At 62.4% G+C, this 55,877-nt stretch carries 55 protein-coding genes (2 of these 55 running past the window's edge); 23 read left to right on the top strand and 32 right to left on the bottom strand.

The window, feature by feature from the left end:
• Window positions 1-516, top strand: the 3' portion of a protein-coding gene (hisN, locus tag A4A58_RS00825) for a histidinol-phosphatase (protein ID WP_068728932.1). The gene continues 267 nt to the left of window position 1, outside the view; the window shows 516 of its 783 coding nt (coding positions 268-783); its start codon lies off the left edge, out of view; it ends in the stop codon at window positions 514-516.
• Window positions 517-526: 10 nt separating this feature from the next.
• On the opposite strand, the gene A4A58_RS00830 is transcribed toward hisN, so the two are convergent.
• Window positions 527-1,420, bottom strand: coding sequence for a LysR substrate-binding domain-containing protein (locus A4A58_RS00830; RefSeq protein WP_068728934.1), 894 nt, complete (start codon window positions 1,418-1,420; stop codon window positions 527-529).
• 93 nt (window positions 1,421-1,513) lie between these two features.
• Between A4A58_RS00830 and A4A58_RS00835 the strand changes: the two genes are divergently transcribed.
• A complete protein-coding gene (locus A4A58_RS00835; protein WP_068728936.1) occupies window positions 1,514-2,266 on the top strand; it encodes a sulfite exporter TauE/SafE family protein in 753 nt (250 codons plus the stop codon).
• On the opposite strand, the gene A4A58_RS00840 is transcribed toward A4A58_RS00835, so the two are convergent.
• Together A4A58_RS00840 and A4A58_RS00845 are read right to left on the bottom strand one after the other, a co-directional pair.
• Window positions 2,267-2,905 carry a LysE family translocator gene (locus A4A58_RS00840; protein WP_068728938.1) on the bottom strand — a complete coding sequence of 213 codons (639 nt, stop codon included), beginning with the start codon at window positions 2,903-2,905 and terminating at the stop codon, window positions 2,267-2,269.
• A 12-nt stretch (window positions 2,906-2,917) separates the two neighbouring features.
• Window positions 2,918-3,865 carry an alpha/beta fold hydrolase gene (locus A4A58_RS00845; protein WP_068728940.1) on the bottom strand — a complete coding sequence of 316 codons (948 nt, stop codon included), beginning with the start codon at window positions 3,863-3,865 and terminating at the stop codon, window positions 2,918-2,920.
• Window positions 3,866-4,064: 199 nt separating this feature from the next.
• Here A4A58_RS00845 and A4A58_RS00850 point away from each other — a divergent pair, with 199 nt between their 5' ends.
• Complete coding sequence (locus A4A58_RS00850; protein ID WP_068730352.1) at window positions 4,065-4,541, top strand: Hsp20 family protein; 477 nt, start codon at window positions 4,065-4,067, stop codon at window positions 4,539-4,541.
• 321 nt (window positions 4,542-4,862) lie between these two features.
• Here A4A58_RS00850 and A4A58_RS00855 read toward each other — a convergent pair whose 3' ends face one another.
• Entirely contained in the window at window positions 4,863-5,708 is an 846-nt protein-coding gene (locus tag A4A58_RS00855) for a hypothetical protein (RefSeq protein WP_192855874.1), read from the bottom strand.
• Window positions 5,709-6,263: 555 nt separating this feature from the next.
• Between A4A58_RS00855 and gltB the strand changes: the two genes are divergently transcribed.
• Both gltB and A4A58_RS00865 read left to right on the top strand, forming a co-directional pair.
• Window positions 6,264-11,021 carry a glutamate synthase large subunit gene (gltB, locus tag A4A58_RS00860; protein WP_068728944.1) on the top strand — a complete coding sequence of 1,586 codons (4,758 nt, stop codon included), beginning with the start codon at window positions 6,264-6,266 and terminating at the stop codon, window positions 11,019-11,021.
• Between the two features lie 130 nt (window positions 11,022-11,151).
• Entirely contained in the window at window positions 11,152-12,609 is a 1,458-nt protein-coding gene (locus A4A58_RS00865) for a glutamate synthase subunit beta (protein ID WP_068728946.1), read from the top strand.
• A gap of 156 nt (window positions 12,610-12,765) precedes the next feature.
• On the opposite strand, the gene A4A58_RS31780 is transcribed toward A4A58_RS00865, so the two are convergent.
• A complete protein-coding gene (locus tag A4A58_RS31780) occupies window positions 12,766-12,936 on the bottom strand; it encodes a DUF559 domain-containing protein (protein ID WP_433993600.1) in 171 nt (56 codons plus the stop codon).
• A gap of 39 nt (window positions 12,937-12,975) precedes the next feature.
• Here A4A58_RS31780 and A4A58_RS30135 point away from each other — a divergent pair, with 39 nt between their 5' ends.
• The 3 genes from A4A58_RS30135 (at window position 12,976) to A4A58_RS00875 (ending at window position 15,154) form a co-directional block, all read left to right on the top strand.
• Window positions 12,976-13,353 (top strand): hypothetical protein, encoded by a 378-nt coding sequence (locus A4A58_RS30135; protein ID WP_139069763.1) that lies wholly within the window; start codon window positions 12,976-12,978, stop codon window positions 13,351-13,353.
• A gap of 53 nt (window positions 13,354-13,406) precedes the next feature.
• A complete protein-coding gene (locus tag A4A58_RS00870) occupies window positions 13,407-14,186 on the top strand; it encodes a hypothetical protein (RefSeq protein ID WP_068728948.1) in 780 nt (259 codons plus the stop codon).
• Window positions 14,187-14,773: 587 nt separating this feature from the next.
• Window positions 14,774-15,154: a DUF930 domain-containing protein gene (locus tag A4A58_RS00875; RefSeq protein WP_068728950.1), complete on the top strand. Its 381-nt coding sequence runs from the start codon at window positions 14,774-14,776 to the stop codon at window positions 15,152-15,154.
• A 20-nt stretch (window positions 15,155-15,174) separates the two neighbouring features.
• Here the strand turns inward: A4A58_RS00875 and A4A58_RS00880 are convergent, their stop codons facing one another.
• A complete protein-coding gene (locus A4A58_RS00880; protein WP_068728953.1) occupies window positions 15,175-15,429 on the bottom strand; it encodes a PepSY domain-containing protein in 255 nt (84 codons plus the stop codon).
• Window positions 15,430-15,660: 231 nt separating this feature from the next.
• Between A4A58_RS00880 and A4A58_RS00885 the strand changes: the two genes are divergently transcribed.
• A complete protein-coding gene (locus A4A58_RS00885; RefSeq protein ID WP_068728955.1) occupies window positions 15,661-17,364 on the top strand; it encodes an SGNH/GDSL hydrolase family protein in 1,704 nt (567 codons plus the stop codon).
• A gap of 142 nt (window positions 17,365-17,506) precedes the next feature.
• On the opposite strand, the gene A4A58_RS00890 is transcribed toward A4A58_RS00885, so the two are convergent.
• Both A4A58_RS00890 and A4A58_RS00895 read right to left on the bottom strand, forming a co-directional pair.
• Window positions 17,507-17,869: a CsbD family protein gene (locus tag A4A58_RS00890; RefSeq protein WP_068730353.1), complete on the bottom strand. Its 363-nt coding sequence runs from the start codon at window positions 17,867-17,869 to the stop codon at window positions 17,507-17,509.
• Between the two features lie 82 nt (window positions 17,870-17,951).
• Window positions 17,952-18,686 (bottom strand): SDR family NAD(P)-dependent oxidoreductase, encoded by a 735-nt coding sequence (locus tag A4A58_RS00895; protein WP_068728958.1) that lies wholly within the window; start codon window positions 18,684-18,686, stop codon window positions 17,952-17,954.
• Between the two features lie 109 nt (window positions 18,687-18,795).
• Between A4A58_RS00895 and A4A58_RS00900 the strand changes: the two genes are divergently transcribed.
• Complete coding sequence (locus tag A4A58_RS00900; protein WP_068728960.1) at window positions 18,796-19,575, top strand: SDR family NAD(P)-dependent oxidoreductase; 780 nt, start codon at window positions 18,796-18,798, stop codon at window positions 19,573-19,575.
• Between the two features lie 117 nt (window positions 19,576-19,692).
• A complete protein-coding gene (locus tag A4A58_RS00905) occupies window positions 19,693-20,580 on the top strand; it encodes a TauD/TfdA dioxygenase family protein (RefSeq protein ID WP_068728962.1) in 888 nt (295 codons plus the stop codon).
• Between the two features lie 52 nt (window positions 20,581-20,632).
• Here the strand turns inward: A4A58_RS00905 and A4A58_RS00910 are convergent, their stop codons facing one another.
• Both A4A58_RS00910 and A4A58_RS00915 read right to left on the bottom strand, forming a co-directional pair.
• The gene (locus A4A58_RS00910; protein WP_068728965.1) at window positions 20,633-21,598 is read right to left on the bottom strand and encodes a Bug family tripartite tricarboxylate transporter substrate binding protein; all 966 of its coding nucleotides are present in this window, start codon (window positions 21,596-21,598) and stop codon (window positions 20,633-20,635) included.
• A 95-nt stretch (window positions 21,599-21,693) separates the two neighbouring features.
• A complete protein-coding gene (locus A4A58_RS00915) occupies window positions 21,694-23,091 on the bottom strand; it encodes a lytic murein transglycosylase (RefSeq protein WP_081421719.1) in 1,398 nt (465 codons plus the stop codon).
• 263 nt (window positions 23,092-23,354) lie between these two features.
• On the opposite strand from A4A58_RS00915, the gene A4A58_RS00920 reads away from it, so the two are divergent.
• A complete protein-coding gene (locus A4A58_RS00920) occupies window positions 23,355-24,239 on the top strand; it encodes a UTP--glucose-1-phosphate uridylyltransferase (protein ID WP_068728967.1) in 885 nt (294 codons plus the stop codon).
• A gap of 3 nt (window positions 24,240-24,242) precedes the next feature.
• Here A4A58_RS00920 and A4A58_RS00925 read toward each other — a convergent pair whose 3' ends face one another.
• On the bottom strand, window positions 24,243-25,736 hold the full coding sequence (locus A4A58_RS00925; protein ID WP_068728969.1) for a sensor domain-containing diguanylate cyclase: 1,494 nt from the start codon (window positions 25,734-25,736) through the stop codon (window positions 24,243-24,245).
• A 203-nt stretch (window positions 25,737-25,939) separates the two neighbouring features.
• Between A4A58_RS00925 and A4A58_RS00930 the strand changes: the two genes are divergently transcribed.
• Window positions 25,940-26,212 carry a hypothetical protein gene (locus tag A4A58_RS00930; protein ID WP_068730355.1) on the top strand — a complete coding sequence of 91 codons (273 nt, stop codon included), beginning with the start codon at window positions 25,940-25,942 and terminating at the stop codon, window positions 26,210-26,212.
• A 24-nt stretch (window positions 26,213-26,236) separates the two neighbouring features.
• Here the strand turns inward: A4A58_RS00930 and A4A58_RS00935 are convergent, their stop codons facing one another.
• A complete protein-coding gene (locus tag A4A58_RS00935) occupies window positions 26,237-27,919 on the bottom strand; it encodes an outer membrane beta-barrel protein (protein ID WP_068728971.1) in 1,683 nt (560 codons plus the stop codon).
• 265 nt (window positions 27,920-28,184) lie between these two features.
• Here A4A58_RS00935 and A4A58_RS00940 point away from each other — a divergent pair, with 265 nt between their 5' ends.
• Complete coding sequence (locus tag A4A58_RS00940; RefSeq protein WP_433993607.1) at window positions 28,185-29,162, top strand: KpsF/GutQ family sugar-phosphate isomerase; 978 nt, start codon at window positions 28,185-28,187, stop codon at window positions 29,160-29,162.
• A gap of 141 nt (window positions 29,163-29,303) precedes the next feature.
• On the opposite strand, the gene A4A58_RS00945 is transcribed toward A4A58_RS00940, so the two are convergent.
• The 6 genes from A4A58_RS00945 to A4A58_RS00970 form a co-directional block, all read right to left on the bottom strand.
• Window positions 29,304-29,747: an NfeD family protein gene (locus A4A58_RS00945; RefSeq protein WP_068728975.1), complete on the bottom strand. Its 444-nt coding sequence runs from the start codon at window positions 29,745-29,747 to the stop codon at window positions 29,304-29,306.
• Window positions 29,748-29,757: 10 nt separating this feature from the next.
• Complete coding sequence (locus A4A58_RS00950; RefSeq protein WP_068728977.1) at window positions 29,758-30,753, bottom strand: SPFH domain-containing protein; 996 nt, start codon at window positions 30,751-30,753, stop codon at window positions 29,758-29,760.
• Window positions 30,754-30,901: 148 nt separating this feature from the next.
• Complete coding sequence (hemH, locus tag A4A58_RS00955) at window positions 30,902-31,939, bottom strand: ferrochelatase (protein ID WP_068728978.1); 1,038 nt, start codon at window positions 31,937-31,939, stop codon at window positions 30,902-30,904.
• Between the two features lie 72 nt (window positions 31,940-32,011).
• Window positions 32,012-33,166 (bottom strand): nickel/cobalt transporter, encoded by a 1,155-nt coding sequence (locus A4A58_RS00960; RefSeq protein WP_068730356.1) that lies wholly within the window; start codon window positions 33,164-33,166, stop codon window positions 32,012-32,014.
• The gene (locus A4A58_RS00965) at window positions 33,166-33,813 is read right to left on the bottom strand and encodes a DUF1007 family protein (RefSeq protein WP_068728980.1); all 648 of its coding nucleotides are present in this window, start codon (window positions 33,811-33,813) and stop codon (window positions 33,166-33,168) included. The genes A4A58_RS00960 and A4A58_RS00965 overlap by 1 nt, the downstream gene beginning before the upstream one ends.
• Before the next feature lie 163 nt (window positions 33,814-33,976).
• Window positions 33,977-36,085 carry a M3 family metallopeptidase gene (locus A4A58_RS00970; protein WP_068728982.1) on the bottom strand — a complete coding sequence of 703 codons (2,109 nt, stop codon included), beginning with the start codon at window positions 36,083-36,085 and terminating at the stop codon, window positions 33,977-33,979.
• A gap of 131 nt (window positions 36,086-36,216) precedes the next feature.
• Between A4A58_RS00970 and A4A58_RS00975 the strand changes: the two genes are divergently transcribed.
• The 7 genes from A4A58_RS00975 (at window position 36,217) to A4A58_RS01005 (ending at window position 42,488) form a co-directional block, all read left to right on the top strand.
• The gene (locus A4A58_RS00975; RefSeq protein WP_068728984.1) at window positions 36,217-36,468 is read left to right on the top strand and encodes a hypothetical protein; all 252 of its coding nucleotides are present in this window, start codon (window positions 36,217-36,219) and stop codon (window positions 36,466-36,468) included.
• 877 nt (window positions 36,469-37,345) lie between these two features.
• Window positions 37,346-38,488, top strand: a complete 1,143-nt coding sequence (locus A4A58_RS00980; RefSeq protein WP_068728986.1) for a type III PLP-dependent enzyme — start codon at window positions 37,346-37,348, stop codon at window positions 38,486-38,488.
• Window positions 38,489-38,636: 148 nt separating this feature from the next.
• Window positions 38,637-39,236 (top strand): GNAT family N-acetyltransferase, encoded by a 600-nt coding sequence (locus tag A4A58_RS00985; RefSeq protein ID WP_068728989.1) that lies wholly within the window; start codon window positions 38,637-38,639, stop codon window positions 39,234-39,236.
• Window positions 39,237-39,289: 53 nt separating this feature from the next.
• A complete protein-coding gene (locus A4A58_RS00990) occupies window positions 39,290-39,676 on the top strand; it encodes a RidA family protein (RefSeq protein WP_068728991.1) in 387 nt (128 codons plus the stop codon).
• 272 nt (window positions 39,677-39,948) lie between these two features.
• Entirely contained in the window at window positions 39,949-40,353 is a 405-nt protein-coding gene (gene rnk / locus A4A58_RS00995; protein WP_068728992.1) for a nucleoside diphosphate kinase regulator, read from the top strand.
• A gap of 128 nt (window positions 40,354-40,481) precedes the next feature.
• Window positions 40,482-41,927: a homospermidine synthase gene (locus A4A58_RS01000; RefSeq protein ID WP_068728994.1), complete on the top strand. Its 1,446-nt coding sequence runs from the start codon at window positions 40,482-40,484 to the stop codon at window positions 41,925-41,927.
• A gap of 231 nt (window positions 41,928-42,158) precedes the next feature.
• Window positions 42,159-42,488, top strand: a complete 330-nt coding sequence (locus tag A4A58_RS01005) for a GIY-YIG nuclease family protein (RefSeq protein WP_068728996.1) — start codon at window positions 42,159-42,161, stop codon at window positions 42,486-42,488.
• 121 nt (window positions 42,489-42,609) lie between these two features.
• On the opposite strand, the gene A4A58_RS01010 is transcribed toward A4A58_RS01005, so the two are convergent.
• The 12 genes from A4A58_RS01010 to A4A58_RS01060 all read right to left on the bottom strand — a co-directional run bounded on the left by A4A58_RS01010 (window position 42,610) and on the right by A4A58_RS01060 (window position 52,322).
• Window positions 42,610-43,350: an acetoacetate decarboxylase gene (locus A4A58_RS01010; RefSeq protein WP_068728998.1), complete on the bottom strand. Its 741-nt coding sequence runs from the start codon at window positions 43,348-43,350 to the stop codon at window positions 42,610-42,612.
• 182 nt (window positions 43,351-43,532) lie between these two features.
• Entirely contained in the window at window positions 43,533-43,871 is a 339-nt protein-coding gene (locus tag A4A58_RS31340) for a hypothetical protein (protein ID WP_068729000.1), read from the bottom strand.
• A gap of 106 nt (window positions 43,872-43,977) precedes the next feature.
• Window positions 43,978-44,694, bottom strand: coding sequence for an MgtC/SapB family protein (locus A4A58_RS01020; RefSeq protein WP_068729002.1), 717 nt, complete (start codon window positions 44,692-44,694; stop codon window positions 43,978-43,980).
• Window positions 44,695-44,788: 94 nt separating this feature from the next.
• Complete coding sequence (locus tag A4A58_RS01025; protein WP_086936935.1) at window positions 44,789-45,811, bottom strand: WD40 repeat domain-containing protein; 1,023 nt, start codon at window positions 45,809-45,811, stop codon at window positions 44,789-44,791.
• Complete coding sequence (locus A4A58_RS01030; RefSeq protein ID WP_068729004.1) at window positions 45,811-46,854, bottom strand: CobW family GTP-binding protein; 1,044 nt, start codon at window positions 46,852-46,854, stop codon at window positions 45,811-45,813. Before A4A58_RS01030 ends, A4A58_RS01025 begins: the two co-directional genes overlap by 1 nt.
• Window positions 46,855-46,910: 56 nt before the next feature.
• Complete coding sequence (locus A4A58_RS01035; protein WP_068729005.1) at window positions 46,911-47,792, bottom strand: metal ABC transporter substrate-binding protein; 882 nt, start codon at window positions 47,790-47,792, stop codon at window positions 46,911-46,913.
• 11 nt (window positions 47,793-47,803) lie between these two features.
• Window positions 47,804-48,673 (bottom strand): metal ABC transporter permease, encoded by an 870-nt coding sequence (locus tag A4A58_RS01040; protein ID WP_068729007.1) that lies wholly within the window; start codon window positions 48,671-48,673, stop codon window positions 47,804-47,806.
• Window positions 48,674-48,678: 5 nt separating this feature from the next.
• The gene (locus tag A4A58_RS01045; protein ID WP_068729009.1) at window positions 48,679-49,437 is read right to left on the bottom strand and encodes a metal ABC transporter ATP-binding protein; all 759 of its coding nucleotides are present in this window, start codon (window positions 49,435-49,437) and stop codon (window positions 48,679-48,681) included.
• A complete protein-coding gene (locus A4A58_RS31345; protein ID WP_081421648.1) occupies window positions 49,434-49,646 on the bottom strand; it encodes a hypothetical protein in 213 nt (70 codons plus the stop codon). The genes A4A58_RS01045 and A4A58_RS31345 overlap by 4 nt, the downstream gene beginning before the upstream one ends.
• Before the next feature lie 89 nt (window positions 49,647-49,735).
• Window positions 49,736-50,110 carry a fluoride efflux transporter CrcB gene (crcB, locus tag A4A58_RS01050; RefSeq protein ID WP_068730358.1) on the bottom strand — a complete coding sequence of 125 codons (375 nt, stop codon included), beginning with the start codon at window positions 50,108-50,110 and terminating at the stop codon, window positions 49,736-49,738.
• A 268-nt stretch (window positions 50,111-50,378) separates the two neighbouring features.
• Entirely contained in the window at window positions 50,379-50,975 is a 597-nt protein-coding gene (locus tag A4A58_RS01055; RefSeq protein WP_068729011.1) for a superoxide dismutase, read from the bottom strand.
• A 105-nt stretch (window positions 50,976-51,080) separates the two neighbouring features.
• Window positions 51,081-52,322: an MFS transporter gene (locus A4A58_RS01060; protein ID WP_068729013.1), complete on the bottom strand. Its 1,242-nt coding sequence runs from the start codon at window positions 52,320-52,322 to the stop codon at window positions 51,081-51,083.
• 116 nt (window positions 52,323-52,438) lie between these two features.
• Between A4A58_RS01060 and A4A58_RS01065 the strand changes: the two genes are divergently transcribed.
• A complete protein-coding gene (locus A4A58_RS01065; protein WP_068729015.1) occupies window positions 52,439-52,963 on the top strand; it encodes a GNAT family N-acetyltransferase in 525 nt (174 codons plus the stop codon).
• 144 nt (window positions 52,964-53,107) lie between these two features.
• Window positions 53,108-53,551, top strand: a complete 444-nt coding sequence (locus tag A4A58_RS01070) for a DUF2147 domain-containing protein (protein WP_068729017.1) — start codon at window positions 53,108-53,110, stop codon at window positions 53,549-53,551.
• Between the two features lie 15 nt (window positions 53,552-53,566).
• Here the strand turns inward: A4A58_RS01070 and A4A58_RS01075 are convergent, their stop codons facing one another.
• Entirely contained in the window at window positions 53,567-54,718 is a 1,152-nt protein-coding gene (locus A4A58_RS01075; protein WP_068730359.1) for a DUF3095 domain-containing protein, read from the bottom strand.
• Between the two features lie 92 nt (window positions 54,719-54,810).
• On the bottom strand, window positions 54,811-55,877 hold the 3' portion of the coding sequence (gene glnT / locus A4A58_RS01080) for a type III glutamate--ammonia ligase (RefSeq protein ID WP_068729019.1). Its footprint extends 238 nt past the window's final position; the window shows 1,067 of its 1,305 coding nt (coding positions 239-1,305); its start codon lies off the right edge, out of view; its stop codon occupies window positions 54,811-54,813.

Here is a 55,877-nt window from a genome sequence, read left to right on the forward strand (position 1 = left end):
ACCAAATCCTTCATCTCCGGCTTCCCGATCTGGGGCACGCTGATCGCGCTGCTGCATCGGGGCACACCGGTCTATGGCATGATGCACCAGCCCTATATCGGCGAGCGCTTCAGCGGCGACAGCGGCTCGGCGCGCTACCAGGGCGCCAACAACACCACCCGCAAGCTTGCCGTGCGCCGTTGCGCATCGTTGAAAGATGCCACGCTGTTCACGACCAGCCCGCGGCTGATGAACGACGCCGATCGCGCAAAATTTCAGGACGTCGAAAAAGGTGTGCGGCTGACGCGCTACGGCGGCGATTGCTATTCCTATTGCATGCTCGCCGCTGGCCATCTCGATCTCGTCATCGAGACCGAGCTGAAGCCCTACGATATCGCAGCCCTGATCCCGATCATCACCGGCGCCGGCGGCGTGGTGACAACCTGGGAGGGCAAGCCCGCGCAGAACGGTGGCCGCATCGTCGCTGCCGGCGACCCGCGCGTGCATGAGGCCGCGCTGAAGATCCTCAACGCCTGATCGGGCACTGCTACGCCCGCGCAGCAGCCCGCAAATGCTCGATCATCTGCTGCGCGGGACGGGATAACGTCTTCAGGCTCCGAAAGCAGATCGCCAGTTTGCGGTTCGCCCAGGGATCGCGAATGCGGATCAACGCCAGCGCCGTCGACCGTGCGCAGCGCCGTGCCGCAACTTCCGGCACAATCGCAATGCCGACCCCCGCCGCCGCCATCTGGCACATCGCATCGAAATCCCGCATCTGCGCCCGGTAGCGCAGTCGCGCGCCCAGCTTCGCCGCATATTTGCCGATGTGGTTCTGCAGCGCGGTCGCATTGGTGAGGCCGATGAAGTCGCGGTCGATGATCTCATGGAAATCGATATGTCGCCGGCCGGCGAGATCGCTGCGCGGCGCCGTCACCAGCATCAGGCGGTCTTCGTTGAAGGTGAAGCGTTCGAGACTGTCCGGCAGCGTATGCTCCGCGGCGAAGCCGAAATCGGCGATGCCGGCGGCGATCGCCTGGGCGATATCGGCGCTTTCGCGCTCCTCGACCTCGAGGCTGACATTGGGGTGCTCGCGCAAGAAACTCGCCAGCGCCTTCGGCAGGTGTTCGGACAGGCCCACCGTATTGACCAGCATCGATACGCTGGCCTTCATGCCATTGGCATAGGACGCCATGTCACCGCGCATGGTCTCGACATTCTGCATGATGATGCGGGCATGGCCGAGCAGGCTCTCGCCGGCTGCCGTCAGCGTGACGCCGCGCCGGCCCCGTTTCAGCAATGGCACGCCGATCGTCGCCTCCAGCCCCTTGATCCTCGCACTAGCCGAAGCCAGCGCCAGATTGGCAGCGGCAGCACCCGCGGTGATGCTGCGTGCCTCGGCCACCGCGACGAATAGCCTGAGATCGACAAGGTCGGCATGCATGGCGTTCTCCGCACCAGCCTTCGTCCTGAACGAAGGCAATCTCCGTAACCTCCAGATTGTGCCGGCCGGGCCGATCGGTCAATGTGTCGCACCATGATCGATTCCATGCTCATTCTGATTGCTGCTGTTTTCGCGCTCGCCGGCTTCGTCAAAGGCGTCATCGGCCTCGGCCTGCCCACCGTCTCGATGGGCCTGCTCGCGGTGACCATGACTCCGGTGCAGGCGCTGACCATCGTCATCGTGCCCGCCATCGTCACCAATATCTGGCAGACCTTCGCCGGCCCCTATCTGCGCGACATCATTCGCCGGCTGTGGCCGCTGCTGATCGGCACTGCGGTGGCCATCTGGCTCTGCGGCAGCCTGATGACCGGGCCTTATGCAAAATACGGTTCGATCGTGCTCGGCGTCCTGCTGGTGATCTATGCCATCGTCACGCTGGTGAAATTCCAGTTCAAGACGGCACCGCAAAACGAGAAATGGGTTGGCGGCATTGCCGGCGTGCTGACCGGCGTGGTCGCCGCGGCCACCGGCGTGCAGGTCATTCCTTCTATGCCGTTCATGCAGTCGATTGGCATGGAGAAGAACGAACTGGTGCAGGCGCTCGGGCTCTATTTCACGGTCGCCACGATGGCCCAGGCGTTCAACCTTACCAGCGCTGGTCTGCTCACGGCCGCGACGGCGGTGCCCGGCATCGTGGCAATGATCACCGCCTTTGCCGGCATGTTCATCGGCCAGGCGGTGCGCGATCGCATGGAGCCCGAACAGTTCCGCCGCTGGTTCCTGATCGCGATGCTGTTGCTCGGAATCTATCTCGCCGTCACCGCCACCTTCGCGGTGCTGAAATAACTAACGCGTCTCCAGCATCGCCACGCGGATGCCGAGATAGATGAAGACGCCGCCGAGGGCGCGGTTGATCCACACCATTGCCTGACTGGATTGCCGGACGCGGCTGGCGGCTTTCGCAGCGACAATGGCCGTGCCGAGTCCCCAGATCGTGCCCGTGCTGATGAAGATCAGCCCAAGCACGATGAAGGCGAGCGCCTTGCTGGGCGCATCCACGTCGACGAATTGCGGCAGGAAGGCGAGAAAGAACAGCGCTACCTTCGGGTTCAGCGCGTTGGTGAAGGCGCCCTGCCAGAACACCTGCCGAAGCGACAGCGGCGGCTTTTCCGCGGCGTCGTTCGTTGCAACTGTCGATGCCCGCGCACGCAGCATCTGCACGCCGGTGTAAAGCAGATAGGCCGCACCGATCCATTTCACTGCGGTGAAAGCATAAGATGACGCCGCCAGCAGCGCCGACAATCCGACCGCCGCGGCGAAGACATGGACCAGACATCCTGCACTGATCCCCAGCGCTGCCGCGACGCCGCCGCGCCAGCCCATCTGCACGCTGCGCCCGACGATATAGGCCGTGTCCGGCCCCGGTGTGATGTTGAGGAGGATGCCGGAGAGGATGAAGAGCCAGAGGCCGTGAATACCGAGCATGAGTGGCTTTCGTTACTTGAACAGAGGCGTGCCCGGCACGAACGCATCGAACGCCGCCCAGAACTGCTGCCGGTAGCGATCCTGTTCCTGCAGGATCTCGTGACGCGAGCCGGCGATCACCAGATGCGAGCCGGCACGCAGGTGATAGGCGAATTCCTCGATGGCCGGCGTCGACACCACCTGGTCGTTGCTGGCCGCAAGCATCAGGATCGGCTGACGGATCTTCACGGGATAGCTGGCCTCGCGAAAGCCATGCATCCCACGGATCGCCGTATCGGCCCAGGCCACCGTCGGCGAGCCGATGCCGAGCGTCGCGTCCTCTTCGAGGATCGCCGCATTGCGCGCATAGCGCACAGGATCGCTGGTCAGCTTGTTATTGGGGAATGACGAAGTGCCGACCAGTTCGCCATTGCCGCCGGGAACATAGTTGCCGCCCTGCCCGGTCCAGCGCATGACGCGCAACAACAACCGCGCCGGCAGTGAGGTCGCGCGGCCCGGTAGATCGATCATCGGCACCGACAGCACCATGCGATCGAACCAGCGCTTGCCGGAATGCGCCACACGCAGCATCACCGCGCCGCCCATCGAATGCGCCAGCGCGAAATAGGGCGGCGGGCAATCCGGCATCACCACCTGCTGCACGAAAGTTTCGACGTCGATCTCGAAATCCGAGAAGCTGCGCACATAGCCCTTGCGGCCATCGCGCAACTGCCGCGACGAATGCCCCTGGCCGCGCCAGTCGATCATCGCCACCGCAAAGCCGCGGTCGCGCAGGTCGCGCACGGTCTCGAAATACTTCTCGATATATTCACCGCGCCCGCCGAACACGCAGACCGTGCCCTTGCGCCCGGTTGTCGGGGCCCAGCGCGCAAAGCGCAGTTCAGCACCGTCCGGCGTCTTGATGGTGCCGGATACGGCACCCTCGGGAACGGGGTTGGCGGGAATGGAGACGAGCGTCATGGCGGGGGACCGGTTAGGCGAAAAACGCGGGATTTCAAGGGCGGGAGACAGATCGGCGCGAATCTTTCGGCCCCCCTTGCGAGCCGCCAGACCCCTCCCATATCAGTTTCATGCAGGCCTCTCTAGGCTGCATGACACGAAAGCCCGGCCCTTATGGCGGGCGGGTTATTGCAACAGTCGCTCAATGGAGGACTATCGAATGCGTAGCTATGATCTCACCCCGTTTTATCGTTCCACCGTCGGTTTCGACCGCCTGTTCAATCTGCTCGATCAGAGCACAGGTGACGCAGCGCCGGGCTATCCGCCCTACAATATCGAGCGCACCGGCGAGAACGAATACCGTATCAGCGTTGCCGTTTCAGGCTTTGCGCAGAACGAGCTCTCCATCGTCGCGAAGGAAAACACGCTGACGATCAAGGGCGAGAAGGCTGCCAACGAGAATGGCAGCAAGGCCGAAGTGCTCTATCGCGGCATCGCCGCCCGTGCCTTCGAACGCGCCTTCCAGCTCGCCGATTTCGTGCAGGTGAAGAACGCCTCGCTCGAGAACGGCCTGCTTCATGTGGATCTCGTTCGTGAGATCCCGGAAGCCAAGAAACCGCGCAGCATTCCGATTTCCACCAGCGCCGTAAGCGCGCCGCAGGTGGTCGACGGCTCGGCCGAGAAAGTCGCCGCGTAACCGCGACTTTGTGAAGTAAAGTAAGTCTAGCTGTAAATGAAACGCTCCGGAGCAATCCGGGGCGTTTTGTTGTTTGACGATGGTTGCTTCCTTGTCCCTCCCCCGCTCTTGCGTGGGGTCTGGCGGGCGAATTCGCCCGCCATGGTGGCCGGCCGTCGGCCGGTCGGGTGGGGGTACCACAGGCTCCGAAGCATGCGGAGGCACCCCACCCCGGCCTCCACCCAGCGATGCTACGCATCGCCAGGTTCGGCCGACCCTCCCCACTGCACGCAGCTACGCTACGCTGCGCTTGGGGGAGGAAGCCATTGGCTTCATCGACGACTATTCCAGCCCCTGGGCCGGCGGCGGCGTTTCTGCAGCAGGCGGCGTCACGGGCTTTGCTTCTGTTGCCGGCGGAGCGACCGTTGGTGCGACAGCGTCCTTCTTCTCGGGCGCTGCCGGTGTTGCCGGAGCAGCCCCGGTCGTTTCCGGCGCCTTCGTCTCGGCCGGCTTCTGCTCAGTCACGGCCGATTGCTGCACGGGCGCAGCGGCGGGCGGCGTTTCAGGTGGCTTGACAGCGACGGCCCTGGTCTCGGCCGGAGCCACAGGCTTGGCAGGCGAAGCGACCGCGCGTGCCGGCGGCCGCTTCGGCAGCGGCACGCTCGTCGTGCGGCTGGCAACCTTCGGCGCGGGCGTTGCCGTCCCGGCCGTAAAGGGCGGGCGGCGATATTGCGGCAGGGTCGGCACTGCGCCTTGCGGGCCGTAGCGCGTGTCGATTTCCTCACCCATCCGATCGCCCATGCGATAGGCCGGAATGAAGCGCAGGATGCGTCCGCTCCGCGCATCGATCACCAACCGACCGTCCTCGCCGTCAAGGTCGATCGCCGCGACCGTGTAGATGAGGCCGTGCTGTTGCGGCATGCCGAGGGCCGAGAAGCCGGCCTCGCGCAGGATCGAATAGACCTCCCGCAGCGGCAGCACCGCCAGATCATAGCCGCGGCGCAAGACGCCATAGGGGCGCGGCTCCGCATATTCCACCGGCGGCATGGCCGCATAGGGACCGCCGACATCCGATACACGCGCCACAGCGGCAACGTCGCCGCGCATCGGCGGCAGCGCCTGTGCCTGTGCAGCGCCACTCGCCAGCAACAGCCCGGCCGAGGCCAGACATCCCATAACTACCTTCATTGCATGCTCCTTCGACGCCCCCGCGCCCGGAGTGTGTTCAGTTCCCTGAACCTCTCGCTCTCGTCCGTCCCGCTGCAGCAACCACCGCTGCCACAGGCGTTAACGGACAGCGCGCAACCTCACCGCTGAATCCGGCAGCCCTTGGGCCAGCCTTGGGCCGGAACGCGGCACCTCCGGGCTGAATGTGTCCGCGCCAGCTTGGACAATTTGGCATGCGTTGTTGCTATGCGACGACGGACTCAAGCGCGCTTGTGTGCTAGATAAAAATTTGGCAAAGTCCTGGTTAGGACAGCATCACTGTCGCAATTTTTGGTGGCAAATCCGGCACAGGGTTTGCAACATAAGCAGGCGTCGCGACTAAAAAACACGCCTGCTGAGACGAAATGCCTTTAAGGCGAGATATGGGGTGGCCGCCGGGGACGATGGGCACCACCAGTCTGAATTCTGAAAACGAGGCTCGCAAGACGCGCGAGCGGTAGCCCGAACGGGTTCCGCGAGCGTCAAAGGTGCGCCGACAAGGGTGGCAGAACCCCGACGGGGGCTGAGAGGACGAAGATGAGCGGATCAGAGCACGAGCGCCAATTGATCGAAACCGGCACGCATTCGGCGGCCCCGGCTATCAAATCGGCTCACGTGAAAGATACCGCCATCAAACCGGAACTCCATACCTACCGTCCGCCGGCGCTGGGCCTCTATGATCCGTCGCAGGAAAAGGACGCCTGCGGCGTCGGCTTCATAGCCAACATCAAGGGCCGCAAGTCGCATCAGATCGTGTCTGACGCGATCAGCATCCTCTGCAACCTCGAGCACCGCGGCGCCACCGGCGCAGATCCGCGCTTTGGCGACGGCGCCGGTATTTTGGTGCAGATCCCGCATAAGTTCTTCGTCCGCAAGACTGCGGAACTCGGTTTCAGCCTGCCGGAGCCTGGCCAATACGCCATCGGCGCGCTGTTCATGCCGCGCGATACCGCGTGGCGGAAAGTCATTCAGGGCATCATCGGCGACCAGATCAAGGCCGAAGGCCTGAAGCTGCTCGGCTGGCGCGACGTCCCGACCGACAACGCCTCGCTCGGCGAGAGCGTGAAGCCGACCGAGCCTGCCAACATGCAGGTCTTCATCGGCATCGGCAAAGCCAAGATCGCCGACGAGGACGAGTTCGAACGCCGTCTCTACATTCTCCGCAAGTCGATTTCGCAGGCGATCTATCAGCGCCGCGAGCGCGGCCTCGCCGGCTATTACCCCTGCTCGATGTCGTGCCGCACGATCATCTACAAGGGCATGTTCCTCGCCGACCAGCTCGGCAGCTATTATGCCGATCTGCACGAAGAGGATTTCGAAAGCGCGCTGGCGCTGGTGCATCAGCGCTTCTCGACCAACACCTTCCCAACCTGGTCGCTGGCGCATCCCTACCGCATGGTCGCGCATAACGGCGAAATCAACACGCTGCGCGGCAACGTCAACTGGATGGCGGCGCGTCAGGCGTCCATCGAGTCGGAACTGTATGGCAAGGACATCAGCCGTCTGTGGCCGATCTCCTATGAGGGCCAGTCGGACACCGCCTGCTTCGACAACGCGCTCGAATTCCTGGTGCAGGGTGGCTACTCGCTGCCCCACGCCGTGATGATGATGATTCCGGAAGCCTGGGCTGGCAATCCCTTGATGGATGAGCAGCGCCGCGCCTTCTACGAATATCACGCCGCGATGATGGAGCCGTGGGACGGTCCTGCTGCGCTGGCCTTCACCGACGGTCGCCAGATCGGCGCGACGCTCGACCGTAACGGTCTGCGCCCCGCACGCTATCTTGTCACCAAGGACGACCGCATCGTGATGGCGTCCGAAATGGGCGTGCTGGCGATTCCGGAAGAAGACATCATCACCAAGTGGCGTCTGCAGCCCGGCAAGATGCTGCTGGTGGACCTCGTCCAGGGCCGTCTGATCCCTGACGACGAGATCAAGGCGACGCTGGCCGCAAGCCATCCCTATAGCGAGTGGCTCGAACACACCCAGATCGTTCTGGAAGAACTCCCGGACGCGGCGGCCAAGGGCCAGCGCTCCAACCTACCGCTGCTCGATCGCCAACAGGCCTTTGGCTACACCCAGGAAGACGTCACCATCCTGCTGACGCCGATGGCGTCGCAGGGCGAGGAAGCGTCGGGCTCCATGGGCACCGACACGCCGATCTCGGCGCTGTCGAGCAAGCCGAAGCCGCTGTTCACCTATTTCAAGCAGAACTTCGCGCAGGTCACCAACCCGCCGATCGATCCGATCCGCGAAGAGCTCGTCATGAGCCTCGTCTCGATCATCGGACCGCGGCCGAACCTGTTCGACCTGCAGGGCGTCGCCACCACCAAGCGCCTCGAAGTCCGTCAGCCGATCCTGACCGACCAGGATCTCGAAAAGATCCGCTCGATCACCGACGTTGCCGAGTCGCACTTCGTCTCACGCACCCTCGACACCACTTTCCATGCCGGTTTCGGCGCGGCGGGCATGGAGCAGGTGCTCGACGAACTCTGCGCTCGCGCGGAAGCCGCGGTCCGCGAAGGCGTCAACATCATCATCCTGTCCGACCGCATGGCCGGCTCGGATCGCATTCCGATCCCGTCGCTGCTGGCCTGCGCCTCGGTACATCACCACCTGATCCGCACCGGCCTGCGCACCTCGGTGGGCCTGGTCGTCGAATCCGGCGAACCGCGCGAAGTGCATCACTTCGCCTGCCTCGCCGGCTATGGCGCCGAAGCGATCAACCCGTATCTGGCCTTCGAATCCATCATCGCGATGAAGGACCGGCTGCCGGTGCAGCTCGACGACTATGAAATCGTCAAGCGCTTCATCAAGTCGATCGGCAAGGGCCTGCTCAAGGTCATGTCGAAGATGGGCATCTCGACCTACCAGTCCTATTGCGGCGCGCAGATTTTCGACGCCGTCGGCCTGCGTCAGGAATTCGTCACCAAGTACTTCACGGGCACCCACACCAAGATCGAAGGCGTCGGCCTCGCCGAAATCGCCGAGGAGACCGTGCGTCGCCACAACGAGGCGTTCGGCGAGATCGAGATCTACAAGACCGCCCTCGATGTCGGCGGCGAATACGCCTATCGTAGCCGCGGCGAGGATCACGCCTGGAACGCGGAGTCGGTGTCGCTGCTGCAGCATGCCGTGCGCGGCAACTCGCAGGATCGCTACAAGGCCTTCGCCAAGATCCTCAACGAACAGTCCGAGCGTCTGCTGACGCTGCGCGGGCTGTTCAAGATCAAGACCGCCGAGGACGAGAAGCGCAAGCCGGTGCCGCTCGAGGAAGTCGAATCCGCCGCGGACATCGTCAAGCGCTTCGCCACCGGCGCCATGTCCTACGGCTCGATCTCGCGCGAGGCGCATACCACACTGGCCATCGCCATGAACCGGATCGGCGGCAAGTCGAACACCGGCGAAGGCGGCGAGGAGTCGGATCGCTACAAGCCGATGCCGAATGGCGACAGCATGCGTTCGGCGATCAAGCAGGTCGCGTCCGGCCGTTTCGGCGTCACCACGGAATATCTCGTCAATTCCGACATGATGCAGATCAAGATGGCGCAGGGCGCGAAGCCCGGCGAAGGCGGTCAGTTGCCCGGCCACAAGGTCGACGCGACGATTGCTGCCGTCCGCCACTCGACCCCGGGCGTCGGTCTCATTTCGCCGCCGCCGCATCACGACATCTATTCGATCGAAGACATCGCGCAGCTGATCTACGACCTCAAGAACGTCAATCCGACGGGCCAGGTCTCGGTCAAGCTGGTGTCGGAAATCGGCGTCGGCACGGTCGCCGCGGGCGTCGCCAAAGCGCGCGCGGACCATGTGACCATCGCCGGCTTCGAAGGCGGCACAGGCGCATCGCCGCTGACCTCGATCAAGCATGCAGGCAGCCCATGGGAAATCGGCCTCGCCGAAACTCATCAGACCCTCGTGCGTGAACGGCTGCGTAGCCGCATCATCGTCCAGGTCGACGGCGGCTTCCGCACCGGCCGTGACGTCGTTATCGGCGCACTTCTGGGTGCCGACGAATTCGGCTTCGCCACCGCGCCCTTGATCGCCGCCGGCTGCATCATGATGCGCAAGTGCCATCTCAACACCTGCCCGGTTGGCGTCGCCACCCAGGATCCGGTGCTGCGCAAGCGCTTCACCGGCCAGCCCGAGCACGTCATCAACTACTTCTTCTTCGTCGCCGAGGAAGTCCGCGAGATCATGGCCCAGCTCGGCTATCGCAACTTCGACGAGATGGTCGGTCAGGTGCAGATGCTCGACCAGTCGGCGCTCGTATCGCACTGGAAGGCCAAGGGTCTCGACTTCTCCAAGCTGTTCGTGCGCCAGCCCGAACTGCCCGGCCAGAAGATCTATCACACCGAGGATCAGGACCATCACCTGGAAGCCGTGCTCGATCGCGAGTTGATCAAGCAGGCGCAGCCCGCGCTCGACCGCGGCGCGCCGGTGAAGATCGACACCAAGATCAACAGCACCAACCGTTCGGCCGGCGCCATGCTGGCGGGCTCGGTGGCCAAGATCTACGGCCATGCCGGCCTGCCGGACGACACCATCAAGGTGTCACTGAAGGGCACCGCCGGTCAGGCCTTCGGCGCCTGGCTGTGCAAGGGCATCACCTTCGATCTCGAAGGCGAAGGCAACGACTATGTCGGCAAGGGCCTCTCGGGCGGCAAGATCATCGTGCGTCCGCCGGCGCATTCCAGCATCGTGCCGGAAGAGTCCATCATCGTCGGCAACACCGTGATGTATGGCGCCATTGAAGGTGAGTGCTACTTCCGCGGCGTCGCCGGCGAGCGTTTCGCCGTGCGTAACTCCGGTGCCGTGGCCGTCGTTGAAGGCGCCGGCGATCACTGCTGCGAATACATGACCGGCGGCATTGTCGTGGTGCTGGGCAAGACCGGCCGTAACTTCGCAGCCGGCATGTCCGGCGGCGTGGCTTACGTACTCGACGAAACCGGCGACTTCCCGAAGCTGTGCAACATGGCGATGGTCGAACTCGAACCGGTCCTCTCGGAAGAGATGATCGCCGAGAACACCTATCACCACTCTGGCGATCTCGAAGCCCATGGCAAGGTTGACGTGTTCGCCAACCTGCTCGACTCCGATATCGAGCGCCTGCATGTGCTGATCACGCGTCACGCGAAATATGCCGGTTCGGCCAAGGCTGCGATGATCCTCGCGGACTGGAAAACCTGGCTGCCGAAATTCCGCAAGGTGATGCCGGTCGAGTACCGCCGCGCGCTGCGCGAGTTGAAAGCGAAAAGCGCCGAGGCCGAACCGCAGATCGCGATCGGCGCCTAGGATACGGACTGAACCGCCGCCCTCATCAGGCGGCGGGACTGAGATCGAAACAAGCAAATCATCCTTCGAGGCGCGCCAATGCGTAACGCTCGGGATGACGGTGGGACAGACTGCAGAGGCGTCAGTTGTAATGGGCAAGATCACGGGTTTTCTGGAAATCGATCGTCACGACCGCAAGTACGCGCCGGTTACCGAGCGCCTGAAGGGCTATAACGAGTTCGTCATTCCGCTCAGCGAGAAAGACACCCGCGACCAGGCCGCGCGCTGCATGAATTGCGGCATTCCCTATTGCCACGGCACCGGCTCGGTTCAGCCCGGCACACCCGGCTGCCCGGTCAACAACCAGATCCCGGACTGGAACGACCTCGTCTATAGCGGCAACTGGGAAGAAGCCTCGCGCAACCTGCACTCGACCAACAACTTCCCGGAATTCACCGGCCGCATCTGTCCGGCACCGTGCGAAGCCTCGTGCACGTTGAACATCGATGACAACCCGGTCACCATCAAGACCATCGAATGCGCCATCGTCGACAAGGCATGGGACAATGGCTGGCTGAAGCCGCAGGTCTCCGCCGTGAAGACCGGCCGCAAGGTCGCCGTGATCGGTGCCGGTCCCGCCGGCATGGCCTGCGCACAGCAGCTCGCGCGCGCCGGCCACGACGTCCATGTCTATGAGAAGTTCGCCAAGGCCGGCGGCCTGATGCGTTACGGCATTCCCGACTTCAAGATGGAAAAGCACATCATCGACCGGCGTGTGGCCCAGATGGAAGGCGAAGGCGTCACCTTCCATTACGGCAAGGCTGTCGGCGGCACCTCGCCCGGCGCCATCGATCCCGCCGAGCTGCTCAAGGAATATGAAGCCATCGCGCTGACCGGCGGTGCCGAGCACGGCCGCGACCTGCCGATCCCGGGCCGCGAATTCGACGGCATCCATTTCGCCATGGACTTCCTGCCGCAGCAAAATCGCCGCGTCGGCAACGAGCCGCTCGGCGACATCAAGGAAATTCTCGCCGGAGGCAAGCATGTCGTCGTCATCGGCGGTGGCGACACCGGTTCCGACTGCATCGGCACCTCGCTGCGTCAGGGTGCATTGTCGGTGACCCAGCTCGAAATCATGCCGGCTCCGCCCGAGCAGGAGAACAAGGGCCTGACCTGGCCGAACTGGCCGCTGAAGATGCGGACCTCGTCGAGCCAGGCCGAAGGCGCCAAGCGCGAATTCGCCGTGCTGACCCAGAGCTTCGAAGGCGCCGACGGCAAGGTCACCAAGCTGAACTGCGTGCAGGTCGACGACAAGTTCAAGCCGATCCCCGGCTCGGAATTTGCGCTGCAGGCCGATCTCGTGCTGCTGGCGATGGGCTTCGTCCATCCCGTCCACGAAGGCATGCTGAAGACCCTCGGCGTCGATCTCGACCAGCGCGGCAATGTCCGCGCCGCGACGACCGACTTCTCCACCTCGCTGCCCAGAGTGTACTCCGCCGGCGACATGCGCCGCGGCCAGTCGCTGGTGGTCTGGGCAATCCGTGAGGGACGTCTCTGCGCCCGCGCCATCGATCAGGCGCTGATGGGAACGACGACGCTGCCGAGGTAAGGGCGCTCGCAACTCACATTGTGCCAACGCTCAAGAGCCTCGACACGAAAGTGTCGGGGCTCTTTCTTTTCCCTCCCCCGCCATTGCCGGCCGTCAGGCCGGTCGGGTGGGGGTGCCCAATGTGGTCACCACCGCTTCCATTAACCCCGGCAAATTCTAGTCGACCTCGAAATTCCAGAACCGCATTACGCGAAATCCCTCGCCGCGCAAGAACGCATCCCGCTCACGGTCGACGTCAACAACGAACACTCGCGAACCGAAGAGGATTACGCTCTGAATGGCATCGCGATCACATAGACACTTAAATGTTGCAATTGGAGCCGGCACACATCTAAATTGAAAAAGTGCTATAAGGGTTCGAAAGAGATGGCCGATATTAAATCAGGCGAGCCATTTGGACTCGATAGCGCGTTCATTGCCAGTATCGACTGGGATCTTGCGCTCAGTCGCGTCATCCATGACATGCGATCTGATTTCATTTTCGCCCCGCACCTACGACTCATTTGCGGCAGAGCAGGGCAGGAAGTGATCAAGCAGCTAAAAGCTGATCTAAAATCCGGTGCCTTTAGCCCCAGCGTCCCCGTTACAATCGAGGTGCCTAAATCGCAGGGAATGCGCGTCGTGGTGCCGTCAAGAAGAGGTGGACCTCCCTTTTCTCGCCCAGGAAGTATTTTACTTCCAAACGACCGCCTCTTCTATCAAGCACTGGGAGATCAGGCCGCTCCCATAATTGACGCAAATTGATACCTCATTTGCGAGTTTATGACCTAGCCCTGAACGAAGCCAAATCCGTAATAATGCCGAAAGCATCTCTATTAACGGAGGAGCCAGATCTAGAGGCCTTATTTGCGGATGCTGTCGAAGAGATATCAAATCAAGTTGAGGACAATGACTTCGATGCAGACTACGGATTTCAATCTGAGTGGGACGAGGATGATGACAATGAAGAAGAGAATGAGGATGAGGATGAGGATGAAGAACTGGAGTTAAAAGCAACTAAAGTCCTTTTCGATTCTCTCTCCGAGTACCCTGGCCAAGAAGAGAATATCGAGAGATTCTGCCTACCATTATTCTCCAAGGCAGCATCGGACTATGCGGTGTCGCACGTGCTAGACGCGTTCAAGAAGCGCCCTTCGATGTCACAAATTTATGCGTCATATCTCTCTAAATTCTTAGAGAAAGATGAGGTCACTGAATTGCTTTCGGAGCTCCTCGCCGATACTTCTCTCCGAGATTGGCAGAAGATGTGGATTATCGCAGCGTTGCTTCAAAAAAAGCCGCAGGATGACGGTCCCATAAAGATCGCGCTACGAATTCTCAAGGATGCGACGCGACATGATGCTCTGCGGGCTGTCGCTGCAATTTACGTCGGTAGATTTGGAGATCATGCCCGTCGAAAGAACCTTTTTTCCATCTACACCTCTGTCTCCAGCTACATTCAAACAGCCATATACTTTTCCTCCAGAGCCTGGCCATCGGTTGAACGAGGTAACGCGAAGGCGAGTTGGGGTGCACACGGCCCGCTCAACACATTGCTTACGAGTGCCATGACGTTCAAAAGGGCCACTCCAACTTGACAACCACGCTCAATTGAGACTATATTCCCCTCACCCTGTCCAACGAGGGGCGCTTCTCGAGGGCGTCTTTGGAGGTGGGACAGGGTGCGGCGCCCGCGGACGTGCCTCGCAAGCACGGACTCGGGAGGTCCTGGGTAGCCGTCCGGGCCCACTACGGGGCTCTGCCGCTTGCGGCTGGACGGGTGCGGGTGAAGGCTGGCGAAAGCCGGCCGGATGACGGGCACGATGCCCGTACCCAGTACCCGGAAGCACGGCCCCGGGAACAGAAAAGCCGCGATGGAGCGCCGAAAGGCGTGCGCGCACCGAAGGTCGCTGTCGCAGGCAGCCGACGGGACGCGCCACTGACTACAAAGTTGCGCCTTTCGGCGCTTCATCCCCCTCACATCAAAGGGACCACCGGAAGACCAACTTGCGCGGCGGCGCGGGACAGACGGCGCGTGCGCGCGTCGATCCCATTCATGACCGGGACTCGCACAGCGCGACCGGCCGCACGGCGCATCTCAAGGTGGGTAGCCAGCAACCTCCGGACACGCTAAGCGGATATCATCCCGCCGGTTCATCCTTCCAAACGTGTTGTCCCTTCCCGCATGAAATTCCTGCTTCTTCCGCTCGGCCTCGTGGCGCTCACCGCACAGGCCCATGCCAGCGATGCCCGCTTCATGGCGGCCCTCGGCAAGCTCGATCCCAAGACCCGGCTGGAGCAGGTCTGCGACTTCGAGGCGATGCGCCGGATCAGCAAGGGCGGCCCGCGTGTCGAGCGCGCGAAGTCCGACGCGCTGGTGCCGCCGCAGCATCTCGGCAATACGCTGATCGCCAAAGGCGGCGCCTATCGCGCGGGCGGCAAATGGATGCAGGTCGCCTTCACCTGCAAGGCGACGCCGGACCACAAGACGGTGCTGGATTTCACCTACAAGACGGGAACGGTCATTCCACCCGCGAAATGGCAGTCTTTGGGGCTCTGGAAATAAAATAGACGAGCCTGCCCGCGTCAATGCTTGGGTTCGTTCTTGGTGAGCGCGCCGCTATGCGGATCGACATGGACCTCGAAGATCCGGCCGTCCTTCACGACATCGGCTTCCCAATGACCGTCGTCGGCTTCGAGCTCCCTGACCTCGGTATAGCCCAAGCTGCGCAGCTTTTCTGTGACCTGCTGTGCGGTCATCCAGTCCTTGCCGGGGGTATCTGCGGAAGCCCATGAGGGCAGCGCGAAAACGAGCGCAACGAACAGCAGCAGCGACTTCATGGCAAACCTCCCTGATTTGTCACGACAACTCCGGGATTGCCACTTTGTTCGGCACAGGCCTTGGCGGTGGCCTCGCCGTTCACCCTGCCGCGAAAAGTTCCGGGATTTGCTTGACGTTAACGCCGGGCGGCGCTTGATGGCGGGATCGCGGCTGCCCGCTTGCGGCCCGAATCCGGTAGTATGTCGAGCGGGAACCCGGGTCTGCAGACCCTCCGATTGCGGTCGAGGCGCATGTCACAGAAGCCCAACTTGCCGAGATGGCGGATCGACCACTGGCGTGCCGAAAAGGGCGCGCTGATGGTGCTCGCCGTAGCGCTGGGCCTGCTGATCGGCATCGTGGCTCCCGCGTCGGCGCAATTTTTCGGTTTCGGCGGTCCGCAGCAACCTCCTCCGCGTCCGCAGCGCAATGTGCCGCAGGGCGGCGGTGGCGGCTTCGGCTGGTTCGGCGGCGGCAATGACAGTCCGTTTTTCGCGCCGTTCCAGCAGCAACAGGCGCCGAAGCGGGCCGCTCCGCGCGAGGACTATTCGCGCGCACCATCGCCGGAAAAACGCGATGCCCCGGCCGAGCGCAACGTGCTGGTGCTCGGCGACAGCATGGCCGACTGGCTCGCTTACGGCCTCGAGGACGCCTATGCCGAACAGCCCGACATGGGCGTGATCCGCAAGCACAAGACCGTCTCCGGCCTGCTGCGCTATCAGCCGAAGGGCGATCCCGCCGATTGGGCCGCGGCGGCCAAGGGCATTCTCGCCACCGAGAAGCCCGATGCCATTGTCGTCATGCTCGGCCTCAATGACCGTGTCGCGATCCGCGAGCCCGACAGGGCCGCCGTGAAGAAGGGCGCCAAGAAGGACGAGAAGAAGGACAGCGCCGCGGAAGTGAAGCCCGGCGACAAGCCGGCCGAGCCCGAGGCGGACGATGCGGATATTCCCGATCCCGGTTCGATCGCGACCGAGCGCGGCGCGCGCACCGGCGGCATGGTCGATTTCCGCGACGAGCGCTGGGGCGAGCTTTACTCGAAGAAGATCGAGGAGATGATCAATGTCGTGAAGGCGAAGGGCGTGCCCGTGCTGTGGGTCGGCTTGCCGGCGGTGCGCGGCACCAAGGCGACCGCCGACATGCTCTATCTCGACAATCTCTATCGCGAGGCCGCGACCAAGGCCGGCATCACCTATGTCGATATCTGGGACGGCTTCGTCGACGAGGCTGGCCGCTTCCTGCAGCAGGGCCCGGATTTCGAAGGCCAGATCCGCCGGCTGCGCTCGGCCGACGGCGTCTATTTCACCAAGGCCGGCGCCCGCAAGATGGCGCATTACGTTGAGCGCGAAATCACCCGCCTGCTCTCCGGCCGCTCCGCGCCGATCGCGCTGCCGAGCGAGCCTGCGACGCCGGACCTCAATGCCGTGCCCGGCGCGCCGGCGCCGCGTCCGCTGGCCGGGCCTATCGTTCCCCTCGTCGCCTCCTCCGTCGGCACCGATCAACTGCTCGGCGGCCCCGGCGTGAAGCCGGTGAGTGTCGATGCACTGGTCGCGCGTGTATTGGTCAAAGGCGAGCCACTCGCCGCGCCCGCCGGCCGCGCCGACGACTTCGCCTGGCCGCGCCGCGAGATCGGCCGCGAACAGGCCAAGGGCGATGTGCCTGTGGCCGCAGTCACCCCGACCACATCAGGGACGAGCGGCACGACTGCTGCGGCAACCGGACCGGATGGCGTTGTCCCCGTCACGGCGCCGCCAACCGCGCCGAAGAAAAAGCCGAAGCCCGTCGTCGCCACCGAAACGCCGTCATCCTTCGGTAGCTTCTTCGGGTTCGACGAGCCGCGCCGCGCGCCCGTCCAGCTAGTGCCGCAGCGCCCCCGGCCGGCCCAGGCACCTGGCCCGCGTCCGCCGGCCAATGTCGGCCCCGCCGCCTCCGCCCCCTCCGGTTTCTTCACGCGCTAACCGCGCGAAAAATTCAACCTCAAAAAATCCCTCAACCTTTTCGGGCTGAGGGATTTTTGCTTCTGGATACTTTCTTGGACGTTTTGTCGAACACGACTGCTGACGCTTCTGCGGCGTCCGTTGTGTCAGCCGCGATCTGCTATCAATAACCGAAACGGTTCGGACGACGGCGCGGCGGACGCGTCATCAGCATCGCCAGTGCAAAGCCGATACCGCCTGCGATGAGTAGCGAGCCCAGCGGATTGTCGCGGACCTTGGCGGTGATTGCCTGCGTGCCATCGCGATAGACATCGCTGTCAAGCGCATCCTTGGCATAGCTTGTGGCGGCATCGGATGCATCGCGCACGGCGTCCTTGGCCTGGCCGTACAGGTTCTGCACGGTGCCCGTCGCTTCGCGCGCGCGGCCCGAGGCTTCAGTCCGCTCGTCGCCCGTGGCTCGGCCGATCACACCTTCAACCTTGCCGGCCGCATCCTTGGCTGCGCCCGCAATACGGTCCTTGTCCATGTCCATTACTCCGTGAGGAAATTCTCGCCGGTGTAATGCCTGAAGCCAGTACTGGTTCCGCCGCGATGCAGGCGCCTCGAATTTAAAGGATCAAACCGCCATCGACGACGAGCGTATGACCGCAAACATAGGCTGACAGCGGCGACGCTAGGAACAATGCAGCGCCGGCCATATCGGCAGGCGTGCCGAGACGCTGCAGCGGGATCCTGGCAATCGCGCCTTCCAGCCGCTTCGGATCGGCTGTCGTGACCTTTGTCATCTTGGTGTCAACGAGCCCCGGCGCGATACCGTTGACGCGAATGCCGTCTTCCGACCACGCCTGCGCCAATGTGCGCGTGAGCCCAACTGCGCCGGTCTTCGACGCATTGTAGGAAGGATTGCCCTTGGTCGCATGATAGGCCGCGGTAGAACTGACAATGATCAATCGCCCGTTGCTTGCTTTGAGCTGCGCATGAAATTTCGTCGCGCAACCCATCAGGCTCATCAGGTTGACTTCCATCACCTTGCGGAAGCCATCCATCTCGAACTCGCCGCGACGATAGATCACGGCCCCCTGCGCGAGGATCAACACATCGACCCGATCGAGCTTCGGATCGAATGCTTCGATGGCCGCTGCACTGCTCACATCGAGCTGGCTGTAGCCGAGCCCGTCGAGATCGGAACCCTCATCGACCGTGTAGTCGCTGGCCTTCGCGCGCGTACCGCACACATGCACGCGTGCACCGCGCGCACGAAATGCCTGCGCCATACCATTGCCGATGCCGCTTGATCCTCCGACGATGAGCACCTGCTGGCCGCTGAAATCGAGTTCGTTCATCCCTGATCGTCCTTCTTGATTTTATCAGCGCATGTTTGACCGCGTCGTCGATCAGTGCAAGCCTTCGATCAAGCCTCATCATGAAGGCGTACAAATTCGGAGGATAGCCTTGTCGGATTTCAAACAGCTCAGCCGCTCGGTCCGCGGCCTCACCGTACTCGTCACCGGTGCCGCAAGCGGCATGGGCCGGGCGACTGCACGCGTATTCGCGGCGGAAGGCGCCAATGTTGCCGTCACCGATATTTCGGCAGACGGCATTGCCGCTGTCGTTGACGCGATCACGGAGAGCGGCGGAAGCGCTCGCGCATGGACGCTCGATGTCGCCGATCCCGATCGCATTCGTACGGTGGTCGGCGACGTCGCCGCGCATTTCGGCAGCCTCGACATCATCGTCAACAATGCGGGCATCTCGGTCAGCACAGCTATCGACCAGGACGGCTATGATGCCGCGTGGGATCGCGCCATCGCCGTGATGCTGACCTCACACCAGCGCATTATCCGCGCCGCGCTGCCTCACTTGCGCAAATCGCCATCGCCGCGGATCGTGAATATCGCTTCCACCGAAGCGCTCGGCGCGACCGCACTGCACAGCCCCTATTCCGCAGCGAAGGCCGGCGTTACCGGCCTCACGCGTTCGCTCGCGGTGGAACTCGGCCGCGACGGCATCACGGTGAACTGCATCTGTCCCGGGCCGATCACGACGGGGATCACCGAGCGTATCAGCGACGAACACAAAGTGATCTTCGCCAAACGCCGCACCGTGCTGCGCCGTTACGGCGATCCGGAAGAAGTCGCGCATATGACGCTAAGCCTGTGCCTGCCGGCCGCGTCCTATATCACAGGCGCGGTGATCCCGGTCGACGGCGGCCTCATGGCACGCAATGCGTAACTGCATTCGCGCCGATTGACATCACTCCGCACGGGCGTAGCATTTTTCTCAAGCGGCCCGACATGATCGGAAGCCGCAATCGAATGGGTCAACCATTCCACACGGAGGAAATTTGCAATGCCCGTGACGATCCGCAAACTGCATCCCTTGTTCGTCGGCGAAGTGACCGGCGTCGATCTGACCAAGCCGGTCAGCCCCGACGATGCCGTCGCCATCGAGCGCGGCATGGATGACTACGCCGTCCTGATATTCCCGAAGCAGGATATCACCGACGAACAACAACTCGCTTTCGCGCAGAATTTCGGCGAGCGAGAGAACCGAAAAGGCGGCTCCGTCACCAAGAAGGAAGACTACCGGCTGACATCGGGTCTCGCCGACGTATCCAATCTCGGCAAGGACGGCAAGCCGCTGCCGAAAGACAGCCGCGCTCATCTCTTCAATCTGGGCAACTGCCTGTGGCATTCGGACAGCTCTTTCCGGCCGATTCCGGCAAAATTCTCGTTGCTGTCGGCGCGCGTGGTCAATCCGAAGGGTGGCAATACCGAATTCGCCGACATGCGCGCGGCCTATGATGCGCTCGACAACGACACCAAGGTCGAGATCGAGGACATGATCTGCGAACACTCGCTGATGACCTCGCGCGGTGCGCTCGGCTTTCTCGACTACACCGACGAAGAGAAAGAGATGTTCAAGCCGGTGCTGCAGCGGCTGGTGCGCACGCATCCGGTGCATGGCCGCAAGTCGCTGTATCTGTCATCCCATGCCGGTGCGATCCAGGGCATGTCGGTGCCCGAAGCCCGCGTGCTGCTGCGCGATCTCAACGAGCACGCCACGCAGCCGCAATTCGTCTATGTCCACAAATGGACGCTGCATGACCTCGTGATGTGGGACAATCGCCAGACCATGCATCGCGTCCGCCGCTACGACCAGTCGCAGCCGCGCGACATGCGCCGCGCCACCGTCGCCGGCAATGCGCCGACCGTCGCGCAGCAAGCGGCGGAATAACCTGCCATTCAAAGACAGGCGCGCCGCACGATGCAGCGCGCCTGTGTGCATTCTAGATCCGCTCGATCTTTGCCTTCTCCAGCACCTCGCTCCAGCGCTTCACGTCGGAGGCGAGGAGATCTATGACCTCCTTCGGCTGTGAGGCCTTCGCCTGGCTGCCGAGCGACAGCAGGCGTTCCTTCACGCTCTCATCCTTGAGCAGCGTGACCGTCGCAGCGTTCAACTTTGCCACGACGTCATCGGGAACGCCGATCGGGCCAACGAGGCTGTACCAGCCCGGCGCGGCGTAGCCGGGAAAGCCCGCTTCGGCCACGGTGGGAATATCGGGGAAAGACGGGAAGCGTTCGGCCGTGGTCACGGCCAGCGCGCGGAACTTGCCGGCCTTGATCTGCTCGATCATCGAGATCGGCGGATCGACCATGAAGTCGATGCGCCCGGCGAGGACTTCGACCACGGCCTGCGCACCGCCGCGGAACGGAATGTGCTGAAACTTCACGCCGGCCAACTGCCCGATCTGCTCGACGATAAGATGCGGACCGGAGCCGACACCGGGCGTGCCGTAAGTGAGCGGCTTGTCCGGCTGCTTCTTTGCAGAAGCGATTAGCTCGGCGAGATTTTTGAACGGCGCGTCCGCATTGCACGAAAACATGTAGGGCGCTTCGGAGACCTGGCAGATGCCTTTCAGGTCATCGACCGGCTTGTAAGGCAGGCTCTTGTAGAAGGCCGACGACGCACCATAGGTCGCGGTGATCAGCGAGATCGTGTAGCCGTCAGGCGCCGAGCGGGCGAGCTGCGCCCCGGCGAGCGTCGTGCCGGCGCCGGGCTTGGTTTCGACCACCACCGTCTGGCCGAGGATTTTCGACAGACCTTCGGCCAGCACGCGCGAGGTCGCATCGGTCCCGCCGCCCGGCGCGAAACCATGCAGCAGCGTAATGGACCGCTCCGGCCACGCCGCTTTGGCCTGAAATGGAAGAAGGCTTGCCGACAATCCGGCCAGCAGCGCGCGCCTGTTCAACATCGATAGTCCCCAACGAATGTATCAAGGGGATCAGCCTAACACGCATGCTGCACTGCGGTATAATGTTATGCGCTATGGCCCTCTGCGCAGGGCGCTTATCTCACCCGGAGCCGGTCCAGCATCTCCGATGATGCAAACCCGTCGGCGGGCGCGCCGACGGAGGCCTGGAAATTGCGCAAGGCTTCGCGGGTCTGGCCGCCGAACTGGCCGTCCGGTGTGCCCTTGTAGAAGCCGCGTTGCGCCAGCAGCTGCTGTAGCTCGAGCCGCTCGGCGCGGGACAGCACGCGCTCCTGACGGGGCCATGGCTGCACGAAGGGTGGACCGCCGCGCAGGCGATCGGCAAAATGGCCGATAGCCATCGCATAGGCTTCAGCCGGGTTGTATTTCATGATGACGCGGAAATTCGTCATCATCAGGAAGCCCGGCCCCTGCGAACCTGCGGGAGCCAGCAGGTAGGCCTTCTCGGCCATCTTCGGGAACGGCTGGTTGTTGGCGCGTTTGAGGCCGAGCTGTTCCCACTGCGGCAGCGTCATCGCCCTGGCCTTGTCGGCTAGCATGTAGTTAAAGCCTTGTGGCACGACGACCTCGTAGCCCCAGGTCTGGCCGCTCTGCCAGCCATCCTTTTTCAGGTTGTTGGCGGTCGAGAAAATCAGATCGGTCGGATTGTCCACCACGTCGCGGCGACCGTCGCCGTCGCCGTCCACCGCGAAGCGCTTGAACGCGGTCGGCATAAACTGGGTCGGCCCGAATGCGCCGGCCCAGGAGCCGCGCATCTGTTCAGGCCTCAGGTCGCCGCGATGCAGGATTTCCAGAGCAACAAGAAACTCATCCTTGAAATAGGCCTGACGGCGGCCGACGCAGGCCAGCGTCGCCGTCGAGCGCAGCACACTGCGATCGCCGATCATCGTCGAGTAGTTCGACTCGATGCCCCAGATCGACGCGATAATGTAGCGATCGACACCGTAGGCCTTCTCGGCTGCGTCAAAGATCGTCTTGTACTGCGCCAGCACCTCACGACCCTTGGCCATGCGGTTGTCGTTCACCAGGATGTCGAGATAGTCCCAGATCGCCTTGGTGAATTCCGGCTGCGAATCCATCAGGTCCATGATTCGCAGATCCGGCGTCAGCCCGGCGGTGAAACGCTGGTAGCTGTCCTGCGAGATGCCGCGGCGTGCGGCATCAGGCCACAGTCCGGCAATGCAGTTGTCGAAATTACCAGCGGCCTCGCGGATCGCCTGTGCAGTCATCAGCGGATGGCCGGATGCGCCGTCCTCGCCGCTCCATGGCTGCACACCGGACGCACTGGGCACGGCTGCCTGCGGCGGCGGATCCTGCGTCTGGGACGATCCCGTGAAGATATTGTCGAACAGGCTGAAAGGGCCGCTCTTGCCTTGCGCCCACGCCGCATCGGGCCATCCGCCCGCGAGCAAAACCACGCCGAGCGCAGCGACACCGCATGTCAGGCTACGCACCATCTTCGTCGCAGATTTCATCATTATCCATCTCAAGAAGCCGGCCGGAATCCGGCCATGACTGTGCGATGACAGGAGGCCCGGTCGGGGTTTCCATCCACTTAACACTACCCAATTTCAGCCATCCCGGCGAATGCGGCAGCGTGCCCGGACAGGATAATTGCAGACACGTAGCCCTGCACCACACATCCGCCTTTGTTCCCGGTTGCAAACGGAACCAGCAGGCGCAATCTTCGTTGGCCTGCCTGCGTCGCTCCCCTCCAAGGTCATTGCAAAGTCCCCTGATGAAAATTCGCAAAGCCGTTTTTCCGGTCGCCGGCCTCGGCACCCGCGTCCTTCCCGCCACCAAGGCCATGCCGAAGGAAATGCTGACCATCGTCGATCGGCCGTTGATCCAATATGTGGTCGACGAAGCCCGCGAGGCTGGCATCGAACATTTCATCTTCGTTACCGGCCGCAACAAGGGCATCATCGAAGATCACTTTGACCGCATGTTCGAGCTCGACGAGACACTCAAGAGCCGCAACAAGTCTGCCGAGATCGAACAGCTGGCACTGTCCCAGCCTGCCGCCGGCGCTATGAGCTTCACGCGCCAGCAGGCCCCGCTCGGGCTTGGCCATGCTGTCTGGTGTGCCCGCGATATCGTCGGCAATGAGCCCTTCGCCGTGGTGCTGCCGGATGAGCTGGTGCTGAATTCCCCGGGCTGCCTGAAGCAGATGGTCGATATCGCGGGAGCGCTTGGCGAAAAATCCAACCTCGTTGCCGTCGAGGAAGTCCCGATGGACATGACGCATCAATACGGCATCTGCGGTGTCGGCGAGCGCCACCCAACCCACGAGGCCGCTTTCACCATCGACGGGATGGTCGAGAAACCCCCGAAGGGCACCGCGCCGTCCAACCTGTCGATTACCGGCCGCTACATCCTGCAGCCGGAGATCTTCAAGATTTTGGAGACCCAGGAGCGCGGCGCGGGTGGCGAAATTCAGCTCACCGATGCGATGATCGGCCTCGCCAAGAGCCAGTCGTTCTACGGCGTGGAATTCGAAGGCGAGCGGCACGATTGCGGTTCGAAGTCGGGCTTCCTGCGCGCCAATATCGCGTTCGGCCTGCAACGCCCTGATCTGCGCGAAGGTCTGCGCGCCGAAATGCTGCGTTACCTCGGAGAGTAAGCGCTAGGCTGCAATCGCCTGGTGCGCATCGCCTGCGATGACACACTGGTTGCGGCCTGCGGCCTTCGCCGCATAGAGCGCCTTGTCGGCAGCTTCGACCAGTCCCGTCCACTCCATCGTCACCAGCGGCTTCACGCTGGCGACGCCGATGCTGACCGTGAGCATCGCAGGATCGGCCGGCACCTGCTCGACGCGACGTCGAATGGTTTCGGCAACCTCATAGGCATCCTGCACGGTCGCACCGGGCAGCAGCACGGCGAACTCTTCCCCGCCATAGCGCGCGGCACAGTCGCCGGCCCGCTTCGCCGCTCCTGCGATACAATTCGCGATCGCGATCAGGGCAGTGTCTCCGGATTGATGACCGAAGCTGTCGTTAAAAACCTTGAAATGGTCGGCGTCGATCAACAGCAGTGCCATCGGCCGTGAATGCCTGATGGCGCGACGCCATTCCAGCTCCATCGCCGCATCGAATTTGCGGCGATTGCGCAGGCCAGTGAGACCATCCGTCGTGGCCAGTTCTTCGAGCTTGTGCTCTGCGTGTGCGCGGCGGCCTATTTCGCGCGCCAGGAACAGCGTCACTGCGGTGATGAAGATAATCAGCGCCAGCATGATGCCGCCGATCTTGATCGCCTGCTGATACCACAGACTGTAGATGCCGGCCCACGGTCGGCCGACGATCACGAGCAACGGCCGACCGCTGTCGCGCCACACATAGAGGCGCTCGATCTGGTCAACGACACCGACGCCCGAATACGACCCGTTGGACCGGCTCAGCGCCCGCATCACGCCGGGGGTCTTGCTCAGATCCCTGCCGACCACGTCGAGATCGAACGGCGTACGCATGATCACTACGCCGTCGCGGCGGATCACCGTGATGTTGTCGTCCTTGTTCAGCCGCAAGCGGCCGAACAGATCATGAAAATAGGCGAACCGGATCGCACCCGCGACGACGCCGGCAAAATTGCCATCGATGTCGGTGATGCGGCGGCTCAGCACGACAGAATACGCGCCCCGGTGCAGCATCGGTTTGCTGACATAGAGCCCGCGCTCGCCATCGAACTTGTGCACCTTGAAGAACTCTTCATCGGCACTGCTCTGCTTGGCGGGATCGAGCGATGCCGCATCGATGATAAGATCGCCATGCGCATCAAACACCTGAATGGATGCGAATTGGCGCGCTGATGCCGCGTTGTCGAACAGGATCAGCTGGCGCATTTCCTTGCTGAGCTTGTCGATCTCGGGCGTATTGATACCGGAAATGACGGCGCGCAACGACAGATCGTATTGTTCAACCGTTCTGCCGATATCAGAATCGATGGAGGTGGCAAGGTTCTCGGCAGTCTGCCGCGCCAGCGCTTCCTCGCCACGGCGCATGTCGAGCATCACAGAGCCGCAAACAGCCGAGAAGCCGAGGATCGTGACCAGCGACGACAGAATCAACAGCTTGGCCGATAACGGCCAGCGTCGAATTCCCGTGCTTGCATTCCCCGACTTCATAAATGTGCTCCGTACCCCACGGATCGCACGCGAATGCTTGCCGAGCGCTTAAGTACCGCCTTTGGGTTCCACACGGCGTTAACGAACGGTTGCGGAAAATGCTCGGATGACGCACTTCCGGTGTCGATTTACTGAAATCGCGCTGTAGCGCCTGATCGCGGGGGCGCGTATGACGTTTGCGAGATTATACCGAGGACAATTCCGTGCCTGACTACGACCTGCTCCGCGCCTACCTGGCCAGCCAGACCAAGGACGAATTCGTGCTGAGCATGGATGCGATCGAGGAGATCATCGACGACGCGCTGCCGCGCGCGTCGCACCGGGCCTCGTGGTGGGAGACCGAGCGCGCGCCCGATGAGCACATGCCGCAGCGTGAGGCCTGTATTGCAGCCGGCTTCATTGCCATCCGATTGCCCGATGGCTCCGGTGTAAAATTTCGCCGAAAGACAGCCAAGGTCATGCGGAAGTGGAATTGAGCCGAGCGACATAGCTTCCGGCTGCTATCGCTGCAATCTTACGCCCAGCATGACCACGGTCGAGGCCGTGCTCGCGCCAAGGATGTTTGAATCCAGGATATCGCGGCGTACCTGCGCCTTGAGCTGGATTTCACGGTTCAGCTTGTAAACGAGATCGCCCTGCAGCGAGTAGATCTTATCGAAGCGGAAGTTTTCCTGATAATCCTGCGTCACGTAAGTGAACTTGCCCACCGCAGTGAGCCAGCGCCGGAAGTCATGGCTAGCTTCCACCGTATAGGTGCGCGTCAGAATGCCGGGAACGCCAGGCACGGTGGTTTCGTCGATCGACGTGGTCGAGATGAACTTCGCCGTGGTGAGCGGCGAGACCGACCAGATCAGCGACGCTGACGTCAGCAGGCCCTTGAGAACCTCGAGCCGTGTATCCGTATAGCTGCGCGCTGCATATCCGATCGACGCCTCGCCCGTCAGCAGGCGCGTGAATTCGAAGGTGGTGCCGGCCTTGATATAGCCGCCGCTGGAATCCCTGAGATAGCCGAAGCGGTCCGCCGGCACGTCATGCACGCGTACATCGCCCTGGACTTCGGCGAACGGACGCAAGCCCGGAAGCACTTCGTAACTGGCGCGACCAATGCCGCCATACTGGTTGAAATTACGATCGATATTGGTGGTCTGGGTGCCGTCGGTCAGTTTCGAATCCTGATAGACGGTGCGGTCGACGAGGCCATCGACCTTGATCTGAAGGCGATTGAAATCCTTCTCGATCCCCAGCGAACCGCCGGTGGTGGTGAACAGCGGGAAATCCTTCAATCCGGCCTGAATGTTCGGGCTACCCGGATTATCCGCACCGACGCGCATGCGCGCCTCGCTGTTGACGCGCAGGTCGCGCGCGACATCGAGGCGGCCGGCGATCTTGCCGTTGAATTCGGCGCGATCGACATTCTCAGGTGCCGGTGAAATCTGGAATGGCGCCGCCGGAAACTCCTTCTCGTAGCCGGTGAAGGAACCGCGCAGATCAACGATGATCGAATGCCGCGTCCAGTCGGTCGCGGCCAGCAATTCCGGCGCGACCTTGTAGAACGACGATCCCTTCGGCTGCACGAAGCGCGCCGGGTTATTGTCGTAGCCGCCATAGATCTCCACGGCCGACTTCACGAGGAAGCTGCCGACGCGCACGCCGGTCGGCGCGTAAGGATCTGGATCCACCGGCAATCGCCGGCGCGGCGGCTGACCGACCACCGTGCCGGCAACCGATGGGGCGACGGGAGGCTTGGCAGCCTTGGCCGATGGCGGTGACGGCCGCGTTTCGGGCACCAGCGGCGGCGGCGGGCTGCCAGGCCCCACTGGCGGCTTCGGCTTCTTCGCGCCCGGATAATATTTGGTCTGCTTGCGCTTGCGGTTGAGCGCATCGAACCCGGTGCCGGCAGCGCCCGATGCAGCGGGCACCGGCGGCGTGATGATCGACTGCGGGATGCGATCCGGCGATAGCTGGCTGGTCTGCAGCGTTCCAGTTGGCTGGAACGGCGCATCCGTCGTCCGGCGCGTCGGCAGATTCTGCGGTGACACGAAACCGCCCGGGACCGGCGCCAGGAGGTCTGACGTCAATGCTTGCGAGAATGCCGGAGATGGCGTGAGGAGGCTCAGGCACAGACATGCTGAAACCGCACCGTTGAGCCAGGCGCGGTTGCGGCGGTCGCGTACTCGACCCATCCTCACGATCAGAAAAACTCCAACACTATCAAAATCTTAACAAGATCACCAAGAACGACGCCGGAGGCGCGCACGGGAATTCATGGTTAAGGGAGTTAAAACGCTTATGGTTAATGGCCCGTTGAGATCGCCATCGGCAGGGTTTCACGGGGACCACCGCGCCGTGCTAAGAGGAGAACGACACAGCCGGACAATTTACGGCCGCAGGATGCGATTGATGCCCCTCTCCAAGACACCCGGCCTTCCGACGAAAACGACGGCAGCGATGAGCGATCAGGCCATTGAAGCGATTGCCTCGGCGCTCCGCACGCTGGAGGCCGAAGCCAGCGGCGTCACCGCGCTGGCCACCGCGCTGCAATCCGACCTCGGCCCGGCCTTCGTCGCCGCCGCCGACCTGATCCTCAAGGCTCGGGGCCGCCTGATCATCACCGGCCTCGGCAAGTCCGGCCATATCGGCCGCAAGATCGCCGCGACCTTCGCCTCGACCGGAACACCCGCCTTCTTCGTCCACGCCGCCGAAGCCAGCCATGGCGATCTCGGTATGATCACGCCCGACGACGTCATCATGGCGCTGTCGTGGTCCGGCGAGCAGCCGGAAATGAAGAACCTCATCACCTATGCCAAGCGTTTCAGGATCGGCGTGGTCGCGATCACCTCCGAAGCCACCTCGACGCTGGCCGAGGCAGCCGATGTCGCGCTGACGCTGCCGAAGGCGCGCGAGGCCTGCCCGCATAATCTCGCCCCCACGACCTCGTCGCTAATGATGCTGGCGATGGGTGACGCGCTCGCGATCGCGCTTCTGGAAGGCCGCGGCTTTACCTCGGTGGATTTCAGCGTGCTGCATCCCGGCGGCAAGCTGGGCGCGATGCTGAAATACACCCGTGACCTCATGCATTCAGGCGACGCCGTGCCGCTCAAGCCGCTCGGCACCAAGATGTCCGATGCGCTGGTGGAAATGTCCTCGAAGGGCTTTGGCTGCGTCGGCATCACCGATGGCAACGGCCATGTGGTCGGCATCGTCACCGACGGCGATTTGCGCCGTCACATGCGCGCCGACCTGATGACCGTTTCGGTCGACGAGGTCATGACCAGGAACCCGAAGACCATCAGCCGCGACCTGCTCGCCGGCGAAGCGCTGGAAATCCTCAACTCGTCGAAGATCACCGCGCTGCTGGTGACGGATGCGCGGAAGCCCGTCGGCATCGTGCATCTGCACGATCTGCTGCGGGCAGGCGTGGCTTAAATTCGCTGTCGTTCCGGGATACAGCGGGCGGCGAAGCCGGCTGATGCAGGCCCGGAACCTCAAGATGTTCATCGTCTCATATCGAGATTCCGGGTTCGCACGCAGCTAGCGCTGCGCACGCCCCGGAATGACAGCGTGGGATCAGGCCACGTCCACCGTCAGCCTCGCCCCGTCGGCCCTCACGATCTTCACCTTTGTCCCCGCGGGCGTATCCGGGCCACTGACGCGCCAGACCGTATCGTCGATGCGTACGATGCCCTCGCCGTCGATGATCGGCCGATCCAGCGTGCAGATACGGCCGACCAGCGCGTCGCTGCGCTTGTTGAGGAACGGGTTGGGATTGGTGCCGGGCTTCTGACGCGCGATGCGCCGCCACAGCGGAACCGCGGCGACAGCGAACAATCCGAACAGCAGGATCTGCACCTGCCAGGACGGCGTGACGATGAAGGACAGCACGCCGACGAGAAATGCAGATAGCCCGAGCCAGAACATGAAGACGCCGGGCGCCAGCAGCTCCAGCGCCATCAGCAGCACGCCAAAGATCAACCAGTTCCAGGTGCCCAAAGTAACGAACATTTCGGCCATTGAAGCGGTCTCAGCGTTGCGGTGACGACGGGGTCGTACCCGCCGGCGGCACTGATCCGCTGCGGCGCGCAGCAGCCTGGGCCGAGGTCGAGTTCTCGCCGAAGGTCGCCTTGGCGATCTCGCCGATGCCGGCCAGCGAGCCCAGCATGCTCATGGCTTCCACCGGCAGCATGATGACCTTCTGGTTCGGCGATTCCGCAAGCTGGCCGAACGCCTTGATGTATTTGTCGGCGATGAAGTAATTCAGCGCCGCAACGTCACCCTTCGAAATCGCCTCCGACACCACCCGCGTTGCGTTGGCTTCGGCCTCTGCGGAACGCTCGCGTGCCTCGGCGTCACGGAACGCAGCCTCGCGGCGCCCTTCCGCCTGCAGGATCTGGCCCTGCTTGGCACCTTCGGCACGGAGAATTTCCGACTGGCGCTGGCCCTCGGCCTGCAGAATATCGGCGCGCTTGACGCGTTCGGCCTTCATCTGCCGGCCCATGGCTTCGACGAGGTCTGCTGGCGGCACGATGTCCTTGATCTCGATGCGATTGACCTTGAGGCCCCATGGGGAGACGGCGGCATCGACAACGCGCAAGAGCCGCTCGTTGATCTCGTCGCGATGCGACAGCACCTGATCGAGATCCATCGCGCCCATCACCGAACGGATATTGGTCATGGTCAGCACGATGATCGCCTGATTGAGATCGGAGACCTCGTAGCTCGCCTTGGCCGCGTCGAACACCTGGAAGAACGCGACGCCGTCCACGGTGACGGTGGCGTTATCCTTGGTGATCACTTCCTGCTCGGGAATACTGATCACCTGCTCCATCATGTTCATCTTGCGACCGACGCGGTCGAAATACGGGATGATGAGGTTGAGGCCCGGCGAAAGCGTGCGTGTGAATTTGCCGAAGCGCTCGATGGTCCAGTCATAGCCCTGCGGCACGGTCTTCACGCCGGCGAACAGCGTGAAGATGATCAGCAGCACAATGGCAATGGCGAAAATGTCGAAACCGGACATCAAAGTCTCCCTGCGGCAAAATGGACGCGCGACGCACGGCGTCTCGTTGTTTTGTCGTCGGGGAGGATTTTAAGGTTCGAGACCGGGAAAAGCGAGCGCCGTCACGTCTGCGCGAGGAAACTCCGCGGACCACGGAGCTTGATGGCTTCTAGATCCAGCCTTGCAGCTCGCGCAGCACAAGCTGGCGGATCGTATCCATGCCCTCGTCGCTGTCGTTGAGGCAGGGGATCGCGGAGAACTGCTCGCCGCCATTATGCATGAAGATCTCGCAATTCTCCTGCGCAATTTCTTCCAGCGTCTCCAGACAGTCCGCCGAGAAGCCCGGCATTACGACAGCAATGCGACGCACGCCGTCCTTGGCGAGCTGCTCGATGGTCTTGTCAGTATAGGGCTGCAGCCAGGCATCGAAGCCGAAACGCGACTGGAAGGTCAGCAGCAGCTTCGGCGCATCCGGCCCGAGCCGCTTGCGCAGCGCTTCGGTCGTGGCCACGCATTGCGCCTGATAGGGGTCGCCCTTGTCGATGTATTTCTGCGGCATGCCGTGGAACGACGCCACGATCATTTCCGGCACGAATGACAGCGTCGCCAGATGCTTCTCGATCGAGGTCGCCAGCGCGCCGATATAATCCGGCTCGTCATAATAAGGCGGCGTGACCCGCAGCGTCGGCTGCGCACGCATGGTACCGAGCACGCGGAACACTTCGTCGCAGACGGTCGCAGAGGTCGCCGCCGAATATTGCGGATAGAGCGGTACCACCAGAATGCGGTCGCAGCCCTTTGCGGTGAGTTCAGCGATGCGCGAGCGAATGGACGGATTGCCGTAGCGCATCGCCCAATCCACCACGAGATGGGTATGGCTATCGAGTGACGCCGCGAGCTTGTCGGACTGCGCACGGGTGATCGTCTTCAGCGGAGACTCGTTCTTCTCCGTGTTCCAGATCTTGAGATAGTCCTTGGCCTTACGGCGCGGCCGCGTGGTCAGGATGATGCCGTTGAGGATCAGCTTCCACAGCAGGCCCTGGTTCTCGATCACGCGCGGATCGGACAGGAACTCTCTGAGATAGACGCGGACGCCGCGGGTATCCGCCGTGTCGGGAGTTCCCAGATTGACTAGCAGGACGCCGACGCGTTCCGGTATCTCCAGGGTGGAGGCCGGTGGATGCTCGAGGGAAACGACATTTGTCATGATGCCGGTGGCTTCGCGCTTTGGCTGGACCTTGTCAAGACGACGGACTGTCCATGACGGGCAGGACAGCGATTAGAAGCAGGTGACGCGTTCGGCCGCGACATAGCCCAGCAACAGGCCGACGCCGAACAGCATCACCAGCGCGGCCGCGCCGAATTCGATCCCGCGCATCACCAGCGCACCGCTGCCGTCGCGGCCACCGGCCAGACGGCCGGCGAGACCCTTGGCGGAAACAGCGATGACGGCGATGGTCGCCACCGTAATCGCCGTTCCCAGACCCATCACGAAGGTGGCGGCGATGCCGGCCCAGAACATGCCCTGCGCCAGCGCAAACACCAGCACAAGGATCGCGCCGGAACACGGCCGGATGCCCACCGTGAACACCGCCGACAGTCCGCGCGCCCAGCCGCCGGGGCCGGCGAGCTGATCCGGGGTCGGGCCGTGCGAATGGCCGCAATGCTCGTCGTGAACGTGATCGTGATGACTGTGGTCATGGTGCGCATGTGCTGAAGCCGTCGCCTCGGCATGCGCCGTATGGGCGTGCGCATGAGCATGCGCGTGTCCATGATGATCGTGGTGATGATGGTCATGACCATGATCGTGCGCGTGGGCGGAAGCGCTGGCATGCGCCATCACGAGCTGCGGCCCGGCAGCCGGCAGCGACGGTCGCAAGGCGCGGATAAAACCGCGCCCCTTGCTCCAGACCAGCCGCGCGCCGAATGCCGCGATGAGGCCGTAGCTCGCGATTTCCACCCAGCGCTCGGTGCTGCACATGGTCTTGGCCGTGACATTCAGCAACCAGGCACCAATGCCGACGATCAGCACCGCCACCAGCGCTTGCATCAGCGCCGAGACGAAGGACAATATGATACCGCGCTTGGCCGTCTCTTCATTGGCGACCAGATAGGACGAGATCACCGCCTTGCCATGGCCGGGGCCGGCGGCGTGGAAGATGCCGTAAGCAAAGGAGATCGCCAGCAGCGTCCACACCGCGCTGCCGTCGGACTTCGCTACACGGATGGTCGAGGACATCGCGCGATAGAATTCGGACTGCTTGGTCAGCAGCCAGCCGATGATGCCGCCGACCTGCGAGTCCGGCAGGCCCTTCGGCGCACCGAATGGATTCTGCGCCAATGCGTCATGAAGCGCGCCATCGGTGATCAGCGACACCGCCGCGAGCACAGCGCAGGCCCACAACACGCGGCGGATCGTCATTTTCTGGAGCATCATGGGCAATCGACCGTGATCTTGTTGGCGAACATCGCGCCGTAATTGCTGTTCTCACCACTCATGAAGGTGTCTTCATTCATCGTCTGCGCCTTGGCGGCGCCGTCCGACGGGCGCTGGATCGCCATCGTGCAGGAGGCCGGCGCGCCGGCCAGCTTGATCGGATCTTTCTTCTCGAGGCCGAAATCGACGAAGAAGCTCGGATCGAAGATTTCGAGTTCCATCTTCTTCGCCTTGAACGGCGTTTTGAACGGCAGTGTGAAGTGCAGCACCAGAGCTGCATCACGCTTTTCCAGATAGTAATCGACGGGATCGTTGAAGCGCTGCTTCTTGCCCTCGACCTTGGCGAAGGTGAAGAAGGCGAATTCCTTCAGCGACTCCACATTGGTTTGGGCCAGCGGCGCCAGCTCCTCACGGGTATAGACGCCCTTTGTTTTGCTCTCGATACCCTGCAGGGCATAGGTCGAGAACATATCGTCGAACACCCAGGCATGGCGCACGCCGGTGATGGTGCCATCCGGCGCGTAGATCAACTCGCTCGATGCCGTGACGAAGACATGCGGGTGGGCGGAGGCGGCGGTGATGCTGGCTGTGAAAGCGAACAGCAGGGCGAAAACGCCTGCGATCGCACGCAGTACTCTCCGCATGTCATCCCCGCCTAGTGCGCCTTTGGCGCACGCGGGGCGGGGATCCAGACACGCCGTCTTACTGTTGATCCGTGGAGCTAACCGCATCGCTTCATCACATGCTGGGAGGTTATGGATCCCCGCCTTCGCGGGGATGACAAATTGAGAGATCACGACACCTACCTCACGCCGCCTCAGGCTCTTCCAACAACCCACGCCGCCGCAGCAGCGCATCCGGCGCGGGGGCACGGCCGCGGAACGCGACATAGGCGGATTCCGGATCGACCGAGCCGCCCGACGAATAGATATCGTCATGCAGCCGCTTGGCCACCGCCGGGTCGAAGATGTTGCCGGCTTCCTCGAAGGCGCCGAATGCGTCCGCATCCATCACCTCGGACCACATATAGCTGTAATAGCCCGACGCGTAGTGATCCCCGGAGAAGATGTGACCGAACTGGGTCGGACGATGGCGCAAGGCGATTTCCTCGGGCATGCCGATTTTCTCCAGCTCCTTCTTCTCGAAGGCGGCGACGTCCGCCGAGGCCGAAGCCGGCTGAGTGTGGAATTCGAGATCGATCAGCGCCGACGACACGAACTCTACCGTGGCAAAGCCCTGGTTGAATTTGCGGGCGGCGATGAAGCGCTTGAGCAGGTCGTCCGGCAGCGGCTCGCCGGTCTGGTAGTGCTTGGCGAAGGTCTGCAGCACCTGTGGCTGCTCCTGCCAGTGCTCATAGAGCTGCGACGGCAGTTCGACGAAGTCGGTGAAAACCGACGTCCCCGACAACGAGGGATAGATGACGTTGGACAGCATCCCGTGCAGGCCGTGGCCGAATTCATGGAACAGCGTGCGCGCATCGTCCGGCGACAGCAATGACGGCTGGCCGTCGGTGCCCTTGGCGAAGTTGCAGATATTCAGCACCAGCGGCGCGACGTCGCCGTCGAGCTTCTGCTGGTCGCGCAGCGAGGTCATCCAGGCGCCGGAGCGCTTCGACGGCCGGGCGAAGTAGTCGCCGTAGAAGATGGCCTTGAGCGCCCCCTTGGCATCCTTGACCTCCCACACGCGCACATCGGGATGCCAGACCGGCACGTCCTTGCGCTCAGCGAAGGTGATGCCGAACAAGCGCGTCGCGGTGTCGAATTGCGCCGCGATCATATGGTCGAGCGTGAGATAGGGCTTGATCGCCGCATCGTCGAAATTGGCGCGGCGCTGGCGCAGCTTTTCGGCGTAATAGCGCCAGTCCCAGGCGGCGAGCTTGAAATTGCCGCCCTCTTCCGCGATCAGTTCCTGCAGTGCGTCGCGATCGGCCAGCGCCCGAGCTCGTGCCGGCTTCCAGACCCGTTCCAGCAGGCCGCGCACGGCCTCCGGCGTCTTGGCCATGGAATCCTCCAGCCGATACGCCGCGAAGGTCGGGAACCCCAGGATCTTCGCGGTCTCCTCGCGCAGCTTCAGGATTTCGACGATGGTCTCGTTATTGTCGTTGGCATTGCCGTTGTTGCCGCGCTGGATGAAGGCCTTGTAGGCCTTCTCGCGCAGATCGCGCCGCGTCGAGCTCTTCAGGAACGGTTCCATCGACGAGCGTGACGTCGTGATGATGGCCTTGCCAGTCATGCCGCGCTCGTCCGCCGAGGCCTTGGCCGAAGCAACGAAGCTCTCGGCGAGCCCATCCAGATCGCCTTCGCCGAGCTCCATGAACCATTCCTGCTCGTCGCCGAGCAGATGATGGCTGAAACTGGTGCCGAGATGCGCCAGCCGCTCGTTGATCTCGGCCATCCGCGCCTTGGCGGCCTCGTCGAGGCCGGCACCTGAACGGTGGAAGCGGGTATAGGTCCGCTCCAGAAGGCGCATCTGCTCGGTGGTGAGGCCAAGCTCGGCGCGCTTGTCGTGCAGCGCCACGATGCGGCCGAACAGCACAGCGTTCATCATGATCGGATTCCAGTGCCGCGCCATCCGCGACGACACGTCCTTGTCGATCTCCAGAATCGCCGGATTGGAATGCGCCGACACCAGATCGTAGAACACCGACGCCACACGGCTGAGCAGCTTGCCGGAGCGCTCCAGCGCCGTGATCGTGTTGGCGAAGTCGGGCACGGCCGGATCGTTCACGATCGCGGCAATCTCGGCCGAATGGTCGAAAAACGCCTGTTCGAAGGCCGGCATGAAGTGCTCGGGCTTGATCTCGTCGAATGGCGGGGTCTCGAACGGGGTCTGCCATGCCTTCAACAAAGGATTCGCTTTCAGGAGCGGATTTTCGAGACCTTTCGACGCAACCGGCGAGACCGACGTTTCTGACATAAGAAATCCTGCTTAGAAGCCCATCGAATGCGTCGATCTATACCACGCGATGGGGCTTTTTTGGGCCCTTTAGTGCTTGCCGCAGCAGGCTTTTTCGGAGAGATTGCGGCCCGAAACAGGACCTTGAGATTATGACCACCTCTACCGCCCCCCGCCGCATCTACTGGCCCAGCGTCATCACCGTCATCTCGGCGGCGATCCTGATCGGCGCGGAAGTGTTCGGCGCCGCCTTCGCGGGCGGCTGGGCGCTGTCGATCCTGTTCGGCCTCTCCACCACCGGCGAGCACATCCTGCAGGTCTGCCTGTTCCTGTGCGGCGTCGCCATCATGGTGGCCTTCCTGCGCACCGCCGCACGGATCGAGCCGTTCACCCGCCGCGGCTGATCGCTGCGCGCCCGCGCTGCTCCACTCTCCGGCTTCCTCACACTCAACTGTCATCGCCCAGCCAGGCGCGAAATTGCGTGCTTGAATTGGGCGCCCCAGTAACCGGCGCAGTTCGCGATTCGTCGCTGGCTACAGCGTTTACGGGATCCTCCCCTCTCGCGGAGGATGACAACCGAGAGCGAGATGACAGCAGGACGAGAGGACGACTACAGAACCATGACGCTGGTGTAGTTCAGCGCTCCGAGCCAGCCTCAAACCACTCCAATTCCTTAACCGAACTTAACATCCGTTCATGTTGAGCGCGCTGAGTGCGTCTCGTTTGCAACGCTGCGCGATGGCGTTGAATAAAATGCCCCGCAGCCCAAAAAAATTGTTGCGTACCAGGGTCAAAGAACCTATTTCCGGTCTTGCCCAATTTCGCACGTGCCTGTGGTCGTGTGTCAGTCGGTAGGTATCCGGACAAGAGGCCGGACAGCCGCCAAGGGATGAAGAAGCCGAGGGTCGTTCGCGGAGTTTTGCGAAAGGCCAGCATCTCTCTCCAGAGATGCCGTTGAAGGTGACTTTGTTCTTTGCAACCGTGACTGGCAGCCGGAGGCGAACCGGCGCACCTCGTTCTCAACGGGGGACGCGACTTAAAGCAACGACGGAGCGGGCTTTTTTGGTCTCTGCTGGCTTTCCAACAGCCAGCGCGAATACCGAAGAGGCTTGTCCTTCATTGCCAGGTGTGCGGTAGGGTCACTCCCAACCAATCCACGGCAGCACTTACGGTCTGTACTTTTGGCTTTGCCACGCCTCCATCGCGTGTCTGGGTCCGAAAGCGCTGAACCGTCATCATTTTTTGAACGTGTCCCCGAGTCGGGCCGTTTGGGAGAGTGCTATGACCGAACGTATTCAGGAATTCCTCCGCGCCCGCCGCAACGAGGGCACCGACGTCGAGCCGTGTCTCGTCGTCGACCTCGAAGTCGTGCGCGACAACTTCCAGAGCTTTGCGAAGGCTTTGCCCGACAGCCGCGTGTTCTATGCGGTGAAGGCAAATCCGGCGCCGGAAGTGCTGTCGCTGCTGGCCTCGATGGGCTCGTGCTTCGACTGCGCGTCGGTGCAGGAAATCCAGATGGCGCTCGACGCTGGCGCCACGCCGGACCGCATCTCCTTCGGCAACACCATCAAGAAGGAACGCGACATCGCGCGCGCCCACGCGCTCGGCATCGGCCTGTTCTCGGTCGACTGCGCCGCCGAGGTCGAGAAGATCGCGCGCGCCGCTCCCGGCGCCCGCGTGTTCTGCCGCATCCTCTACGATTGCGCCGGAGCCGAGTGGCCGCTGTCGCGCAAGTTCGGCTGCGATCCGGAAATGGCTGTCGACGTGCTGGATCTCGCCAAGCGTCTTGGCCTGGAGCCCTATGGCATCTCGTTCCATGTCGGCTCGCAGCAGCGCAAGGTGAAGGCATGGGACCGTGCGCTGGCGATGGCCTCGTCGGTGTTCCGTGACTGTGCCGAGCGCGGGATCAACCTGTCCATGGTCAATATGGGCGGCGGCTTCCCGACCAAGTACCTCAAGGAAGTCCCGGCGGTCGTGCAGTACGGCCGTTCGATCTTCCGTGCGCTGCGCAAGCATTTCGGCAACGCGATCCCGGAGACCATCATCGAGCCGGGTCGCGGCATGGTCGGCAATGCCGGCATCATCGAAGCCGAAGTCGTTCTGATCTCGAAGAAGAGCGACGAGGACGATGTGCGCTGGGTGTATCTGGACATCGGCAAGTTCGGCGGTCTCGCCGAGACCATGGACGAGTCGATCCGCTACGCCATCAAGACGCCGCATGACGGCGCCGAGATGACGCCCTGCGTGCTCGCCGGCCCGACCTGCGATTCGGCCGACGTGATGTATGAGAAGCTGCCGTATCCGCTGCCCGTGACTCTCGAGATCGGCGACAAGCTGCTGATCGAAGGCACCGGCGCCTATACGTCGACCTACTCGGCAGTGGCGTTCAACGGCTTCCCGCCGCTGCGCACGTTCCATATCTGAGCGTTGCATATCTGACGTCGCTCACTATATCCGGCCTCTACCCCGGATATGACTAATCGGAGAGCCGGCCCGCCGGCTCTCATCCCGTCACCTTCCAATTCTGGATGACAACACTCCGTGTGAAAAACGGAGTGGGGACCGACATGCCATGACCGATCTGCACGAGACCGCCACCAACAACACTGTTGCCATGTCCATCGCAGCCCCTTCGTACGAGATCCGTGCGGAACGTGGCTCCGACGTCGCCGCCCGTGAATCTCTGCTGGATGTGTGCTTCGGCGCTTCGCGCCATGCCCGCACCTGCCAGCGACTGCGTGACGGACGACTGCCCGCCGAAGGCCTGGCCTTCTCGGCGGTGGTGCAAGGCAGGCTGGTCGGCACGATCAGGCTTTGGCATGTCGACGCCGGGGGCCGAGCTGCATTGATGCTCGGCCCCCTGGCGGTCGATCCGGGTGCCCGCGACCTTGGCCTTGGCGCCGCGTTGATGAATCACGCGATCGCCGAGGCCTCGGCGCGCGGCCATGGCGCCATCGTGCTGCTCGGCGACGCGCCCTATTACGCACGCTTCGGATTCACGGCGGACAGGATGGCCACGCTGGCGCTGCCCGGTCCGTTCGAGCGCGACCGCCTGCTCGGCCTTGAATTGAAGCCCGGTGCGCTGGATCGTGCCCGCGGCATCGTCCTGGCAAGTGGTAAACGGGTCCGCCGCGGGGCTGCCGAGTTCCAGCCACTGGCCGACGTGGCTTGATTTGACCGCCAATAACCGGCATTGCGAGGCCTGTCGTGCACGAGGGCCCTGCCATGACCCGCCGTCTGATTTCCACCGGATCGCCATTCGAGAAGACCGCCGGCTATAGCCGCGCAGTGATCGATGGCGACTTCGTTTTCGTCGCCGGCACAACCGGCTACGACTACACCACGATGATGCTGCCTGCAGATATCACCGCGCAGGCACAGAACTGCTTCAAGACCATCGGTGCGACGCTGACCGAGGCCGGCTTCGCCATGGCCGATATCGTGCGCGCAACCTACTACATCACCGAGGCCCGGGACGCCGACGCTGTGTTCGCCGTCTGCGGCGAACATCTCGGCGAGATCAGACCCGCGGCCACACTCCTCGTGGTCGCCGGGCTCTACAAGCCCGAAATGAAGATCGAAATCGAAGTCACCGCGAAACGGCGCAGCTGATCGTCAACCGCGCGTCAGGCACACCCGTTGGACGTTGCTGCTATCAACGGCGCCATCGCCGGTTGACTTTCACCACAGGATACATAGGTTTCGGCCATCATGACGAACCTGCCCCGCAACCGCTTACTGCTCCGCGCCGGTCACCTTCAAGCAGGAATGTGACCCGGGCGCACGCGTGCGTGCGGTCCGGGCTTGTTCGATTTCAGCATCCTCATCATTTTTTGGCATGCTCGGGCGCTTTGCGCGCCGGGCGTCATTTGGCTGTGAAACCCATGATTCATTCCCTTCGCACTGAGCTGCCGCCCATCACACTCCGCCGCAGTGACCGTGAGCGTCTCGGCGTGCTGGCCGACGCCGCTGCAGAGAAGTACCCTGTGACCGCCGACTTTCTGGCCAGCGAAGTTGAGCGCGCGACGATCGTGCCTGACACTCATCCATTGCCCGAAATCGTCGGCATGGAGTCCAACGTGACGTTCCGCGACGATATCAGCGGGCAGGAAAAGCACGTCACACTGGTCTATCCGACCTCCGCCGACGTGGACGCCGGGCGAATTTCGGTGTTGACCCCGATCGGAGCCGCGCTTATCGGCCTTTCTGCGGGGCAGTCCATTACATTCGAGACGCCCTCGGGGGAACCACGTTCGCTGACCGTTCTCTGGGTCGGCATACGGCGCTGAGCTGCACTTAATACTGGCATCAAGATTTCATTCCCGAAATTTCATTCTGATGTCACATCGTCACTGTCCTTTCCCAACCGCGCACGACGCAGCGCGTTCATCTTGATCCTGTCTGGAGTTAGAAGCTGATGTCCTCATCCCCCGCCTCGCCGATCTACGCGAAGATCACTGGCCCCATCGTGATCGTCGGCTTCGGCTCGATCGGCAAAGGCATGGTGCCAATGATTGAGCGGCATCTCGACTACGACAAATCGCGCATCACCGTGCTCGACCCCAAGGACGAAGGCCGCAAGGCGCTGTGCGACAAGCATGGCCTGCGCTTCATCCAGCAGGGCCTCACCCGGGAGAATTATCGCGAACTGCTGACGCCGCTGCTCACCGAAGGCGGCGGCCAGGGCTTCTGTGTGAACCTGTCGGTCGATACCGGCTCGGTCGATATCATGGAGCTCTGCAACGAGCTTGGCGCGCTTTACATCGACACGGTCAACGAGCCCTGGCTCGGCTTCTATTTCGACGCCTCGAAGGGCGCCGAAGCGCGCTCCAACTACGCGTTGCGCGAAACGACGCTGGCCGCCAAGAAGGCGCGCAAGCCTGGCTCGACCACAGCCGTCTCCTGCTGCGGCGCCAATCCCGGTATGGTCTCCTTCTTCGTCAAGCAGGCTTTGCTGAATGTCGCTTCCGACCTGAAGCTCAATGCCCCGCAACCGAAGACCAAGGCCGAATGGGCGGACCTGATGCGGCAGGCCGGCATCAAGGGCGTCCACATCGCCGAGCGCGACACGCAGCGCTCCAAGTCGCCGAAGCCGCCGGAGGTCTTCGTCAACACCTGGTCGGTCGAAGGCTTCCTCTCGGAAGGCGTGCAGCCGTCCGAACTCGGTTGGGGCACCCATGAAAAGTGGATGCCGGAAAATGCACACACCCACGAGGCCGGCTGCGGCGCTGCGATTTACCTGATGCAGCCCGGCGCCAACACCCGCGTGCGCACCTGGTGCCCGACCCGCGGCGCGCAATACGGCTTCCTCGTCACCCACAACGAGTCGATCTCGATCTCGGACTATTTCACGGTACGCGACGCGTCGGGCACCGCGGTGTTCCGGCCGACCTGCCATTATGCCTATCATCCGGCGGACGATGCCGTGCTGTCGCTGCACGAGATGTTCGGCTCCGGCAAGATGCAGACGAAGCACCATATCCTCGACGAGAATGAAATCGTCGACGGCATCGACGAACTCGGTGTGCTGCTCTACGGCCACGGCAACAATGCCTACTGGTTCGGCTCGCAGCTCTCCATCGAGGAGACGCGCGAACTCGCGCCCTATCAGAACGCCACCGGCCTGCAGGTGACCTCGGCCGTGCTCGGCGGCATGGTCTGGGCGCTGGAGCATCCGAACGACGGCATCGTCGAGGCCGACGAGATCGACTTCGAGCGCTTGCTGGAAATCCAGACGCCCTATCTCGGCCCCGTGAAGGGTTACTACACCGACTGGACGCCGCTGGAAGGCCGCCCGGGCCTGTTCCCGGAAGATATCGACACGTCAGATCCGTGGCAGTTCAAGAACGTGCTGGTGCGGTAGCGAACACTCCGCCCTCATCCTGAGGAGCAAATGGCGGCTGCATCTCGCAGCCGCCATTTGCGTCTCGAAGGATGGCCGCGGGCTTCGGCTCCGTGCCCTCATGGTTCGAGACGGCGCTGAAGAAGCGCCTCCTCACCATGAGGGTTGGGCTGCAGAGCAACTTGACAGTGCGAACGACTGCTCCATTCTCGAGATTGGAACTTTCAATTTCTCAGAAAATGGAGCCGATCCATGCTGGACGGTGCGTTTCTCTATATCGTGAGGTGTGCCGACGGGAGTTATTATATCGGCATCACACGCACCTCGCTCGACATCAGAATAGCCCAGCACAACGCCGGCACCTTTCCCGGCTATACGTCTACACGCAGACCTGTCGAACTGTTGTATTCGCAATGGTTTGAGCGCATCACCGACGCAATCGAGAATGAGCGTAAACTCAAGCGCTGGAGCAGGGCGAAGAAAGAAGCGCTGATCCGTGGCGACTTCGCGATATTGAAGCAACTTGCTCGACGCAAGTTACCTCACTTACGGAAACCACCACATGCTCAGCCCTCATCCTGAGGAGGCGCTTCTTCAGCGCCGTCTCGAAGGATGGCCGCACACTTCGACACCTCGGCCTCATGGTTCGAGACGGCGCAAGAACGCCTCCTCACCATGAGGGTCGGGCAGAGGCGCCCGCTTCCTATTTCGCCAAATAATCAAACGCCACTTCTCCCAACCCCAGCGTCAGGTCACACTTAAAGTGCAACGCCGACACGACCTCTCTCACCGGCAGCCGCGCCACATCCGCGAGCGCATGCGGAAAAAGGCCCAGCGCCGCCGGCCCGGTCCAGGCATCTTTCAGTTTGATATCCTCTAGATGATAGCGCACCAACTCGCAGATGCGCGGCGTGCCGTCCACATGCGGGATGATCTTGAGAATGAAATTGGGGATCGTCAGCGCCTTCATCACCGCGGCAGTATCCACCGGACTGTGCTTGTAGCCCATGGTGCCGGAGGCGCAGAGCACCGAACCGTAATGCAGCGTTCCGACCAGCACGTCGCTCTCCACCGCGATCTTCGGCGTCGCGCGCTTCTTCGGGAAGCCCCAGAGTTCGCGGCCGCCGGCAATCGGCGCATCGTCGTCGAGGTACATCGAATGGATGTAGATGCCCTCGACGCCATTGAGGCGCACCGGGATCGCCTGCCCGGTTTCGGTATAGTCGCCGAAGCCTGTGGAGTCAGGCATGCGGATAAATTCGTATTTCACGATATTATCGACGATTTCCAGCGGCTCCGGCACCACGGCCTGCAGCGCCTCCATATCGGTGCGATAGCTGATGATGAAATATTCGCGGTCGTAGAATTTGTAGGGCCCGCGCGGAAATGACGGATTGGTCAGCGGCATCGAATAGGCGTTACGCCTGACGTCATCGATCTTCATGAAGCCCCCTGTGATCTCGTTGGCAGAGAGTATGGGGGCGAGAGATGAAACTGGCGAGATCAGATTGCGGGCAGGGTCAACAAACTCGGAAATTCATCCCAAGGACCAAGTCGCGTCGCCACGAATGGAATATCCGTTCGCAGCAGGATGGCTGCAAAACGAAATTTTGAAAGGAGCGCCGACTACTTCGTCGTGATCGGAGGCGCAGTCTTCTCGGCCGGCGCTGGCGGCAGCGCCGGCTTGGCGCCGGCGTCCCGCGATTCTGCATCGGGACGCGCCGGCTGCGGCGGTGTTTCCTGCGGGCGCTGGCCAGTGGTCGCCGGTTCTGCAGGGGCCGATGGCTTGCTTTCGGCACCCGGCGTTGACTGCAGCGGCGGCGTCGCCTGGGCAAATCGCGCGGATGGTGGCGTCAGGGTAAGCCGCGCCATTGCCGACGTCGATGCGCCCAATCCTGCAGCACTCGCCAGGATCGTGATCGCGAAATACGTCCGGAACACACGCATCTGGGTCGTCGGGATCATGGCATCCACCGCAGTTAATGTGCGGTGACAACGGGAGCCGGTCGCCAAAGTTCCCGAGCCGGAAAGTCGCAGATCGCCGATGGCGCCTCGGACGTCTTTTAGACGACTAGTCTTTGGTGCTGGCGTCCCATGTGGCGTTGCGTACACCGGCATGAGCCTCGAGCCGGGCGGCCACAGCATCCAGCTCCTTGGGATCGACGGCAGTCGAGACCAGCGTGGCCACGATCTCCTGCTGGGTGTCGCTCTGCTCGATCACCTCGACATCGCCGACCGGATATTTGGCGGCTTCCAGCGTCTCCTGCAGGCGCTCGCGCATCTCGGGCACCACCTCGGGCGAGACCGTGAGCCGCACGTAATAGGTCACTTCCGACGATTTCGCATCCAGCGGCGCCCGGTTGATCGCATTGACCAGCGGCCGCAGCAGCGTATTGCCGGCCAGCACGAAAACCGTGAGCGCGATGGCCTGCGCGATCATGTCCGCACCGGCGCAGGAGCCCACCGCGGCCGAACTCCACAGCGTCGCCGCTGTGTTGAGCCCGCGCACATTGGTGCCTTCCTTCATGATGACGCCCGCGCCGAGAAAGCCGATGCCGGAGACGACATAGGCGATCACGCGCACCGCGCCATCGGCACCGTGCAGCTGCATCGCAAGATCGACGAAAGCGGCCGCCCCGAGCGCCACCAGCACATTGGTGCGCAGGCCCGCGGTGCGCTGGCGATATTGCCGCTCGGCGCCGATCAGCGTGCCCAGCACAAAGGCCACCGCCAGGCTGAGCAAGGTGTCGAGGAAGTCGTAGGTCTGGAATGTTGCCAAAAATCGCATGATGCCTGCATGCGTACAGGAAGTGACGGGCGGATGACAATGCCGCCTCGCACCGACCGTCGTGAACTCTCTCCCCACAGGGGAGGTGAAAGAGCTACAGCTCCAGCAGCCCGGCGTCGCCGTCCTGATCGGCAAAAGCCAGCAGCGTACCCTTGGCATTCCAGGCCAGCGCGCTGACGGGCTGCCCTTTGTTGGCGCGTACCAGAATTTCCGCGCCATCGGTCATGCGGACCATCAGGATGGTGCCGTCACTGTAACCGGCGGCGAGGATGTCCTGCTTGGGATGACAGGCCACCATGGTGACCTTGGCCTTGAGCGGCGCCAGCATGGCCGGCTCCTTGCCCATCGGACCATCCTTGCTGGCAAACGGCCAGACGATGACCGTATCGGCGCCCGAGGTCGCGAGACCCTTGCCACCGGCGCTCCAGGAAATCGAGCGCACGCGTGCCGGATAACCGGTCATGCGCATGTGCTTGCCGTCGACGAGACGCCAGCCATGCAGCGCGGGCTCATGCATCGCGGTGACCAGAAACTTGTTGTCCGGGCTGAAAGTCACGCCGAGATGCGAGCCCGCCCATTCCAGCACTTCCGCATTGCCGGCCATGTTGGGAAACCATAGCGTCACGCCGTTGTAATGCGCGATCGCGAGCCGGAGCCCCTTGGGCGCAAATGCCAGACCGCCAACGGTCGATGGCACCTCGAAGGATTTCACCTCGCCCTTCGGCGCCTGCACGAAGGCGGTCTTGCCCGCCGACCACGCCACGGCGCCGTCGGGATGCAAAGCTACACTGTCGATCCAACGCCGCTTGGCGTCGGTCGCGAAGGTCGAGACCGCACCCTCACGATCGAGCACGACGACCTTGCCGTCATCACAGCCCATGACGATGCGCTTGCCGTCGGAGGTCGAGCACAGGATGCCGCCGAACGCGACCTCGACCGGCGACATCGCGCCTGCCGGATCGACCAGGGTGACTTTCTCTTCGGCGCCGACAAAGGCTGCCTTGTCGCCGAGAAAATGCACGGCCGTAACGGCCGCACCAATTGCCACGGGCACGACACGGTCGGTGACCGAGACGATGGATTCCTGCTCCTGCAGCGGGTTGAAATCGGACATCATCAGGCGGGGATGCAGCGTTCGAAGCCGTCGCGGATCAGCTGCTCGGGCAGATCGCGACCGATAAAGACAAGACGGCTTTCGCGCTTCTCGCCGTCCTTCCACGGCCGCTGATGATCGCCTTCCAGCATCATGTGCACGCCCTGAAACACATAGCGGTCATCGTCGCCGGAGAAGGACAGGATGCCCTTGGAGCGCAGGATCTTGCCGCCCTCCTTGGCCATCAGGTCCTGCAGCCACGGCATGAAGGTCGATGCATCGAGCGCCTTGTCGGTGCGCAGCGACATCGAATGCATGTCTTCATCGTGATAGTGCTTCAGCCCGCCATGACCGTGATCATGGTGGTGATGATGGCCGTGATCGTGGTCATGATGATCGTGACCGTCGTCCGCGTTGAGGAATTCCGGTTCGATCTCCAGAATACGGTCGAGATCGAAGGCGCCACGCTCCAGCACGTCGGACAGTTTCACCTGCGCGCGTTCGGTCTTGTGCAGCTTGGCGTAGGGGTTGATGGCGCGGATGCGTGCCTCGACTTCGGCGAGCTCGGCCTTCGACACGAGATCGATCTTGTTCAGCACGATGACGTCGGCAAAGGCGATCTGGTTCTTGGCTTCCGGCGCATCCTTGAGGCGGTCGCTCAGCCATTTGGCATCGGCCACGGTCACGACGGCATCGAGCCGCGCATGGGCCTGCACGTCCTCGTCGACGAAGAAGGTCTGCGCCACCGGGGCTGGATCGGCGAGGCCCGTGGTCTCGACGATGATCGCGTCGAACTTGCCCTTGCGCTTCATCAGGCCATCGAGAATGCGCACGAGATCGCCGCGCACGGTGCAGCAGACGCAGCCGTTGTTCATCTCGAACACTTCTTCGTCCGCGCCGATGATGAGATCGTTGTCGATGCCGATCTCGCCGAATTCGTTGACGATCACAGCGTATTTCTTGCCGTGATTTTCCGACAGGATGCGGTTCAGCAGCGTGGTCTTGCCGGCGCCGAGATAGCCGGTCAGCACGGTCACGGGAATTTTGTTGGCAGTCGCTTCAGACATGATCACTCCGGCGGGGTCTTTTCAGGGGCAGCGCCGGCAGCAGGGGTGCCCCTGCGCTAACTGGTCAGCGCGCTCGTCAGCGCCTTTATATTGTGCCTGACCATATCAATGTAAGTGGGTGCATCGCCGTTTTCGGCCGTCAGACTGTCCGAAAACAGCGTTCCGCCGATTTTTGCCCCGGTCTCGGCGGCGATCCGGCGCATCAGCCGTGGATCGGCGATGTTTTCCAGAAAAACAGCCGGAATTTTCGAGATCTTGAGCTGGGTGATGATGACCGCGATATCTTTCGCGCTGGGCTCGGAATCCGTCGAAACGCCCTGCGGCGCAATAAATTCGATGCCATAGGCTGCCGCGAAATAGCCGAAGGCATCATGGGTCGAGATCACCTTGCGGTGCGCCGCGGGAATGGTGGCGATAGCCGCCTTCACATCACTGTCGAGGGCCGTCAGCTTTGCGAGATAGGCCTCGGCGTTCGCCTTGTAGATGTCGGCACCTGCCGGATCGGCCTTGGCCAGCGCATCGCGAATGTTTGCGACGTAGACCTTGGCATTGCCCACCGACTGCCAGGCATGGGGATCTTCATGGGAGTCGAGCTTGCGCGGTGCGATGCCCTGGGTTGCGGTGACGATGACAGCCTTGCCGCCGGATGATTTCACCAGCCGCGGCAGCCAGCCTTCGAAGCCGAGGCCGTTGATCACCACGAGCTTCGCATCGGCTATCTTTTTCGCGTCACGCGGCGTCGGTGTGTAGACATGCGCATCACCGTTCGGGCCGACCAGGGTCGTAACGGCGACCCGCTCGCCACCGACATTGCGCACGAGGTCACCCAGGATGGAGAAACTCGCGACGACGTCGATCCTGTCCTGTGCACGCGCCGGAAGGATCGCAGTGATCAGCGAAGTCACGGCGCAAAGGAGCAAAACGCAAGATTTCCGCATGACTGACACACCTACGCCTCAAGATGCCGGCCGGGGAACAACTGCCTCACCAAGCCACTGACATTACCGAACAAAACCGAAAATACGTAGAGTACTGCGGCGACCAGAATGATCGCAGGGCCGGACGGCACCTTGGTCTGGAACGACAGCACCAGACCGAAGTAACCGGAGATCATCGCGCTCGCGACGGAGATCATCATCATCCCCGTGATATCGCGCGACCAGAAGCGCGCGATGCCCGCCGGCAGGATCATCAGGCCCACCGCAAGCAGCGTGCCGAGCGCATGAAAGCCGTTGACGAGATTGACGACGACCAGCGCGAGAAATGCGAGATGCGCGGGCGCGCCGGCGCGCGAGACCGTGCGCAGAAACACCGGGTCGACGCATTCGATCACCAACGGGCGATAGATCACCGCCATCACCACCAGCGTGATGGTCGCGTTGAACGCGATCACCAGCAGCGTCTGATCGTCGAGCGCGAGGATATTGCCGAACAGCACATGTAGCAGATCGATATTGGTGCCGCGCATCGAGACGATGGTGACGCCCACCGCCAGCGAGACGAGGTAGAATGCCGCGAGCGAGGCATCTTCCTTGATCACGGTGACGCGGGACACCAGACCCGCGAGCAGCGCGACGGAAAAGCCTGCAATCAGGCCGCCGAACGTCATCGCAAACAGATTGAGCCCGGAAAACAGGAAACCGATGGCGGCGCCCGGCAGGATCGCATGCGCCATGGCGTCGCCGACAAGACTCATCCGCCGCAACATCAGGAACACGCCGATGGGCGCGCCGCCGAGTGCCAGCGCGACCACGCCCGCGAGCGCACGACGCATGAACTCGAATTCGAGAAAGGGCGCGATCAGCGCATCGTAAAGCATGTCGATCAGGCCGCCCGCGAATGTGCGGGATCGACGACGCAGGTACCCGCGCCGTCATCGAAGGCTTCACACATGCGCCGCGCCTCCAGCAGGTTATCCGCCGTCAGCACCTGTTGGGTTGGTCCCCAGGCGACAGAGCCACGCGCCAGCAGCAGCGTCTCCGGGAAATGCGCGCGCACCATCTCCATATCGTGCAGCGCCGCCAGCACCGTGCGCTTTTCGGCATGCCAGTGACGAACCAGCGCAATCAGATCGGCCGACGTCTTGGTATCGATCGCATTGAACGGCTCGTCGAGTACGATGACGCGCGCATCCTGCAGCAATACGCGCGCGAACAGCATGCGCTGCATCTGGCCGCCGGACAGCGTGCCGATATTGCGGTTCTCGAATCCGTTGAGGCCAACAGCGGCGAGTGCCTGTCCGATCTGTTCGCGCGCCTTCTTGCCAAGGCCGCCGAATATGCCGGTCGTGCGCCACAGGCCAGTACCGACGAAATCGAACACCGAGATAGGGAATGTGCGGTCGATATCGACGCTCTGCGGCAGATAGGCGATGTCGCGCGCCTTCAGGCCGCCAAGTGTGATCGCGCCCGTCAGCGGCTTCAGGATGCCGACGATGCCGCGAAACAGTGTGGACTTGCCGGCGCCGTTCGGCCCGACCACCGCGAGCAAACTGCCAGCGGCGATCTCGCCATTGAGATGATGCACGGCTGGATGCCGGTCATAGCCCAGCGTGACGTTCTGGAAAGCGAGCTGTGCCGTCATGATGGCCTCATCGCCAGCAGAACCACCGCCCAGAGCGCTGCGGAAACCGCCAGCGCGGCCCCCAGCCGTGCCGGCAACGTCATGCGCAAGATCGACCAGGGTGCTGGCTGGGCCGGATGCGGGCTTGCCGGGCCATGACTGTGCGTATGACCATGGCCGTGCGCGTGACCATGGGAGTGGTCATGACCGTGGGAATGGGAATGCGCCATGAAATCGGGCCTGGCCAATGAATATCCGACGCCAAGGCGCCTGACTGTCATTTATGTTATATTATAACATACCGCAAGCCCAGGAGAGCTCAGGCAAAGTGGCGAACCAGCGCCAGACCAGCAAAAAGCCCGGCAATCGACAGCACCACTGAGCCCAGCACATAGGCCAGGGCGAGGCCCAATTCGCCGCGCTCGTAGAGCACTGCCGTATCCAGTGAGAAGGCCGAAAAGGTCGTGTAGCCGCCGAGAATGCCGGTCATCAGGAACAGGCGCCAGGGCTGCGAGGCCTCGCCCTTGAAGGCGAGATAGCCGGCAATCAGGCCCATCACGGTCGAGCCGGTGATGTTGATGAGGAAGGTGCCCCAGGGGAAAGCCGTGCCTAAGCCCCGCGCGCTGGCGACGTTGACGGCGTAGCGCAAGGTCGAGCCGAGCCCGCCGCCGACGAAAACCAGAATGTAATTCATCACCTGTCCCACCATGGCAAAGCTGAAGCTAACGCCAAATCCCGCTTCGGGTTTTTGCCGCAAGCCCTGGGGGACAGCAAGTCACGAAGAAGCACCCCAGTAAAAAGGCGGCAGCTTACGCCGCCGCCCTTGATATTCTCTGCCTGTCATTGCCGGGCAGCGCGAATCGAGCTTCGCTAGATGACCCGGCAATCCAGCACCTAAAGGACTCTTCGAAGAAGATGGGTACGCGGGTCAGGCCCGCGTACGACGTATGGCGCGTACTAGATCAGGCCTTCGAAAAGAGTTCGTCGACATATTCCCAGTTCACGAGATGATCGACAAACGCCTTCAAGTAGTCGGGACGACGGTTGCGGTAGTCGATGTAGTAGGAGTGCTCCCAGACGTCGACGCCGAGGATCGGCGTGGCGCCGTGCACAAGCGGGCTTTCGCCGTTCGCGGTCTTGGAGATTTCGAGCTTGCCGTTCTTGACCGAGAGCCAGGCCCAGCCGGAGCCGAACTGGCCGACGCCTGCAGCGGCGAAGTCGGTCTTGAACTTTTCGAGACCGCCGAGATCCTCGGTGATCTTCTTCTCCAGGCGGCCGGGCAGCTTGTCGCCACCGCCGTTCGGCTTCATCCAGTTCCAGAAGTGGAGGTGGTTGTAGTGCTGGCCGGCATTGTTGAAGAGCGCGGCATTCTTGCCGAACGAGCCCTTCACGATTTCTTCAAGCGATTTGCCTTCGAATTCGGTGCCCTTCAGCAGGTTGTTGCCGTTGGTCACGTAAGCCTGATGGTGCTTATCGTGATGGAATTCCAGCGTTTCCTTCGACATATGCGGCGCGAGCGCGTCATAGGCGTAAGGCAGGTTGGGAAGCGTGAAGGTCATGGGTCCAGATCCGCAATAATGGGAGAGTTGGCTTAACGGGAACCCTTATAGAAGGTTCCGTCCGGCTCCGACACTCCCATCTTTGCGAACCCGATCGCTTCGCGATCAGGCCGCACTCGGCATTGCGGTAGGGACGGCATCGCGCCGCACCGGAGGCTTCACATTCATCAGCATCTGGAAACATCCCGCGATCAGCCCGATCACGACGGCGAATTGCCAGGCGCGATCGTAATTGCCGAGATGAGAGAAGATCATGCCACCGCCCCAGGCGCCGAGGAAAGATCCCGCCTGATGGCTGAGGAAAGCGATGCCGGTGAGTGTCGCCATAAAGCGCAACCCGAACAGTTGCGCGACGAGGCCGTTCACCAGCGGCACCACGCCAAGCCACAGCGATCCCAGCACGGCCGCGAAAATCATGGTCGTGGTCGGGGTTGCCGGAAAATAGAAATAAGTGGCGAGCGCCAGCGAGCGGACGATGTAAATTCCGCCGAGCAAAATCTGCTTCGGATAACGGCCACCGAGCCAGCCAAAGGCGTAGGAGCCGAATACGTTGAACAGGCCAACCAGCGCCAGCGCCGTCGCGCCGAGCGATGCATCGAGGCCGCAGATCGCCAGATAGTTCGGCAGATGCGTCGTGATGAAGACGAGCTGCAGACCGCAGACGAAGAACGACAGCGCCAATACGATATAGCCGGAATGGCCGAGGGCGGATTGAACCACTTCGCTCAACGATTGCTCCGGCTCATCCGCCGATGCGTGCTCGATCTTGTCGGACTGGCCGGCAAATAATGCGGCAGGGACCATCACAGCAGCCAGACCTAGGAAGCCGATCAGTGCGACCTGCCAACCGGCTGTCGAGATCAACGTCTGCGCCAGCGGCGAGGCAATGACGAGGCCCAGCGAACCGGCGGCCGACACAGCACCCATGGTGACACTGCGCTTGGCAGCGGACACACTGCGCGAGGCCACAGTCATGGTCATGCTCGATGCCGTACAGGACAGCGCGAGGCCGACACACAGGCCGGCGCCCAAGGTGAAAACTAGCGGCGTGGTCGCGACCATCATAAAGACGAGGCCGGCTGCATAAATCAAAACGCCGATGATCATCACATGACGGGTGCCGAAACGATCGGCGATAGCACCGATGAAGGGCTGCGAGATGCCCCAGATCACGTTCTGCAAAGCGGTGGCCAGGGAGAAATCGGCCGTGGTGATGGCGGTGTCGCGCAGAATCGAGGGTTGAAACAGGCCGAAGCTCTGGCGCATGCCCATGGCCAGGCTGAGCAGCGTCGCCGCGCCGGCCAAAATCGCCCAGCGCTGGTATTTGGAGAGCTCCGCCTCAGTCATTCCAACGTTTCCTTGATCCCTAGAATATTATTCTCAGATAAGCACTGGATTCGACAGGTTTACTACCCTCGGACCGACCTATAAGGGCTGCACAAAGCGCAGAGGTGGCGACCGAAATGAGCATCGAAATCGAAATCGTGACCGGCGATGCCTCATGGCCGAGCGTCAAGCCGCTGTTCGACCTCGCATGGCCGCGGGAGGTAGTCGAAAAGCTGTCCTGGGGGCACGTGGTTTTCGCCAACCCCGAATTGCGGGTGATCGTGGAGGACGACGGACAACCGGTCTGCCATGTCGGCCTGTATCGGCGTGAAGGCATGTGGAAAGGCCGCAAGACGCGGATTGGCGGCATCGGCGGCGTGGTAACACACCCGGACTATCGCCGGCGTGGTCTGGCCAGTGTGGCCCTGACCGCAGCATTGCATACGCTAAAAGACGAACGCGCCACCGATTTTGCGCTGCTGTTCTGCGAACCGCACAATGTGGATTTTTACACGCGCCGCAACTGGAAGCCGTTCATCGGCGAAGTCTTTGCCGAACAGCACGGCGAACGTATGCGCTTTGATGCCATGACGCCACTGGTCTCCTACCTGAAGCGCGCACCGCATGAAGGAGAGATGGATCTCTGCGGATTGCCATGGTGACCTGTGGCCGGTCTGCTTGAGCGAACTGCGTCAAATTGAATCGATCATGATCATTTGAGACGCTGGCAATCTCAAACGCGTCGCCGCGGCATTGCACAAATCCCATTTCTTGTTATGCAGACCGCCTGATCCGAGGAGACACGCATGGCCGCCAGATTCACTGTTATGATCGCATTGCTGGGTGCAGTGTTCGCAGGCTCCGCTGCGCAAGCCCAATCGGGCGGCGAAGCAACGGGTGTCTGGCAGACCCAGGCCGGCGATGCACAGGTGCGGGTCAGCAAATGCGGCACCATCCTGTGCGGCACCGTCGTCTCGCTGCGCGACAAGATCGATCCGCAGACCGGCAAGCCGCCGATCGACGACAAGAATCCCGATCCCGCGCTGGCCAAGCGCTCGATGATCGGTGTTCACCTGTTCTACGATATGCGCCCTACCGGATCGAACACGTGGTCCGGCCGGATCTACAATGCCGATGACGGGAAGATCTATACCAGCAACGTCGCACTGGTCGGCCCCAACACGCTGAAGGTCGAAGGCTGCGTCGGCGCATTCTGCGGTGGCGAGAACTGGACCCGCGTCGGCCGATAATTCAGTTCGCTTCTCTCAGACTGACATGGCCTTCAACGCGGTGGCCGCCGAGGCATAGCCGCCGCGCGCGCCATCGATGAAATGTACGTGATCGCTGCGGATGGCTGACGGTGTGAAACACGTCATCATCGCCGCATCCTGCCGGTGCAGACCATAGCGCACCGTTCCTTCCGAAGCTGCCGCAACAAGACGCTGCTCCAGCGCGCGTTCAAGATCGGGCGTGCAATCCAGGATCATGCGCAGGCTGTCGTCATACTTGCGGAAATCCGAGTTCTCGACCAGCTGCTGCACATAGGTCTTGGGCACGAAGCCGCCAATGCTGATGCCAAAGCGCATCAACACAAAAACGAACAGCGTTCGCGTCGTCACCCAAAGACGAAAGCGCGACAGCGATTTCGCGCCGCGGCCGGCTCGGATTTCGTAGCCGAGACCCGCGGGCGGCCACGTCATCGCGGGACCGCCTGCGGGTACGGGACGGCCCGCATTTGGACTGCGTTCGACCAGCGCGATAATGTCTTCTATGACGCTACGAAATGCGGATGTGTCGGCGCCCGCTGCAGCCGTCACCAGCACCGACAGGATCAAGCCGTGTGTCGATGGAATTTCCTCGAAGCGACATGAGAGCCCGGAGAGATCGGGATAGGTTCCGACAGATGCGGGCGCCACGGTGAACTCACCGCGCTTCATCGCGGCCTCCGCCCAGCCTAATCCGCCACCGGAAAACATCGCATAGGACACGTTCTTCGACGGACCGAAGCGGGCCACGCGCACGTCCAGCCCCTGCGCACGGATGTCCTTGATCGGGACCAGGGCCACGCGCATCACGAGATCGAGATCGTGCTTCACCCAGGTTGCCGTCGCCGCCAATGCCCCGCTGGCGCGATCGAGGTCGTCCGGCGAGACTGCGAAGCTCGCGCCATCGCCGCCGAACACGAAGGGGAATTCGCGGCCGTCCAACGCGTTGGTCACGGCAGCAATGACGGCGGCGCCGGCCATGTTGACGGCTTTGTAGCGCTGTTCGGCGATGGCCTTGGTGGATTCGACGATATCGGCGACGCCGACGATCCAGTCATCCGGCAGCGGCTTGTACAATGCCGGGTCCATCACCCGGTCGAAACCGTAAAATATTGAAATGCCGTCGTAAAACGCGCTGACGCCGGTCGTCATGATGCGAAAATGATCCTGCGGCAACGTTGCGTCAACCCAATGACGCTCCTGAGGCAGAACTCATAGCACGCAATTTCGACGGACGTGCGATATCAGCAATCCAAAGTCGTCTGCCGCTCCCATTCGGTGAGCTGACGGCAGTGCTCATTCCAGTCGCTATGTTTGAGCTTGAGATACGATCCGACCACGACCTCGCCGAGTTGATCCTTCAACACCTCGGATGCTTCGAGCGCCCGCAATGCATCGAGCAGGTTCAGCGGCAACTGCTTTGCCTTCGGCGCCTTCGCGCCTTCCGTATACATATTGATGTCGAGGCGCGGGCCGGGATCGCGGCTGTTGGCCATGCCGTCGAGACCAGCGGCGAGCAAGGTCGCCGGCAGCAGATAGGGATTCACCGCACCATCGGGCAAACGGAATTCAAAACGGCCAGCATCGGGAATGCGGATCATATGCGTGCGGTTGTTGCCGCCGTAGGTCACCGTATTCGGCGACCACGTCGCGCCGGAGAGCGTGCGCGGCGCATTGATGCGCTTGTAGGAGTTCACCGTGGGATTGGTAATAGCACAGACCGCTTCCGCCGAATGCACGAGTCCGCCGATGAAGTGATAGGCTGTCTTCGACAGACCGAGTTCACCGGCCTCATCTTCAAATACGTTCGAGCCGTCCTTGGTCGACCATAGCGACGCATGGACGTGGCAGCCATTACCGGTGAGATTGGCAAACGGCTTCGGCATGAAGGTCGCCTTGAACCCGTGCTTCTCGGCAATCGACTTCACCATGAACTTGAAAAAAGCGTGGCGATCGGCGGTCTTCAGCGCGGTGTCGAACTCCCAGTTCATCTCGAACTGGCCGTTGGCGTCTTCATGATCGTTTTGATACGGCTTCCAGCCGAGCGCAATCATCGCATCGCAGATCTCCGCGACGATCTCGTAGCGCCGCATCAGCGCCTGCTGGTCGTAACATGGCTTGGCCTGCTGATCGGCCGGATCAGAGATCGCGGTACCGTCCGGCGAGATCAGGAAGTACTCGCATTCCACGCCGGTCTTGAGTTCGACGCCCTGCTCCGCGGCTTTTGCGATCAAACTTTTCAGCACCTGGCGCGGATTCTGCGCGACCGGCTTGCCGCCCATATAGAGATCGCCGGTGACCCAGGCGACAC

The organism is Tardiphaga robiniae (genome assembly GCF_001618955.1).
Classification (GTDB): Bacteria; Pseudomonadota; Alphaproteobacteria; order Rhizobiales; family Xanthobacteraceae; genus Tardiphaga; species Tardiphaga robiniae_A.

Excerpts from the sequence above, each read along its gene's own strand:
- A4A58_RS00875 (WP_068728950.1), top strand. The coding sequence starts at position 14,774 with ATGAAATTCCTGCTTCTTCCGCTCGGCCTCGTGGCGCTCACCGCACAG.
- A4A58_RS00880 (WP_068728953.1), bottom strand. The coding sequence starts at position 15,429 with ATGAAGTCGCTGCTGCTGTTCGTTGCGCTCGTTTTCGCGCTGCCCTCA.
- A4A58_RS00895 (WP_068728958.1), bottom strand. The coding sequence starts at position 18,686 with ATGAACGAACTCGATTTCAGCGGCCAGCAGGTGCTCATCGTCGGAGGA.
- A4A58_RS01045 (WP_068729009.1), bottom strand. The coding sequence starts at position 49,437 with ATGACGGCACAGCTCGCTTTCCAGAACGTCACGCTGGGCTATGACCGG.
- A4A58_RS01040 (WP_068729007.1), bottom strand. The coding sequence starts at position 48,673 with ATGCTTTACGATGCGCTGATCGCGCCCTTTCTCGAATTCGAGTTCATG.
- A4A58_RS00835 (WP_068728936.1), top strand. The coding sequence starts at position 1,514 with ATGATCGATTCCATGCTCATTCTGATTGCTGCTGTTTTCGCGCTCGCC.
- A4A58_RS31345 (WP_081421648.1), bottom strand. The coding sequence starts at position 49,646 with ATGGCGCATTCCCATTCCCACGGTCATGACCACTCCCATGGTCACGCG.
- gltB (WP_068728944.1), top strand. The coding sequence starts at position 6,264 with ATGAGCGGATCAGAGCACGAGCGCCAATTGATCGAAACCGGCACGCAT.
- A4A58_RS00915 (WP_081421719.1), bottom strand. The coding sequence starts at position 23,091 with ATGAAATCTGCGACGAAGATGGTGCGTAGCCTGACATGCGGTGTCGCT.
- A4A58_RS01025 (WP_086936935.1), bottom strand. The coding sequence starts at position 45,811 with ATGATGTCCGATTTCAACCCGCTGCAGGAGCAGGAATCCATCGTCTCG.
- A4A58_RS01035 (WP_068729005.1), bottom strand. The coding sequence starts at position 47,792 with ATGCGGAAATCTTGCGTTTTGCTCCTTTGCGCCGTGACTTCGCTGATC.
- A4A58_RS01020 (WP_068729002.1), bottom strand. The coding sequence starts at position 44,694 with ATGCGATTTTTGGCAACATTCCAGACCTACGACTTCCTCGACACCTTG.
- A4A58_RS00840 (WP_068728938.1), bottom strand. The coding sequence starts at position 2,905 with ATGCTCGGTATTCACGGCCTCTGGCTCTTCATCCTCTCCGGCATCCTC.
- A4A58_RS01030 (WP_068729004.1), bottom strand. The coding sequence starts at position 46,854 with ATGTCTGAAGCGACTGCCAACAAAATTCCCGTGACCGTGCTGACCGGC.
- A4A58_RS00945 (WP_068728975.1), bottom strand. The coding sequence starts at position 29,747 with ATGGCCGAAATGTTCGTTACTTTGGGCACCTGGAACTGGTTGATCTTT.
- A4A58_RS01055 (WP_068729011.1), bottom strand. The coding sequence starts at position 50,975 with ATGACCTTCACGCTTCCCAACCTGCCTTACGCCTATGACGCGCTCGCG.
- A4A58_RS00865 (WP_068728946.1), top strand. The coding sequence starts at position 11,152 with ATGGGCAAGATCACGGGTTTTCTGGAAATCGATCGTCACGACCGCAAG.
- A4A58_RS00845 (WP_068728940.1), bottom strand. The coding sequence starts at position 3,865 with ATGACGCTCGTCTCCATTCCCGCCAACCCCGTTCCCGAGGGTGCCGTA.
- A4A58_RS00925 (WP_068728969.1), bottom strand. The coding sequence starts at position 25,736 with ATGAAGTCGGGGAATGCAAGCACGGGAATTCGACGCTGGCCGTTATCG.
- A4A58_RS00975 (WP_068728984.1), top strand. The coding sequence starts at position 36,217 with ATGACCACCTCTACCGCCCCCCGCCGCATCTACTGGCCCAGCGTCATC.
- A4A58_RS00935 (WP_068728971.1), bottom strand. The coding sequence starts at position 27,919 with ATGGGTCGAGTACGCGACCGCCGCAACCGCGCCTGGCTCAACGGTGCG.
- A4A58_RS00855 (WP_192855874.1), bottom strand. The coding sequence starts at position 5,708 with ATGAAGGTAGTTATGGGATGTCTGGCCTCGGCCGGGCTGTTGCTGGCG.
- A4A58_RS00980 (WP_068728986.1), top strand. The coding sequence starts at position 37,346 with ATGACCGAACGTATTCAGGAATTCCTCCGCGCCCGCCGCAACGAGGGC.
- A4A58_RS00830 (WP_068728934.1), bottom strand. The coding sequence starts at position 1,420 with ATGCATGCCGACCTTGTCGATCTCAGGCTATTCGTCGCGGTGGCCGAG.
- crcB (WP_068730358.1), bottom strand. The coding sequence starts at position 50,110 with ATGAATTACATTCTGGTTTTCGTCGGCGGCGGGCTCGGCTCGACCTTG.
- A4A58_RS00985 (WP_068728989.1), top strand. The coding sequence starts at position 38,637 with ATGACCGATCTGCACGAGACCGCCACCAACAACACTGTTGCCATGTCC.
- A4A58_RS00970 (WP_068728982.1), bottom strand. The coding sequence starts at position 36,085 with ATGTCAGAAACGTCGGTCTCGCCGGTTGCGTCGAAAGGTCTCGAAAAT.
- A4A58_RS01065 (WP_068729015.1), top strand. The coding sequence starts at position 52,439 with ATGAGCATCGAAATCGAAATCGTGACCGGCGATGCCTCATGGCCGAGC.
- A4A58_RS00965 (WP_068728980.1), bottom strand. The coding sequence starts at position 33,813 with ATGCGGAGAGTACTGCGTGCGATCGCAGGCGTTTTCGCCCTGCTGTTC.
- A4A58_RS00850 (WP_068730352.1), top strand. The coding sequence starts at position 4,065 with ATGCGTAGCTATGATCTCACCCCGTTTTATCGTTCCACCGTCGGTTTC.
- A4A58_RS01000 (WP_068728994.1), top strand. The coding sequence starts at position 40,482 with ATGTCCTCATCCCCCGCCTCGCCGATCTACGCGAAGATCACTGGCCCC.
- hemH (WP_068728978.1), bottom strand. The coding sequence starts at position 31,939 with ATGACAAATGTCGTTTCCCTCGAGCATCCACCGGCCTCCACCCTGGAG.
- A4A58_RS00920 (WP_068728967.1), top strand. The coding sequence starts at position 23,355 with ATGAAAATTCGCAAAGCCGTTTTTCCGGTCGCCGGCCTCGGCACCCGC.
- A4A58_RS01005 (WP_068728996.1), top strand. The coding sequence starts at position 42,159 with ATGCTGGACGGTGCGTTTCTCTATATCGTGAGGTGTGCCGACGGGAGT.
- A4A58_RS00890 (WP_068730353.1), bottom strand. The coding sequence starts at position 17,869 with ATGGACAAGGACCGTATTGCGGGCGCAGCCAAGGATGCGGCCGGCAAG.
- A4A58_RS00940 (WP_433993607.1), top strand. The coding sequence starts at position 28,185 with ATGAGCGATCAGGCCATTGAAGCGATTGCCTCGGCGCTCCGCACGCTG.
- A4A58_RS01060 (WP_068729013.1), bottom strand. The coding sequence starts at position 52,322 with ATGACTGAGGCGGAGCTCTCCAAATACCAGCGCTGGGCGATTTTGGCC.
- A4A58_RS00950 (WP_068728977.1), bottom strand. The coding sequence starts at position 30,753 with ATGTCCGGTTTCGACATTTTCGCCATTGCCATTGTGCTGCTGATCATC.
- A4A58_RS00885 (WP_068728955.1), top strand. The coding sequence starts at position 15,661 with ATGTCACAGAAGCCCAACTTGCCGAGATGGCGGATCGACCACTGGCGT.
- A4A58_RS00870 (WP_068728948.1), top strand. The coding sequence starts at position 13,407 with ATGCCGAAAGCATCTCTATTAACGGAGGAGCCAGATCTAGAGGCCTTA.
- A4A58_RS31340 (WP_068729000.1), bottom strand. The coding sequence starts at position 43,871 with ATGATCCCGACGACCCAGATGCGTGTGTTCCGGACGTATTTCGCGATC.
- A4A58_RS00905 (WP_068728962.1), top strand. The coding sequence starts at position 19,693 with ATGCCCGTGACGATCCGCAAACTGCATCCCTTGTTCGTCGGCGAAGTG.
- A4A58_RS01075 (WP_068730359.1), bottom strand. The coding sequence starts at position 54,718 with ATGACGACCGGCGTCAGCGCGTTTTACGACGGCATTTCAATATTTTAC.
- A4A58_RS00910 (WP_068728965.1), bottom strand. The coding sequence starts at position 21,598 with ATGTTGAACAGGCGCGCGCTGCTGGCCGGATTGTCGGCAAGCCTTCTT.
- A4A58_RS00960 (WP_068730356.1), bottom strand. The coding sequence starts at position 33,166 with ATGCTCCAGAAAATGACGATCCGCCGCGTGTTGTGGGCCTGCGCTGTG.
- A4A58_RS01010 (WP_068728998.1), bottom strand. The coding sequence starts at position 43,350 with ATGAAGATCGATGACGTCAGGCGTAACGCCTATTCGATGCCGCTGACC.
- A4A58_RS01070 (WP_068729017.1), top strand. The coding sequence starts at position 53,108 with ATGGCCGCCAGATTCACTGTTATGATCGCATTGCTGGGTGCAGTGTTC.
- rnk (WP_068728992.1), top strand. The coding sequence starts at position 39,949 with ATGATTCATTCCCTTCGCACTGAGCTGCCGCCCATCACACTCCGCCGC.
- A4A58_RS00990 (WP_068728991.1), top strand. The coding sequence starts at position 39,290 with ATGACCCGCCGTCTGATTTCCACCGGATCGCCATTCGAGAAGACCGCC.
- A4A58_RS30135 (WP_139069763.1), top strand. The coding sequence starts at position 12,976 with ATGGCCGATATTAAATCAGGCGAGCCATTTGGACTCGATAGCGCGTTC.